The organism is Pedobacter ginsengisoli, assembly GCF_030244015.1.
GTDB classification, from domain to species: domain Bacteria; phylum Bacteroidota; class Bacteroidia; order Sphingobacteriales; family Sphingobacteriaceae; genus Pedobacter; species Pedobacter ginsengisoli.
On record NZ_JASSYX010000003.1, the window covers coordinates 747,775 to 805,445 of the forward strand.

Genomic DNA, 57,671 nt, shown 5'->3' on the forward strand with positions numbered 1-57,671 from the left:
ATAACGTAAATTATCATGAGAAAAATTTTCTTGTTATTTTGCTTGCTGCTGATGGCGGCAAGCGAGAGCTTTGGCCAGGCCAGGGTCATCAGCGGCAAGGTTACAGACAATGAATCTGTGCCTCTGGAAGCCGTGACCGTAGTGGTCCAGGGCACACAGCGGTCTGTACTGACCGATCAGAACGGCAATTTTAAGATCAGTGCAGAAAACGGGCAGGTCTTAAAATTCGGCTATATAGGGGCAGATCCTTACAGCTACACCGTTACTTCAGATTCCCAGGACATTGCCGTCAAGCTCAATGTGGCTACGACCAGCCTAAACCAGGTCGTTGTCACGGGTTATCAAAAGGAACGTAAAAAAGACATTACGGGAGCGGTAAGCGTGGTTGATGTCAAAAGCATCAAAGACATTCCTGTGGGAAACCCCCTCAAAGCACTACAGGGACGTGTTCCTGGTGTATTCATCACAACCGATGGCTCACCTTCTGGTGGTGCAACAGTAAGGATCAGAGGTATTGGTACTTTAGGGGACAATGACGTGCTTTATGTGATTGACGGGGTACCTACCAAAAGAGGGCTGCAGGAGTTGAATCCCAACGACATAGAGTCGATCCAGGTACTAAAAGATGCTTCTTCGGCAACGATCTACGGATCGCGGGCGGCAGCGGGGGTAATTATTGTGACGACCAAAAAGGGAAAAGCAGGCTTGGCGAAAGTAGATGTAAATGCCTCTGCTTCGATACAAAATTATGCAAGCAAACTAAATACGCTGGACGCAGATGGCAGAGGCAGGGCCTACTGGCAGGCGGCTGTAAACGATAAGCAGGACCCGAACCTGCACCAGATCTATCAGTTTGACTGGAATAAAGATTTCAACAATCCTTCCCTGAGCAACATCATTTATCCTGAGTTCATTGATGCGGCAAAGACCATGAGACCTGCAAATACCTACTGGTATGACCTGATCTCGCAAAATTCGCTGATCCAGTCGTATGACGTAGCGGTAAGCAATGGCACCGATAAAGGAAGCTCCCTTTTCTCTCTGGGTTATTATCAGAACAAAGGAATCGTCAAATCGTCTAAAAACGATAAGCTGACCGCCAGATTGAATTCGGATTACAACCTGTTAAATTCAAAACTGAAAATCGGGGAAAACCTGACTGCCAGCTACATTAAAAATGCATTGACTCCTGTTAGTGACATCCTGTTTACTTCACTGGTGCAGCAGCCAGTAGTTCCCGTGTATACGGTAGATGGCGGCTGGGGAGGACCAGCTTCCGGTATGACCGACAGGCAAAACCCCCTGCGGCTGATTGAGGACAACCGGCAAAATTACAGCAATTTCTATCGCCTTTTAGGAAATGTATTTGCGGAGTACAACATCATTCCGGGCCTGAATTTGCGAACAAGCGTGGGACTGGATTACAACGGCACTTATCAGCGGGTATTGCGCAAGTCTTATACTTCCGGATTTTTGTCAGACAAGACCAATCAGGTGAGCAATACTCAGAACTACAGCGGCAACATTGTATGGCAGAATACACTAAACTATAAATTCACCGAAAAGAAACACCAGGTAGAGGTATTGGTTGGTCACGAGCAGATCAGGAACGTGATCCAGGGATTTTCCGCCAGCAGACAGGGGCTTGCGCTGGAAAATATTGACTATGCTTATCTGGATGCCGGCAGTTCCAACACCTTAAACTCGGGCAGCGGAACGGGAAATTCATTGCTCTCGTTTTTTGGCAAGGCAAACTATGTATTTAACGACCGGTACATCGCATCGTTGACACTGCGCAGGGACGGATCTTCAAGATTCGGACAAAACAATAAATACGGAACATTCCCGGCGTTTTCAGCCGGATGGCGGATCAGCCAGGAAGAGTTCATGAAAAAAATTCCTTTTATTTCTGACCTGAAGCTCCGCTACGGCTGGGGAAGATCGGGAAATCAGGAAATTCCGGACAATGCCAACAAATTTCTGTACAGGGCAATCTATGGGATAGATCCGACCTGGGAATTTGATTCCGGAAGTGCGTATGAAATTGGTGGTACGGGTTCCGGGCAGCTGCCATCAGGCTTTACATTGCTGCAAAGGGGTAATGATAATTTGAAATGGGAATCGCTTGAAGAACATAACATTGGTCTGGACTTCGGCCTGCTCGACAATAAGCTGACCGGTTCATTTGACTATTTCATCAAGGAAACCTCAGACATTCTGATCAATCCGGCTTACCTGGCGGTATTGGGCGAAGGCGGGAGTTTCTGGATGAATGGGGCAACTTTGAAAAATAAGGGTTTCGATGCCCTGCTCTCTTATGACACCAAATTGTCGGCTGACTTTTCCATGAACCTGACAGGAAACTTCTCCATGTACCGCAATAAGGTCGTCGACCTTCCGGAAGAGGTGCTGACCTCCTATCCCGGAAACGGAACAGACAAGAACATCCTGGGCAGGCCCGTAAATTCTTTTTTCGGCTTTGTGACTGACGGGCTGTTCCAAAGCCAGCAGGAGGTGGATGCCCATGCTGCACAACCGGGCAAAGGCATTGGGCGCATCAGGTATAAGGATCTGGATGCCAACGGAGTGATCAACGATCGTGACAGGGATTATATCGGTGACGGTGGTCCTAAGTTTACCGCCGGATTAAATGCTTCCTTTACCTACAGGAACTTTGACCTGAGCTTCTTCATTCAGGCAATTCAGGTAAAAGTGGTCAATGACTTTAAAACTTATACCGACTTCTCTTCTTTGTGGACAGGTACAAACTGGGGCAGCAGGACACTGGATGCATGGACTCCTTCTAATGCTTCTTCCACTATTCCTGCGCTGACCCTTGTGGACAACAACAATGAAGGCCGCTTCTCGACCTACTTTATCGAAAACGGATCGTATGTGAAACTTAGAAACCTGCAGATTGGCTACAATTTGAAGAACCTTTTTAAATCTAAGGTCCAGAATGCCCGCATTTTTGTACAGGGCAGCAATTTACTGACCATCAAGAGCAAATCGTTCACAGGTCCGGATCCTGAGATTCCAAATTACGGATTTCCGGTTCCTGTAATTGGCACAATTGGCCTAAACCTCACCTTATAGAACCAAATAAAATAAAAAGATATGAAACGATTATTATATATACTGGCAATAGTCCTTGTGGGCTTTGGCAGCTGCAAAAAGGCATTGGACGAGCCTGCGCAGGGCATAATTTCAGGGGATGACCTGAACACGCCTGAGAATCTGGACAAACTGGTCATCGCTGCGTATTCGTCGCTGGGTAATGACCATTATACCTCACCCTACTCCAGTATGTGGCCATACGGAAGTGTACGTGGAGGCGACACGTATAAAGGTGGTGACGGGCCAGGTGACCTGTCCGAATTTCATTTGTTTGAGACCTTTACCGGAAACCGGGTGGACAATGGCCTGATCGATCAGTTGTGGTTCAGGCTGTATGTCGGCGTCGGCCGTGCCAACGAGGCCCTGAGAAGAATCAATACAATAGCCGGGGCAGATTATCCTAAAAAAGCCGAAAGACAAGCTGAGCTCAAATTCCTGAGGGGACATTTTTATTTCCTGCTCAAGATCCTCTTTAAATACGTGCCTTACCTGGATGAGAACCTGCCAAAAGAGGAATACCCGACGGTCTCTAACCGGGCATTGACCAATGAAGAGCTGTGGAACAGGATCACTTCAGACTTTAAGGCTGCGGCAGATGCACTTCCTCCCACCCAGACGGATGCCGGGAGACCAAACAAATACGTCGCCAAGGCTTATCTTGCCAAAGCATTGCTCTACCAGGCTTATGTACAGGACGAAAACAATGCCGTAACATCGATCGACGCCCCAATGCTGAACGACGTGGTTAAACTATGTGACGAGGTGATCACCTCAGGCAAATATGGCCTGAGCGATGATTTTGCGGACAACTTTTTATCAGCTGCAGAGAATGGTCCGGAGTCTGTTTTTGCGATACAATATTCAAAGGATGACGGTACGCCGATGGGCAGGCTGGACTTTGGTCATGCGCTAAATTACCCAATGAACCAGGACTACGGCTGCTGCGGATTTAATGTACCCAGCCATGACCTGATCAACTCATTTAAAACCGATGCCAGCGGACTACCAATGTTTGACACTTACAACAATGTAGATGTGGCCGCTTCTCTTGACTTCAAAACGGGCACTTTTGACCCGAGGCTTGACCACACTGTGGCAAAGCCGGGTGCGCCTTTTAAGTACAAAACGGATTTTATATTTGAGCGCTTTTGGGCGCGTGCGCCTGCTGTGTATGGTGCATTTGCAAGCCTTAAGGAGGTAGTTACACCAAATGACGCTGCATTCAAAAAAATTCCGCCATTTATGTCAAGTTCAAAAAACTGGCAGATCATCCGTTATGCGGACGTCTTGCTCTGGAAGGCTGAGGCGCTGATAGAACTGGGCAGACATCTGGAAGCGTATCCCCTGATTAACGAAGTAAGAGACCGCTCATCTAAAAGCAAAGCACTGCTCGTTATGGCAAACGGTACTCCGACCTCCAATTATAACGTGCAGCAATACCAGCCAGGTGTAAATTGCAACTGGACTCAGGATTACGCACGCAGGGCCTTGAGATACGAAAGAAGGATAGAATTTGCGACTGAAGGTTATCATTTCTTTGATCTGGTGAGGTGGGGTGTTGCAGCACAGACTATGAATGCGTACTTTAATACTGAAAAAACCAGGGCGACACATTTGTCAACAGCTAAATTCACATCCGCAAGAGATGAATATTTTCCGATTCCACTGAATCAGGTTAACTTTAGCAAAGGTTTATACCAGCAGAACAAGGGCTGGTAATTGATGATAGGAAACAGGACATACACACAACCTAAAATATAAATGATGAAATCAATCTTAAAAGTGACACTTACTTCTGCCATGATCTTATGTTGCAGCATATCCTCATTTGCAGCCGACATTACCATTAAGATCACAAAGCAGTACCTCAACTTCCCGATATCACAAAAGACAGACCGCAAGATCATGAAATTTGAAATGGGCGGCAAGGAAGTGCGCGAGTTCAAAATCAGGCTTGCTTCAGGGGAACCTGAATACTGGGTATTCTCGGACATGACAGCCTACAGGGGCAAGACCATAAAAATCAGCTATGATGGTGATGCCGCAGGACTGAGCAAAATCTACCAGGATGATAAAATAGCGGGACAGGATTCTTTGTACCAGGAAAAAAATCGCCCTCAGTTCCATTTTACAACAAAAAGGGGCTGGATAAATGACCCCAACGGTCTGGTATTTTATGAAGGCGAATACCACCTTTTCTACCAGCACAATCCATATGAAAGGGAATGGGAAAACATGTCCTGGGGACATGCGGTAAGCAAAGACCTGGTGCATTGGGAGGAACTTCCTGTAGCTCTGCACCCGGATAAAGTCGGCACCATGTTTTCCGGTTCGGCCGTGATCGATTACGACAATACTTCAGGCTTCGGAAAACCCGGAAAGCCTGCTATGGTGGCGCTGTATACGGCAGACAATCCGGACAGGGAGGTCCAGTGCGTGGCTTATAGCCTGGACAAAGGACGTACCTTCACCAAGTACAATGATGGCAAGCCGGTGATTGACTCCAAAGAAAAATGGAACAGCAGGGACACCAGGGATCCGAGGGTATTCTGGTACAAGCCCGGTAAGCACTGGGTAATGGCGCTGAATGAACGCGACGGCCATTCTATCTATACCTCCGCAAACTTAAAAGAATGGAAGTACGAAAGCCATACCAGCGGATTCTGGGAATGCCCTGACCTGTTTGAATTGGCCGTAGACGGAGACCAGAACAACAAAAAATGGGTGATGTACGGTGCTTCGAATACGTATATGATCGGCTCTTTTGATGGCAAAACTTTTAAACCGGAAAGCGGGAAGCATTACTTTTCGTCCGGGTCTATCTATGCCGCACAGACCTACAACAATATTCCGGAATCAGACGGGCGCAGGATACAGATCGGCTGGGGGCGGGTACCGCAGCAGGGAATGGCTTTCAACAACATGATGCTATTGCCTACAGAACTGACGCTGAAGAAGACAAAAGATGGCATCAGGTTATACAGTCTGCCGGTAAAAGAGGTCTCTCAATTGTTTACACCCGCGCAAAAATGGACCGATCTTAAATCGGATGATGCCAATGAAAAGCTGAAAGAATTTTACAATGCCGACCGTTTACGCATTAAAACAACCATTAAGCTGTCACATGCCACTGAGGCCGGCTTCAACCTGTTTGGTCAGCGTCTGGTCGGTTATGACCTGAATTTTAATATGCTGAATGGAATGTTTTATTCCCCTCAGGACCCGACCAGCATGGAACTGACTGCCGATATCTATGTAGACAGAACCTCTGTTGAAGTATTTATAGACGGCGGGGCCTATTCCTATTCTATGGAACGGAAACCTGACCTCAATAATAAAGAAGGTTTTCACTTCTGGGGCAACAACATCGAAGTTAAAAATCTGGAGGTATTTACGGCAAAATCTATCTGGAAATAACTCAGAGAGATTTCATGATCACCCGATATTAAAAAGGAGATACGATTTAACGTATCTCCTTTTTAATTTTACTTCTATCCGCACTTGGAAGAACCGCAGTCCTTACAGGTCAGACAGCCCTCCTGATAATGTAAGTTTGTAGAGTTGCAATTTTGGCATTGCTGCTTTTTTGCCTCTGTACCATCTGGCACATATCTTTTCAGGGCACGCGCAACACCATTTTTCCAGGTATTGATCGCTTCGTCCAGTTGCAGACTGTTGATCAGGTCGACAACTTTTTCTATCGGCATGCCATGTCTTAAGGTACTGGATATCAGTTTGGCATAATTCCAGTACTCGGGGTTAAATTTATAGGACAGTCCCTCGATTGTGGTTTTATGACCACGCTTATTTTTATATTGGAAGTCATACCGCGAACCGCCGTCGGCATCTCTGTTTTTAATGATCAACCCCTCATTTACCCATCTTGGAATCAGGATGCCATCTTCGTCATCCGCAAGTCCGGTGAAGATCTCATAAGGCTTGCCGTCTATTAATCCGATAAATGCAATCCATTTATCCTTGCTGTTTTGGAAACGAACTACGTCAGCCTCGAGTACTGCCGGCCTTGTAGTCGGGAAAATGAGCCCGGCTGATTCTTCCCCGGCCTCTGGTTCTTCTTCTTTGTTTGCAATGAGCACACCAGATCTCGAACCGTCCCTGTAAACGGTCACCCCTTTACACCCCGATTTCCAGGCTTCCATATAAAGCTGACCTACCACTTCCTCAGTCACATCAGCAGGCATATTGATCGTTACGCTAATGGAATGGTCTATCCACTTCTGGATATCCCCCTGCATTTTTACTTTTTTGAGATAATCAACATCATTAGAAGTAGCTTTATAGTAAGGCGACAGGGCTACGAGTTCGTCCAGTTCTTTTTGTGTATAATTTTTCGTTAAGTCCTTTCCGTTCACTTCCATCCACTGCCTGAAGCGGTGATGAAAGACCACATATTCTTCCCAGGAATCACCAACCTCGTCTACGAAGTCCACGCGTACATCTTTATCATTCGGATTGACCTTCCTTCTTCTCTTATAAACAGGCATAAATACCGGTTCAATTCCAGAACTTGTCTGAGACATTAAACTGGTTGTTCCCGTAGGAGCTATCGTTAGCAAGGCTATGTTCCGTCTGCCATGTTCCAGCATTTCATAATATAGCTTTGCATCCGCTTCTTTTAAGCGCAGGATGAAAGGGTTGTTCTTTTCGCGTTCGGCATCAAAAATACCAAATGCACCTCTTTCTTTTGCTGTGTTGACAGAAGCCCTGTAAGCTTCAATAGCAATGGTCTTATGGATTTTTATGGCAAATTCCGAGCCTTCGTCACTACCGTAGCGCAGGCCCATGGCGGCCAGCATATCACCTTCAGCAGTGATGCCGATCCCCGTTCTTCTTCCTTCGTTTGCCTTGGTCTGGATGTTTAGCCAGAGGTTTTTTTCTGTACGTTTCAATTCTTCATCTTCCGGGTCATCGGCTATTTTTTGCAGGATGGCATCGATCTTCTCCAGCTCCAGATCGATGATATCATCCATAATCCGCTGTGCGGCATGGATGTGCGTTTTAAAGAGGTCCCAGTTGAAAGACGCCTTTGCAGTAAAAGGCAGATCCACATAAGAGAAAAGATTAATTGCCAGCAGACGGCATGAATCGTAAGAACAAAGCGGTATTTCGCCACATGGGTTTGTAGACACCGTCTTATAACCCAGGTCTGCGTAGCAGTCAGGTACTGACTCGCGGATTATCGTATCCCAAAACAGAATTCCCGGTTCAGCGGACCGCCAGGCGTTGTGTACAATTTTTTGCCATAGCGCTGCAGGGTCGATCTCCTTTTTATAAAGCGGATCTGCACTGTCTACCGGGTATTGCTGCTGGTATGTATTGCCGGACTGTACGGCTTGCATAAATGCATCGTCTATCCGTACAGAAACATTGGCGCCGGTTACCTTACCCTGCTCCATTTTCGCATCAATAAAATCCTCTGAATCGGGATGTTTGATGGCGACAGAAAGCATCAGTGCCCCCCTCCTTCCGTCTTGCGCTACTTCCCGTGTCGAATTGGAAAACCTTTCCATAAAGGGTACGATCCCTGTAGAAGTGAGCGCTGAGTTTTTAACAGGGGAACCCTTAGGACGGATGTGGGACAGGTCGTGGCCTACTCCACCACGCCTTTTCATCAGCTGCACCTGTTCCTGATCTATTTTCATGATCCCGCCATATGAATCAGAATCGCCTTCGTTTCCAATAACAAAGCAATTGGAAAGCGAAGCAATCTGATAGGGATTACCGATGCCTGTCATCGGACTTCCTTGTGGAATGATATATTTAAAATCTTTGATCAGTTCGAAAATTTCATTTTCTGATAATGGATTAGGGTATTTCTGCTCAATCCTGGCGATCTCTCCGGCTATCCTCCGGTGCATGTCATCGGGGTCCTTTTCGAATATACTCCCATAGGAATCCTTGAGTGCATATTTATTGACCCAAACCCTTGCCGCCAGGTCATCCCCTTTAAAATAAATCAGTGACTCCTTAAATGCCTCATCAGCAGTGTAAGTCACTTGTTTTTTAGATTGGTTTGCAATTTCCATGTTTATAAAAAATGAATTAACTAATAATCCAAATCTAACAAACAGCAAACTTTAAACAGTCATAATTGAATAAAGTTTACAAGAAAAATTTGTAATATACTGTATATCAAAATATTGAATTTTTTCCACAATTAAAATGTTTACAAATTTTGGTGGCAATATCCAGACCCGGCCAATAAACTGTCGACCTTGATACCAGAGTTAACTTCATTACCTTTGCAGCATGTCAGGGATTTATATACACATACCGTTTTGCAAAAAAGCCTGCACTTACTGTGATTTCCATTTCAGTACTTCTTTAAAGTACGCTGATGATATGGTTGATGCGATCTGCACAGAGATCGTTCATAAAAAGAACAGGATAACTGACCAGGTAGGGACTATTTATTTTGGCGGTGGCACGCCCTCGGTATTGCCTTTTAAGAGCTTTGAAAAGATCTTTGACACCATCACCCGGAATTTCTCAGTGGCTTCAGATGCCGAGATTACCATCGAAGCCAACCCGGATGACCTGGATGCAAAAAAGATCAGCGAACTGAGGCACCTGCCTGTAAACAGGTTCAGCATTGGGATCCAGTCCTTTTTCGAAGAAGACCTGCGCTGGATGAACCGGGCACACAGTGCTGCAGAAGCTGAATCCTGCATCAAGCGCAGTCAGGATGCAGGCTTTGAAAACCTGAGCATTGACCTGATCTACGGCTATCCGCTGCTGACTGACGGCAAATGGCTCAGCAATATCAACAAGGCAATAGCATTTGAAACCCCGCACATCTCTGCGTATTCTCTTACGGTTGAACCCAGAACGGCTTTGGCCAGTTCGATAAAAAAGGGAAAGCAAATCCCCTTGAACGAGGAACAAAGTGCGGCCCAATTTATCACGTTGACAGAGAAATTAAAAGAAGGCGGTTTCGAGCATTACGAAATTTCTAACTTCAGCAAGCCCGGCAAATATGCGGTTCATAATACCAATTACTGGCGTGGTGTTCCTTACCTGGGTATAGGTCCTTCTGCCCATGGCTTTGACGGACAGACCCGATATCTCAATATCGCCAATAATGCGGAGTACCTTAGTAAGCTTCAGCAGGGATCACTGGCAGAGACCATCGAAGAACTGAGTATCTACGACAGGTTTAACGAATATATCATGACTTCATTGCGGACTATGTGGGGCTGCAGCCTGGATAAGATCGAAGCTGATTTTGGCATACCGTTCCTTGCGGACACGCTTAAAAACATAAAGATCTTTATAGAAAGGAACTGGCTGATCAATGAAGCTAACCGGCTGACCTTAACTCTGGACGGCAAGTTATTTGCTGACTATATTGCGTCTGAGTTATTTCTAACTGAAGCCGATCATCAATAAAACGTATACATTATGAACAATAAGGTAATCTGGATTACAGGAGCATCGTCGGGCATTGGGGAGGCACTGGTCTATGCCTATAACAAGACCGGGGCTAAACTGATCATCTCCTCCCGCAACCGGGATGAGCTCTACAGGGTAAAAGGAGCATGCAAGAATCCTGTGGGCATACACGTGCTCCTCCTCGACCTTGAAAATACCGCAGCGCTGCCGGATAAGGCTGAAGAAGCGATCCGCATATTTGGGCACATTGACATGCTGATCAACAGCGGCGGAATGAGCCAGCGCAGCCTGGCTATGGAAACCGGACTGGAAACGGAACAGAAGCTGATGAACATCAATTTTTGGGGAACGGTAGTGCTGAGTAAGGCGGTGATCGCTAAGATGATCAAAACTGGCGGAGGGCATGTCGTCTGCATCAGCAGTCTGGCGGGCAAGTTTGGCACCCGTTTAAGATCAGCTTACTCGGCTTCAAAACATGCTTTGCATGGCTATTTTGACTCTTTGCGTTCCGAAGTTTACGACAAGAACATCAACATCACCCTGATCTGCCCGGGCTTCATTAAAACCAATGTTTCTATAAATGCGCTGACCGGAGACGGCAGTCCGCAGGGTACAATGGACAGCGCCCAGGACAACGGTATGCCAGCCGGTGAATGCGCCAGGCACATCGTCGACGCCATCAAACAAAAAAGGGAAGAGGTCTATTTTGGAGGTAAAGAAGTGAAAGGCGTTTGGCTTAAACGGTTCTTTCCGCTGTGGTTCTCAAAATACATGCGTACGGCAAAAGTTACAAGGTAAATTTTATGAGTTAATTACATTTTTCCTATATTCATTTGACCAAACGTCAAACACACAAATGAATACGACAAAGACAACCTCGCTTCTGCTTGGGCTTTTGTTCATGCACGGAATTATCTGCCATGCAAAGAACAGCCCTCGTATAGAGCCGACAACCATCACTGTTCCTATAGGGGGAAACGGATGGTTAAGTAAAAATTCAAAAGCGCAGATCAGACCCGAAGGACTGGTCAACTGGCGTGATCAGACCGACATCATTTCTATTTATTTCCGTGCGGAAACTGCCGGAGAAATTGAAGTGGCGCTAAGGATCAGTGTGCCGGAAGGAAAAAGCAGGATCAGCCTGAACGCTGAAGGAACTTCTTTGACCAAAGAAGTAAGTAACCTGGGTGCGGCTATAGTCGCCATTGGAAACGTCAGCATCAAACAACCCGGTTATGTGAAGGTAGAACTCAAAGGCATCTCCAGGACGGGGGATGTATTTGCTGAAGTTTCTGACCTGATTGTGAAAGGGGATGCAGTTGCCAATGCCGCTTATGTCAAAAACAATGAGGGAAATTTTTTCTACTGGGGGCACCGGGGACCATCTGTACACCTCAATTACCAGGTACCAGATGCGGCCGGGCCGAAAATAGAATGGCTTTATACCGAGATCATCGTTCCCGAAGGGGAAGACAAGACCGGTACCTATTACATGGCCAACGGCTTTAGCAGCGGCTATTTTGGGATGCAGGTAAATTCTGCGGCTGAACGAAGAATATTGTTTTCCATTTGGAGCCCTTTTAATACAGATGATCCAAAATCCATTCCCGACAGCATGAAGATCGTTCTGTTGAAAAAGGGAAAAACTACAAAAACCGGTGAATTTGGAAATGAAGGCTCAGGCGGACAAAGCTATATAGTTTATCCCTGGAAAACAGGCAAGACTTATGCTTTTTTAACCCGGGCACAACCAAACGATGCGAAGAAAACTACGACGTACACCTCGTATTTTAAAGATGTTGAAAAAGGAATCTGGCAACTGGTGGCCAGTTTTGAACGGCCGCAGTCGGCGATCTACCTAAAGGGGCTGCATTCTTTCCTGGAAAATTTCGATCCCGGCACCGGTGACCAGCCGCGTATGGCAAATTATAAAAACCAATGGGTGGCCAATGCTGATGGTAACTGGCATGAAATAACCGTTGCTGCTTTTTCAGCCGACAATACCGCCCGGAAAAATTACAGGAAGGATTATGCCGGCGGGACGGCCAAAGATTCTTTTTTTCTAAAGAACTGTGGCTTTTTCAACAATTTCACACCCATTAAAACACCCTTACAAAGACAATCGTCCGGACAGCATCCTGAAATAGATTTCGCTAAACTGCCATAACACCGATTGTTTTACCATTCCAGTCAGGAAACAGCACCTTGTCATTGTGAATGCCAAGGTGCTTGTCTGCAACCTCGCTAAAGACACTCCTGAAATCGGTTGTAACAGCAAGGTCCCTGCCGTCCTCCAGGTTCTCTATGGAAAGCGGGTTTACAAGACCGTGTACCTTTCCTCCGCTAACCCCGTTCCCCAATATAAAATTGCAGGAGCCGCGGCCATGATCGGTTCCGCCTGTACCATTCTGTTTTACCGTACGTCCGAACTCTGTCATGGTCATCACAGTAACGTCGTCCTGCAGTGTGCCCATGTCTGCCCAGAAAGCCATAATGCTTTCGCTAAGGTCATTCACATTGCGTGCGAAAATTCCAGTTTCAGTACCCTGGTTAAAATGCGTATCCCATCCGCCGGACTCTGCAAAAGCAACTTCCATACCTACATCCATTTTAATCAGCTGGGCAATCTGTTTTAAAGAATTGCCCAATGAAGTGTTAGGATATACTGCATTGTTTGCGGGCTTATAATTCCTGACATCCGTTTTTTGAAGCATCTTGATCGCCTCAAAGCTCTCTTTACCGGTTTCTTTAAGAAATCCTGAGGAAGTCTGGTCATACAGGTCCTCAAAACTTTTTGCGGCCATGTTGGCTCCCTTCAGGTTTCCTCTCATCTGTATGTTAAAATCCTGCAGGTTGCTGATCGCCACAGCCGGATTATCACCATAAAAAGATCTCGGCAGGGAAGAAGTCAGGCTGACTCCCTGAAAAGGCGTCGCACCATCATGCCCCAGCAATCCAACCGCCCGGTTTAGCCAGCCACTTTCTGTACCTTTTTTAAATGGAGTGCCTGATTCCATAAAGTCCTGGGCATCGAAATGAGAACGGGTATTATTGGGCGATCCAATACCGTGAACGATGGCCATTCTTTTATCTCTGAACACTTGTTCAAATGTGGCCATAGCTGGGTGCAGACCAAAGCGCCCGTCCAGATCAATGAGGGGCTTATTTTTACCGCTACTGGCGGCAGACATAAATAAGGTTGGTCTTGCTGCTTTCAGATACGGGTCGGTGAAGGGCGTTACGGCCATCAATCCGTCCATAGCTCCGCGCTGGAAGATACAGACCATGATTTTTTTTCTTTTAAACAAGCCCGGCGGTTTCGTTCCCGCCACTGCGTCGATCAAAAATCCGGGCACTCCACCCAGCCCGATTCCAAATAAGGCCAGGCCTCCTGATTTTATAAATCCTCTTCTTGAAGTCATGATGGTCTGCTTTAAATTTATTTACGCTGAAATTCCGGTGAGCCTATGATTACACCCACCACCTGGGCCAGCATATCCTTATCGCTGTTCTTTTTGACCGCATCTTTCTTTTTTACATCTGTCATCAATTCTGTATCCTCATTCATCATTGTGGCTACAGGTTGCTGAACAGGTGCTTTTTCTGCCGCCTTTTCTACTTTACTGCCCAGTTCAGGGTCATTGAGCATGGGCTTCAAACGTTTGACGGTTTCTTCCAGATTACGTTCCGGCATGATCATTTTGCTGTAGGTCAGCAATGCTGCTTCAGCACTTTCTGGTTCATGGCTGGCATTTAAGGCTTTTAAATTGATCTTTACCCCAGGTATACGCTGTGACGCCAGCGCAAGTCCGAAATTCATCCGGTTTAATAATGACCCAGTATTGATCCAGTATTGTCCGCGGTCCGGGAATCCGGTAGGCGCCTGATAATAATACATTTTCTGTCCCATCTTGTTGATCCAGGTAAATAGCTGGTAGGGTTGTGTGATCTCGGCATCCAAACCGCGCACTGCACTAATAGCCAGTTCAAAAGGGGATTTGGTCTTCTCCCTTAAAGCAGCTTTGCTCCAGAATTCCGGAGAAGAGACCATCGTGATCATAACCTGCCTGATATCCCCTTCTGTTTTACTGAATGTTCTGGCCATCGCATCAACAAGTTTTGGAGACGGATTGTCATTTACAAACCTGGTGGCCAGTTTTCTTGAGATAAACTTTGCCGTTGAGGGATGGTGCGCAAGCATGGTCAAAAGCTCCACACCTTCCTGATACCCGCCACCGGCAGGAAATTTTTTGCCCAGCACGGTTTTCTCTCCGTTATCGTGACGTGTGGGCACAAACAGGAAATCTCCTTCTCTTACAAAACCACGTTTCTGCAGATTATCTGCACCTATTTTTTCTACAATTTTTTTCATGCCTGCGCCGTACCCCCCGTCGTCTCCCATTGGAGCAAGGGTCCATCCGGTAAGCACCCTTGCAGCCTGGGTCACATCATTTTGAGTATAGCCACCCTCAACACCTAATGTATGCAGCTCCATTACTTCACGGGCGTAATTCTCATTGAGACCGATCTTCTTCTTATTTGCCTGTAATTTTTTGACCTTGTTGAGCATACCAGAATCCAGCTGACGCAGCTTTCTATTTTTTAGTCTTCTTTGAAATGACTTCTCCTGCATTGTCTGCATGCCCATTTCCTCAGCTTTCATGCCCATACTTGCTGATGTTCCTGAACTGCTAAAATTATCCAGGTAAACCAACATCGCTGGCGATTTGGCTGTAGACAGTAACAAGTTGCTAAACTTTCCGGTCACATTCGGCCTGATCACATCACGCTCGAAGGCCGGGACGAATGATGCACATTGATTCTTAGTCAGGGAAACATTAAAATGATTAAACCAAAAATCAGTCAGCAGTTCATGCAGTTGATTGTTACTATAAGCGGCCCTGAGTATTTTCTGGCTGATGAACTGGCGATAAAGTTCTTGCTGCGGTTTTAATCCCTTGGTCTGCATGTAATTCTGAAGTTGCTTCCGGTACTCTTTCCTGTCACCTTTATTTACTGAATCTTTATGGATTGAGCCATCTCTGATCGCCATTCTAAGAACTTTTGCGGATCTCGGATATTTGTCTTCAACTTCAACATTGCTCAGGTTGATGTCTTCAAATTTGCTGAGCAATTCGTTTAGCTGTTCGTCCTTTATACTGCCATTGAGTTGCTGTTCAAACCATTTCCCTAAACCCATTTTAACAACTTCATCGACATCGCCGTTTTTTGCTCCATAAGTAAACCTGCTTAATAAGTGGGCAGCTGCCTGACGTTCACTAAGGCCTGCCTGTTTATAAGGAAAATCAAACTTAGCTGAACGTTTATTTCGAAAAGATGAAAACAGGATTGCTGCAATAAACAGGAACACGAACGAACATATAACTTTTAGTGAGGTCTTCATGGCATTTCAATGTTTTATATGTCTATGACAACTGAAACGCCAAAAAGATTAATCAAATATTGTTTTCTGTTTATTTATTCCTGAAGCCGGTTCAAGTGCCACACTGTAAAGACCTTCTTACACAAAATTCTTAAACGATGTGCTGATCTGCTGCCGAAAGTTTATAAGTTAGCATCGGATTAGCAAGTACCTAAATTTTTAAATTATGACCACCAATAAGAAAGCTTTGCTTTTTGTTCTGTTTTTTACGGCTTATTCTACTTTTCTTTCTGCGCAAAAGAAAAACAAACCAGGGAATGGCTTTTACAAAAATGAGTTGCAATCACTGCAGGCTGTTATTCAGAAGAATTTCTATGATAAATCGTCAGGTTATTATTTCGTTGTTGTAGACTCAGCGCAAAGGGAAACCAAAAATGGTTACCTGCGTGCCTACACTTATCTGTGGTCGTTGTGCGCGCTATATCAGGCGGCAAATGAGATCGAAAAACTCGATCCAAAAGCTAAACTTATGGAACCGCTCATTAAAAATATGGCCGATTATTATGACCCCGCACTGCCGAGAGGAGGTTATACCGACTATATTATGAAACTGAAACCGGGGCAGCGGTATTATGACGATAACCAGTGGATCGGCATTACGGCATTAGATGCCTACGCCAGGACCAAACAGAAATCTGACCTCGCTAAAGGCAAGGAAATGTACGACTTTATGATGTCTGGATATGATCAGGTCCTGGGTGGCGGTATATACTGGGTAGAAGGCAACAACAGTTCCAAAAATACATGTTCTAACGGGCCAGGAGTATTGGTGGCACTGCAAATGTATCAGGCCACTAAAAACAGGATGTACCTGGATACTGCATTGAAGATCTTCAACTGGACAAATGCCAAACTGCAGACCCCAACAGGATTATTTTATGACAACATCAGAACAAAAGACGGAAGTTTGGGCAAGGCTACGTTTTCTTACAATACAGGAACCATGCTGGAATCAAATGTTTATTTGTATGAGATCACCGGTGATAAAAAATACCTGGACGCAGCCAATGTGATGGCTGAGCGTTCGCTGTCCTACTTTTATGGGGAGGGTAAATTCAGGGATGGGTATTGGTTCAACGCGGTATTGCTCAGAGGTTATCAGCATTTGCTCAAGCACAATAAGGACACCAGGTACATCATGGGCTTTAAAAAAGCTTTGGATTATGCTTTAAAGAATGAAAAGAATGAGCAGGGCCTGTTTAATGCCAAAAAAGGAGTTCAAAATTTAGTAGAACATGGAGGAATGCTGGAAATCCTTGCCCGTTTTGCCTGGCTTGAAAGCCGCTATGACCTAAGTAATTAACCTGCGTAAAGATAGGAAAACATTTGGTGCTTTCTTTTAAACAAATCGCTGATGAACAGCATAAACAGGAGTACTTTTTTATTGACCGCTGCACTTTTACTGGTCAGCTTTGCCAGTCCGGCATTCGTTAAACCGGGCATCACTAAAAGGCTGTTTGGCGAAACCGCCGGGCAGCAGGTTTATGAATATATCCTAACCAATACGAAGGGGATGCAGGTCAAATTGATCACCTATGGCGCCAGCATTACCGACATCATCACCCCGGACAGGGAAGGTCATATGGGCAGCGTCGTCTTTGGGTTTGATTCGCTAAGCGGTTATACCGGCCGGCAAAATGCGCTGATGGGCGCCGCGGTGGGCCGTGTAGCTAACCGGATTGCAGGCGGCAGATTTACCCTCGAAGGGAAAGAATACAAGTTAAGCTCCAACATTCACGGAGGAAGCCATGGATTCGATAAAAAAATCTGGAAGGCGGAAGAGCTCGGCAGTGTAAATGAGATTGCGCTTAGAATGAGTTACTTCAGCAAAGACGGAGAAGGAGGTTATCCAGGCAACCTGAAAGTGGACATCACCTATACCCTTACCAGCAAGAATGAGCTGAAGATTGACTACCGGGCAACAACTGACCGGACAACGCATGTCAATTTAACCAACCACAGTTACTTCAACCTATCTGGCGGTATGGCTGCAACCGTTGCAGATACAGAAATGAATATCCTTGCCGATCAATATCTGGAGGCCGATAGAAACATTATTCCTACCGGAAAGATACTCGGTGTAAAAAGGACACCTCTTGATTTTACAACACCACAACCAATAGGCAGACGGATCGCAGATGACCACCCCGCACTAAAGACGGGCAATGGCTATGATCTGACGTATGTATTGCGCAACCAGGGCGGAAAGTTAAAATTGGCCGCTACAGCCTATGAGCCGTACAGCGGAAGGGTGTTAGAAGCCTACACCACTGAACCGGGACTGGTATTTTATACCGGCAACCACCTGAACCCGGGTGTGACCGGCAGGGGACAAAAACCTTCCGTCAAATATGCGGCATTTTGTCTGGAGACTCAGCATTACCCGGATTCTCCCAATCAACCGGCATTTCCTGGTACAATTTTAAAGCCCGGAGAAATCTATAAATCACAGACGATCTTTAGATTTTCTGTAAAGAATAGAAAACCATAAGATACAAAATCCCATTTAAAAGGAGATCAGTCTTTTGAATTTCCACGCCAGTGGAGCTCTCCGTCGAGTAACCTGGTTTCAAATTCATAGACCGGGTATTTGCTTTCTATTAGTTTAATGAGCATTTGTGCGGCAATCTGACCCATCTCAAAAGCACTTTGCCGTATAAATGAAATGCGCGGGGACAAAAGATCGATGACGTCGGAATTTGAGAATCCGATAATCGTCAGAGTTTTGGCACGATCAGGATTGTTGTTTAAGATGCGCATGGTCACCGTGCTGAGGCGGTCGCTGGCAATGAGCAGTGCATCGGCCTCAATGGCCCCCGATAAAAAATGGTTCAAGGCTTCTTCTATCTCGAGTTGGTTCCTACCGCCTTCATGGCAATATTTTACCAGGCGCTCGTCAAATTCAATGTGATGTGCGGCCAGTGCGGAAAGGTATCCCTGCAGCCGTTCCACAGTTATGGAAAGCTGCGGCGCATTGGCCAGGTGACCGATCTTTTTAAATCCCTTTTCGATCAAAAGTGCTGTGGCTTCAAAAGCCGATTTAAAATTGTCCGTAGTTACCTTAAAAGTTTGTATCTCATCAATAATCCTGTCAAAAAAAACGATTGGAAGCCCCCTTTCGTGCAATTGGACGATATGTTTATAGTCGGTTGTATGAGAAGACATGGAGATCAGTATTCCGTCTACTGAACGGTTTGCCAGATGACCGACATTGATCACCTCGCGCTCATAAGAGTCATGGCTCTGCGTAATGATCACATGATAACCTGCTTCGTAGGCTATAGATTCTATGCCATTGATGGTCTGCGAGAAAAAACTATTGGCAACATCCGCTACCAGTACTCCTATGGAATTGCTCCTCCGGTTTCTTAAGCTTACCGCAATAGGATTGGAATGGTAATTTATTTTTTGTGCGTATTCAAGAACCCTCTTTTTTGTTTTGGCGCTTATCTCATGACTATTTCGCAAAGCCCTGGAGACAGTCGAAGGAGAAACAGCCAGTGCCTCGGCAATTTGCTTTATGGTTGCAGCTTGAAACATAAACAAGTATAATAAAAAATCGTCTGCCAATACGTTTCCGGCAACGATTGCGTAATTTTAATTAGAGATATTCTTTTTTTGTCGCTCAGGAGTAATTAATCTTGTCCAGGGTATAGAAGAATTGCTTTTCATAGCCCTGATGATCAAACCAAATATATTGATGAAAAAAATATTACTACAATTGTTGCTCTCGTTGATCTGTTTCAGTTCATTTTCCCAGCAAACAATGATCAAATATCTTTCCGGAACCGACAAGGACCATACTGTTCAATGGGATTTTTACTGTACCGCAGGAAGAAAAAGCGGGCAGTGGACAAAGATTGCCGTTCCATCCAACTGGGAGCTGCAAGGCTTTGGAGCTTACAACTATGGTCACGACAAGGATAAAGCAAGTGAGCAGGGGCTTTACAAATATGAATTCCTTTCAGGAAACTGGGCAAACAAAAGGGTGTCCATTGTATTTGAAGGCTCGATGACAGATACTAAAGTACTCATCAATGGCAAAGAGGCCGGACCTGTACACCAGGGGAGCTTTTACCGTTTCAAGTATGACATCACCGACCTGATCAAACCAAATGACAAGAACCTGCTGGAAGTGACGGTATCCAAAATGTCCACCAATACTTCGGTCAATACCGCAGAGCGCAAAAGCGATTTTTGGGTATTCGGTGGGATTTTCAGACCTGTCTACCTTGAAATCGTGCCACCGGTATTTATTGAAAGGACGGCCGTAAACGCCAAGGCAGATGGTTCTTTTCAACTCGATGTATATGCAAAAAATTTGACGGGTGACGAGCTGATCGAAGTTCAGGTACAAAAACTGAACGGGGAGAACGTTGGCAAGCCTTTTTCAGTGAAAGCAGATCCCGGCCCGGACCATCTTGAGCTAAAGAATAATTTTGCCAGCCCGCTTTTATGGAGTGCGGAGTTTCCCAATTTATACCAGACAGTAGTGTCCATAAAGAACCAACAGGGCGTCGTACATCAGATGAAACATAAATTTGGCTTCCGTACAGTAGAGCTACGTATAAATGACGGGTTTTACATCAATGGCACAAAAGTAATCATGAAGGGTAGCAACCGGCATAGCTTTTGGCCGGAAAGCGGCAGAACGCTGAGCCATGAAATCCATGTGATGGATGTCCGGCTGATGAAGGAAATGAACATGAATGCAGTACGCATGTCCCATTATCCGCCGGATGCGGATTTTCTCGATGTATGTGATTCGCTGGGCTTGTACGTGCTGGATGAGTTAACGGGCTGGCAGGCAAAATATGACAGTGAGGTAGGCCATAAGCTGGTGAAAGAACTGGTAGTACGTGATGTGAACCACCCATCTGTTGTGTTTTGGGACAATGGCAATGAAGGTGGCTGGAATACAGAGCTGGACAATGACTATGCCTTGTATGATCCTCAAAAACGCATAGTGATCCACCCATGGGAGAAGTTTAACGGCACCGACACCAAACATTACCAGGATTATAAGGCGATTGAAAAGACAGTGGCTGCCGGCAAGGAGGTCTACTTTCCCACAGAATTTATGCATGGGCTGTATGATGGCGGCGCAGGTGCCGCACTAGACGATTTTTGGAGCCTGATGATGAAACATCCTCATGCAGCGGGAGGGTTTATCTGGGCTTTCATAGACGAAGCTGTGATCCGCACAGATAAAAACGGTGCCTACGATTCTGATGGCAATCACGGAGCCGATGGGATTGTCGGTCCGCACCGTGAAAAGGAAGCCAGTTTTTATACCATAAAGGAGATCTGGTCACCGGTTTATATTGACCCCAAACCAATTGATGGAAATTTCAAAGGTGGGATTCTGGTTGAAAACCGGTATTCTTTCACCAATTTAAATCAATGTACGTTTAAATGGAAACTGGTTAAATTTCCATCGGCCCATGCCAAAACTACTGCAGCTACCATCGTGGCAACCGGAACACCCGCAGCACCAGGTCTTAAACCAGGAGAAAAGGGCATGATACAATTGAGCCTGCCTTCATCATGGTCAAAAAACGATGCCCTATACCTAACCGCATACGGACCTGATAAGAGAGAAATATTTACCTGGAGCTGGGCCATCAGCACACCGGCCGTTGTTGCTAAAAAAATTGGTTCCATATCTGGTAAAACAGGTAAATCCGGCATCAAAACTGAACAAACCGACGAGTCCCTTATTGTGAAAAATGATGGCATTCATTATTATTTTGACAAGGCTACCGGCTATATTCAAAAAGTAGTCAAACCATCCGGCACGATCTCCCTCTCTGGCGGACCGGTATTGGCGGGCATCAGTAGCACATTAAAAGAGTTTACCCATAAATCACTGAAGGGACAATATGTCATAGAGGCCGAGTATCAGGGTACAGGTTCATTACATGTAAAATGGACCTTTACATCAGGACAGCCGGTTAAACTCGAATATCAGCATAGCCAGCAGGGTGATGCTGATTTTACAGGAATCACTTTTAACTATCCTGAGGAGAAGATCACAGGGATGAAATGGCTTGGCCGCGGCCCCTATCGTGTATGGCAGAACAGGCTCAAAGGACAGCAATTTGGAGTTTGGCATAAAGCGTACAACAACTCGATTACCGGAGAGACTTTTGAATATCCTGAATTTAAAGGTTATCACGCAGAAGTCAACTGGGCGGTGATCGAAAACAAGGAAGGGCCTTTTATGGTCTACACGCCCGATAAGGCCATGTATCTGCAGATGCTGCGTCCTGCAAGGGAAAAAGACGCGATGAGAAACAACAATGTGGAACCGGCTTTTCCAGAAGGAAGTATTGGGTTTTTAAACACGATCAGCGCAATTGGCAATAAGTTTCAAAGCGCCAGCCAGATGGGGCCACAAAGCCAAAAGGGCCGTCACAATGGTGAAAAGGTCAATGGCACACTATGGTTTGATTTCAGCGGTAATTATAAATAGTTATTTTTAAGCATATGCAAAATATCCATATGAATACAAGAATATTGTTTGGTCTCGGCCTGGTCGTAATCCTTTTTTCGTCCTATCTGAACAAAAAAGACAATCATATTAAAGTCCCGGCGCCTATAACCCTGAAGGTAAAACAGGTAGCCGTAAGCATTCAGGCACCTACGGCACTCGCTTTCCCTGGCAATGGCGAAATCTGGGTAACAGAACAAACAGGAAAGATACGCTCCATTAAAAATGGAAAGCTGAGCAGTATTCCTGTTCTTGATCTGGCTGGTAAACTTCCTAAAATGAACAGCGGCTATGAGGAACGCGGACTGCTCGGCATAGCGCTCCATCCGCGCTTTAGTACCAATAAGAAGTTTTATGTCTTTTATAGCATACCCTCCAAAGGCAAATTTAACCATACAGATGTAGTCTCAGAGTTCAAGCTGGGCAGTGCCGGTAAGGCAGAACCCGATAGTGAAAGGATTATCCTGGCCGCTGAAAAGCCAGACGGAAATCACAATGGTGGCTGTGTCCAGTTTGGAAAAGACGGGTATCTGTACATTTCTTTTGGTGATGGCGGTGGTCAGGGTGACAAGCATGGGGAGTTCGGCAATGGACAAAACCTGAACACCTGGCTGGGCAAAATATTGCGGGTAGACATCAATGCAGATTCCGGATACCTCGTTCCAAAGGACAACCCTTTTGTCGGCAAAACAAACGCAAAACCGGAAGTATGGGCCTATGGTTTTCGCAATCCCTACAGGTTCTCCTTCGACAGGGCTTCAGGACTACTGTTTGCAGGTGACGTAGGTCAGGACACCTGGGAGGAAGTTGATATTGTAAAAAGCGGCGGCAACTATGGCTGGAGATTGACAGAGGGTACACATTGTTATAACCCCGCGACCGGCTGTGACATCAAAGGAATTACTATGCCAATAGCCGAATATAACCATAGAGAAGGCGTAAGCATCACAGGCGGTTATGTGTATAACGGGAAACTGATCTCCGTACTGAAAAGCAAATATCTGTTTGCGGACTGGACAGGTCCCGTATACTATCTCCAAAAGAATGGCAGTACCTGGCAGCGTGGAAAAGTCACTTTACAGAATATTCCGGAAAATCTGAAAATAACCGGATTCGGAGAAGATACGGCTGGCGAGCTGTATTTGCTGACCAATCCTGATACCGGTCCGGGAAATACCGAAGGAGGCATTTTTAAGATTGTGAAAAACTAACCGGGGATAGACCGACCACATTTTCCAATGGCATGTACAACTCAGGTTTTGGGTGCACCGGTCTTTTTGTGCCGGTTAAACTGACTTTTCAGAGCCAATTGTCAGGGTATTTTAAATTTTTAACCCGGCAATTCTCCTCAACCCTGTTTTTCAATAGTTTTGCTCTGTTTTAACACTGTATTAACATGAGCTTCGACCTATCCCCAATCGATATCGTAAATGATATTTCGAAAGAAGATTTCGAAAAAAATTATTTAAATACACGTAAACCACTGATCATCAAAAACATGTCAAAGACATGGCCGGCATACGACAAGTGGACTCTGGATTACATGAAAACTGTCGTTGGCGATAAGACGGTACCGCTTTACGACAGCTCAAAAGCTGATCCGTCAAAGCCGATCAATGCTTCGGCGGCTGAAATGAAGTTTGAGGATTACATCGAACTTATTAAAAGCATGCCAACCGACCTGCGGATATTTTTGTTCGATCCGATCAGGCATGCCCCTAAACTACTCGAAGATTACCGCGCTCCAAAAGAGCTCATGGAAGGATTTTTGGACAGCTACCCAAACATGTTCTTTGGAGGACAGGGCTCCGTTACTTTTCTGCATTACGACATCGATCTGGCCCATATATTCCATACCCATTTCAATGGGCGCAAGCACGTAATCCTATTTGAAAACAAATGGAAAGACAGGCTTTACCAGATTCCGTATGCGACCTATGCATTGGAAGATTATGATGTGGAAAAGCCTGATTTTGATAAATTCCCGGCCTTAAAAGGGGTAAAAGGAATTGAAGCTTTTCTGGAACATGGTGATACGCTTTTCATGCCAACCGGCTACTGGCACTGGATGAAATACCTGGATGGTTCATTCTCCATTAGCCTGCGGGCCTGGGACAAATCCTGGGCAGTTAAGGCCAAAAGCCTCTACAACCTGACTTTGCAGCGTAAATTTGATGATTTTATGAAAAGCCGCTTTAAGGAAAAATACATGAACTGGAAGGAGCAACTGGCTGTTAAAAGAGCTAACAGGGCATTGGAAAGACAAATGCCGCGTTAGTTCAGCAGATGCGTCGGTAACCAGTTAAGAAAACATCATTTTATAGAAAGCAAGGCCTTCTATAGCGAGTTGATCAGAACTATTGGCCAGTGGCCGCCATATACTGGCTGCTCTTGCAATCTCTTCAGACACCTCACCAAAGGTTTCAATAACAATTGCTTTGTCATAGCCAATCTCAGTTAATGCCTGTTTGATTCCCGTCCAGTCAAGATTGCCCGTTCCTGGCGTACCCCGGTCGCTTTCATTTGCCTGAATGTGACATAAAAGATCTTTACCGATTTTTCTTATGGTATCGGGGATGCTCTTTTCTTCAATATTGCAATGAAAAGTATCCAGTTGTATTTTAATATTCGGACTAGCTACGTCCTTTACCAGGGCGAGCGCCTGATCAGCTGTATTTATCATGTCGGTTTCAAACCTGTTTAAGGGCTCCACGCCCACAAGCACTCCACAATCCCCGGCTACCCGTCCAGCTTTTATAAGATTCTCCACACACCAGTCCCATTCCCTTTTTTTTTGTGATTCTCCTATGAAACGGGTTTTACCAACTGCAGAATATACCGGCCCCCCAAAAACCGGACTTCCCATATCCTGCGCGATTCTGATGCAGTCCGTAATGTATTTCAGGCCATTCTCCCTGATCGCTGGATCGTCACTGGATATATCGCGGTCAGCACCAAATGCACCACTGACGGTCACCTGCAATTCGTATGCTTTTGTCAGTTCCTTCAGCCTGGCCCAATCAATTAATTCTTGCTTTTCAACGGCCACTTCGATGATGTCAAATCCCATTCCTTTGATCTTTTGGACAAGATCAAAGGAATGGGAAGTAAAGGGGGATTTCCAAAGAAAAGTACTTACTCCAAATTGCATAAATTAAATATTTAAACTAGTTTTCAAAATCAGGTATACTGATGCGTTTCCCCCCGTTCATTGCGGACTCGTGCGCACAAATGCCCGCGCAGGTATAATTGGCAGCCAGCGCCGCATCTACAGCAGAATCCCTGCCTTCAACAATTGCCGCAATAAACTCCTGCACCAGATGCGGATGCGAACCACCGTGTCCTGCACCCTGTAAAAATGAAACATGGTTCGGATCATCTATTTTTTCTCTCTTTGTAAAATTCGCGATCTCCGGGATCAGTTGTTCGTCTGTATCCGGTACATTTATCCTGCGTGCATTTTCGCCGCCATCAAATAGGATATGCTCTTCATCTTGCAGCTGCTCCCATTCAAATGACATTTTGGTACCGTATACGTCATAGCTTTCCCTATACTGACGAACTACATCAAATAAAGAACGGGTGGCTTCTGCAATCACATCCGAATTCTTTAAGGTAAAAGTGGCGGTTTCAACTGCAAAAGGAGAACCGTATCTGCTGGTCAAATCATCGCTTAAACGTCCTGAACCATGACACACCACTGTCTCAGCTTTAGTGTTGTTTATTCTCAATAATGGCGAGATGGCATGCGTTCCGTTGAGCATTGGCGGATATCCTTTCCAATATTCTCCCCATCCATCCATACTCATGTCCTGAATATGGGAACCTCTTACAAACTGGATCCTGCCCAGCTCACCACTTTCTGCCAGCTTCAATCCGTACAGAAATTCCCTGGTATACAAAGCAGTCTCCATCATCATGTAAACCTTATTTGCCCTTCTCTTAGCTTCCACAATTGCCTTACAATCCTCCACGGTCATCGCCATTGGAATAGTGCAAGCGGTGTGTTTATTCGCATTAAGGGAAGCCAGCGTCATTTTGGCGTGCTCAGGAACAGGGGTTACGATATGGATGGCATCTACATCTTCCCGCTTTGGAACGTCCTCAAAATTTGTAAAACAGAGATTTCTGTCCAGGTTAAACTTAGTGGCGAGTTCGTCAATTGTCTTTTGGTTGCGCGTACAGATACCAACTGCTTCAATATCCGGGTGATTCTGATAAATGGGAATAAACTCTTTGCCAAAGCCCATCCCAACAATTACTACGGTAATTTTTTTCTCGTTCATGTGTTTTCTTAAATTAAAATTAGCGGTTATTAAATTTCTCAAAATTTCATTTACGGCTTACCCATTTAACAGCATTCCGAAGAAGGGCCTGATAAGCAGACAGATCATGAGATGCGGAATCATGGCCTAAAGCAAGGCCGACAATACGGGCTTTTGGATGATTGATTACAAAGACAGATGGATAGACCACTTCATTTCCCTGTACACTGGAGCTCGCTAAAATTTTTATTCCCGGCCCATTTGCATCTGCTTTGTAATAGTAACGCTCATCACTCAGATTGAATTTCTCAGGCACATCCCTGGTCACCGGATGTTTGGTATCTGTTACCGTAACATCAAAGGCGCCGTACTTATCATGACCTCTGGACCCGCCACCTGCCAGATACAGGTTATATTCCGGCCAGTCTTTCCAGTTGTACCACAACGCAGCATGTGCCAGTATCAGTCCTTTACCTTCAGCAGCAAATGCAATGATCGCTTTACGCAGCTCAGGATCTTCCATTGGCTGGTTATTTGTAAGGATCAGCACATCAAGATTTGCCAGTTGCGGAAGTATTTCGCTCACATCACTGGTATACCTGACAGCAGCAAGACCATCCTTTTCCAGAGTAGCTACATCAACTTCTTTATACCATTTATCAAAATTGTGAGAGGAGCCGCCACCAACAATCAACGTGCGTATGGCAGATTTTTTTTGTGCATTTGCAGGAGTTTGTACTGTACAGCCACCCAAAAAAAGTGCAAGTATGACCAAGGTAGTCAGCATTATTTTACCCAACAGCTGCCTGATAAAAGCTACATTAGATTTCATATCAAAAGATTTAGTTATAATAATTTATTTAGTTACTCTCATAATTCCGTTCATGCCTCTCCAGTGTCCCGGAAAAGTGCATAAAAAAGGATAATCGCCTGTAGTATCCGGCACTATAAATTCAAAAGTCACCACGTCTCCTGTGTTCAGCAGTTTAGTTGCGTGCAGTACTTCGGGCACATTGGGCACATATTGCTTTTCCGCAGCTTTCGGATCCCGCAGCATGTCATCAGCCGCCTTACCAACTCTTTGTAGAGATCCGGGTTTTATAATGAGCATGTTGTGCTGCATTCCATCGGGGTTCTCTATCTCAAAAACCAACTTTTGGCCTGCCTTAACTGTAAAAAGTTTTTTGTCAAACTGCATCAGATCTTTCACCACTTTTATCTTAATCATGGTTGAACTTTCTCCCGTTTTTTTAACAGCAATGTTTTTTGATCCCCTATTCCCTGTCGTCCCGGATTTGATCAGCTGAAGTGAGGCATTTCTGAGATCGCCCTTAAAAGCTGACATTCCATTGTAAATGACCACTCCTGATTCAACCTCTGCGTCATTGCTTGTTACTAAATTGCCTGTTAATTTTTTTGTAAACAATCCCGGGGCTTTTGCATGGGCAACCTCTTCTCCATTAACATCAAGACTAAGCTGTCCATCTGACTTCAGGATTGCAGTAACATCAAATGCCCTTCCCGACAAGGTATCTTTTGCCGCGGCTTTAAAATTGCGGCCGTTCTGGTTAACAACGAGATTTAGCTTTGAACCATTAATATACAAACAATACCCGTTCTTTTCATCTCCCTGGGCAATGATCACCCCATCAGAACCTGCAGTCCTTGATTTCAGTACCATGGCCTTGAGATGAATCTCCTTTCCGGTCACATCCGGCGAGAGCCTTACATCTGAACGCCCGATCTTATAGATGTCCTGTTCAACAATACCCAACATCCGTTTGCTGAAACCCGAATCAGGCAACTGATCTCCTTTTTCTTTAGCCAGCGACAAGAACCCCTCCCGATTATTCATTGCAGCTGCGAGCCATGCCTGGGCCAGCCAGGGGTCTTTTCCATTTTCCTCTTTGACCGAGGCATCATATACAATGCTGGCAATACCTTTAGCTGCTGGCAATCCGGCAAGTACTAAAACCGCGGCCATTCTCGTATTCAGGTTACTGTCGTTAAGGATTCCGCTCTGCTGGATCAGGTGTACAGTATGTCCATTTTTAGGCAATACCTCTACAGCCGCCTTTCTTACCCCCGCTGCCGGATGAGTTAAAGCTATGTTAACAGCATTCATTGCTTCTTCGTTACTCCCGTCCAGAATACCCATGCCCTTCAATGTCCATAAGGCATTAATAGCAGGCCCATTCAATCCGATTTTATCCACAGCCTTATCGTTGATCAGCTTTAATAACCCGGGAATGCTGGAAGGGTCTTTTTTCTCCACCAGCAACCGCTGCGCCGTTAAGCGCCAAAACATATTGTCGTTGCGGAGCGCATCGACAAGCCCCGAAACATTATTTTTGGAAAGAACCGGTGGTGTATAGGATTTCGCTTTTTTATAAACGACCCGGTATATTCTTCCGCGGTCAATATCTCTTAAATTAGTTTCCAGTGCATTACCCTGGCCGAGCTTCTGATCTGCAAGTGTCAGTGGCAAGATATATTCTGTTGGTGCCTGCCTTGGAACAAATGTATTGTGCTGGATAATGAAATTATACCAGTCGGCAACCCAAACTGCTCCATCAGGACCAACTTCTGCCTGTACGGGACCAACCCATTCATCTGAACTGGCTAAAAAATTCCATCCGTCCTTTTCTTTAAATCCGGCGCCGTCCTTTTCAATAATTGCCTGGTGAATTAATTTTACAGTCGGCTCGGTAACAAAGGCCACTCTGTTCCAGTATTCCTCCGGGAAGCTTCTGGCGGCATAAAAATGATGACCGGCAGCAGCAGTAAAGCCGCCGACAACATCTACCTGTCTCAGGTTTGGTGTCATAGCATGTACATCATAATGCCCGTCTATCTTCTGCACCGGCGCCAGATTTGATCCTGCAAATATCCGGTCCATATAGGAAGCCGGCATAGCATAAAAAGCACTGTGCGTATTATTGGCCGTAGATATAAAGACATTATTTTCTTCAGAGAATCCAAGCCCCCAGGTATTGTTACTGGTCGGGGCCAGGTATTCGAAATCCTTTCCATCCGGACGGAAACGATACACACCCTGATTAAAGCGCATGTTTACTCCGTTTATTTTACCCCTGAACCCAGAGAAACCAACCACACCCCATATTTTATTGTCAAAGCCATACTGCAGGTTTGAAGGACCAGCATGCGTATCCTGTTTCCCCCAGCCTGTCGATAATATTTCCTGGATATCGGCCTTATCGTCACCATTGGTGTCTTTTAAGAAGACCATATTCGGTGCCTGTGAGACGACTATCCCGCCATTTGCAAAGACCATACTGGTCGGGATGTTCAGGCTATCAGCAAAAATCGTAAACTTATCTGCTTTGCCATCACCATTGGTATCCTCACAAATTTTGATCCTGTCATTGGCGGCTCCGTCAGTTTCCGTAAAGGTATTTGGATAATCAACTGATTCAACTATCCAAAGACGGCCTTTTTCATCCCATGCCATCGCAATCGGATTGGTGATATCCGGTTCTGCAGCAAACAGTTTCACTTCAAAATCTATAGGCACCTGTATCAGTTTCATCGATTCCTGAGGAGTCAGACCTGCCTGTATTTTAGGTACCAGGTGTCTTGCTGTGAAATCAGCTATGGTATCAGGATAAATGGCCACATCAGGGATTTTTAAGTTCGATATCCATGTTCTGACATCATCACCGATAGCCCATAAAACTCCGTTCCTTACCATCTTCAGGAACTCGCTATTCTTCCAGGTCACATCATCATGGCCATAAGCAGTGTAGAACACCCGGCCCTTACCTTCATTGCGCACCCAGGTATAAGGCTCTTTTTTTAAACCTTCCCCGCGCTCCATTAAGACCACTATGTCAGAATTGAGGTTTTTATGCACATAAGTTTCATCTGTTGTCGTAAACGCGTTGATCCCTTTTATTACCGGATGGTCCGGCTTTAAAATCGTGGGCTTAAATGATCCGTTTCCATGTGAGGCAAACTGACCTCCAATGGCCTTAATGTACCATGCCGAATTCCTGAAACAGCCTGAGGCTGAATGCAACGGGATTAGCCCTTTCCCGCTTTCCACAAAATGCTTCAGTGCCGTTTCCTGCGGTACGGTTATGGAGTCATGGTTGGCGTATATAATCAGCCCGTCATACTTAGCCAGGTTCACCTCATTTAAGTCGTTCGGATCAATGGTATAAGTAAGATTAATCCCGCTCTTGAAAAGTTCTATAGCAAGCCAGGGCGCATATTTTCCCGAGTCATGATGCTTCCCTGCGTTACCAAGAAACAGGACTTCCGCTCTTCGGGCACGTTCTGTTACGGGATCCGCTGTCTCAGAAGCGGCCACTATTCGTTTCTTATTGGCACAGCCCTGGATTAAAATCCCGCTAATCAACAATAAAAACAATATCTTTCTCATCTCTGTCAGGTTAAATAATTAAAATGGCATTCAGCTAAAAGGTCAACTTCACTACCGGGCTGAAAATCATGTCATCAGCTCCCGAGAATTTGACACCAATGCTGGCGAACACGTAATTCTGAGCCGGCACCAACGCTGGTACAGTAACGTTTAAGCTTACGTTATTTAAATCAGGTATGGCCAACCCGGCAACATTCGCAGTCGCCACATTGGTTTGCGAGTCTGCAAACCGTGTTTTGCTGATATAAAGGGTCACACGTTCAACAGTCCTGGCGTTTGCACCGGTTACAATCTGTTCAAGCTTACATGTGCCGCTAACCTTTCCACCCGAATATGCAAATGCAGGCGTCCTGATCATAAAATAAGGCATGACTTCGATGTCCAGACTGGTATTACCTTTTAAAGAGATGGCAACAGAATCAGGTTTGCCGTCAGCTGTTTGTTTCCAGACAAAAGGTCCTTGTCCCAAAGGAACCACCATTTTATAATTGCCGTCAAAAAGAAGGTGTGAAAATGCCCCTTCAGGTGTAAATATACTGCTGATAGGCCCGGTTTTGCCAAAGCCGGGCTGGTACAGCTCATAACTCACTTTGTTGTATTCAAAATTGAGCGGTTCACCCTGATATACGATCCGTCCGGTCAGAGCTGCTTTAGGTTCTTCAAAATTATCTTTTTTGCAGGATACGGCCGATGCAATTAATGCGAAAGATAAGATATATTGAAATTTGATTTTCATGTTTGTAATTTTAAGAGTAAACACTTACTGATTGGGTTGTTTAACCAGTTTTGGATTTTTCGTCAGGATATCGGCTTCGATCTGGCTGTAATAATTGCCCAGCTGCCAGTTATCGCTTGCAGTCACTTTGTTTGACAAGTCTACTTTAAAAATCCATTTGCCATTGTTTGGCGATCCCGGTGCATAAAACTTATAAGGCAGCAGGCCATAAGGCTGCGTACTTCTCTTTGTAGCTTTTGAAAGATTACTCAAAAGATCTGCTTTACTTAAAGCAACACCATCAAATATCTTATGCGCTATCCTGAAACGTTTCAGATCAAAAAAGTACTCGCCTTCAAAAGCGAACTCTACCCTGCGTTCGTGAACAACCCGGTCGAAGTTGATATCCCCTGCAGTTAAAGGAACGGTTAACCCGGCCCGGCTGCGGACCTCATTCATATAATTTGCTGCAAGGGCGGTCTGGCCCAGCTCAAATGCAGCTTCAGCTGCATTTAACAGGACTTCAGCAAAACGGTACCTTACTCTCCATACCGCACTTCCTACGCCGCGCTGGCCTGAGCCAATAGCCGGATCCTGGTATTTACGGATATAAAATCCGGTTTGTGCTGAATGCTCTATCCCGCTGATCGGACCGTCAAATCCGACAACCTGCTCCGGCACCGTTTTACCTGGCAATACTTTTTGCGCGCCACGTTCGCTGCCGCTGATCACAGTTCCGTCTGCCAGCTGAACACCCGCCCATATATCGACCGGTCTCGATTTAAAGCTTGAGCCCGGAATAATAACCGTACCGCCAAGTCTTGCATCTCTGCCGGCAAAGATATCCTGCTGATTGGTATAATAAATGAAATTCCCGTTTATATCATTCGTAGCGAGTGGCTCAAATGTATTGTCCAGTTTTTCGAATGACTGAACCAGGTTCAAAGAAGGATTGATACGTCCGCCTTCTTCCTCCTCAGCACCAAACCTGGGCTGGTTTACTTGTGTAAATCCATGTCTTTTAAATTTCAATGCATAGTCGTCTGCCCAGATCACCTCATTATTTTGCGTTTTGTCATAAAAAATAGCAGCAAAGTTTTCCGAAAGATTAGCGGGCTGTTTTTTATACAGGGAATAAGCACCGGCTCCACCAGTGATAATTTCCTCGGCTGCCCTCAATGCCGTAGTATAATATCCATTTGCCATTCCGGCTGGAATACCTACTTCGCCGCCGGAAAGTGAGACAGATGGAGTAGTTGCCCCATATTTTGCAATTGATGCAGCATATAGCGCAGCCCTGGCCTCCATAGCAAGAGCCGCGCCTTTTGTTGCTCGTGCCTTGGTGTTGGCATTGGCAGGCAATAAAACTTTCAGTTCCTCCGACTCTTTGATCACAAAATCATACATTTCTGATTCTTTTTTTCTGGGAAATTGCAGTGCGGTAACATCACCACCATTAAACTCCAGAGAACTAAGAATAAGCGGTACCCCGCCATAATATTGGGTGAGGGTAAAATAGTAGCTCGCTCTTAAAAACCTGGCCTCCGCAATATATAAAGCTTTGGTAGGCTCATCCAGTGCTGTACCCGCAGCGCAGCGTTCCATAAAGAGGTTAAGTTCACGGATGTATTTATAGTCCCATGGCGTCCAAAAGTAGGCCGGCCTGCCTTCAAAATCCGGGCCTTTGTACCCTCTGAAATCCCAGGTGCTGTTTCCATGATAGTTGTTGTACTGGTCATTCTGAGAATAAAACGCTTCGTTAAAATCACCCAATGTTACCCATTCGGTTAACCGCGGATAATCGTACTGCCGGTTATAGAGATCGGCCAGAATAGATAATACCTGAGCAGGATCGCTAAATGCGAGTTCAGTACTTAAAACCTGTGTAGGTTTGATGTCCAGATAATCCGAATCACTCTTGCAGCCTGCGCCGAAAATAAACAATGCGGATATTGCTATGATAAATTTTTTCATGTCATTTTAAATTAAAAGCTTTTATAAAGTGAGGTTAACGCCCATATTAACAAAAGAGTTCTGCGGATACTGCAACCCGTTTGTACCCTGCACCTCTGGATCAACACCAAACTTTTTCAGATTGTCTATAGAAAATAAGTTATAGCCATTTATAAAAACACGGGCCTTCTTGATATTTACTTTTTCTATCAGTGATGCAGGTAAAGAATAACCCAGTTCAATTGTCCTTGCCCGTATCGCTGTCACATTATGCAGCCAGAAAGTTGAATTTTTATTTACCGAACTCGCTGAGTTGACATTAAACCGCATGGCAGGATATTTACCGGGAATCCATGCACTATTCAGATCAAAAGGGTCTTCCCTGTGCCACCTGTCAGTTAATATGGTATTCAACGCACCCGAATTATAAGAATAAGCCCTTCTTATCTCGTTTTCCTGGTTGAAACTATACATCGATCCGATTGAAAAATCTGCGGCAAAGTCAAACCCTTTCCAGGCAACTGTAAAGTTAAATCCACCATTTATAAGAGGTTGAGCTGTTCTGTCAGGATCATCGCTTCTATCAAAACCTAAGGGTCGTTCGTCATATCCATCTATTTTCCCATCGCCATTGAGATCTTTATAGATCAGATCACCCGGCAATAGTGTCTTATTGCCCTGGCCGTCAATATTGACCGGATAATTGTTTATTTCTTCCTGTGACTGAAACTGACCGACTACATCGTATGCCCAGAACAGATTCTTGTATCTGCCCTCTGCAGAATTGCGATACTGGTCCCAGGAGTTAAAAAATATCGGTTTATAAGAAGAAATAAACTTACTGCGGGCGTACCCGATATTGCCGCCCACAGTGAAATTTAGTGCCCCGGCAGATCCGCTATAAGAAAGAAAAACCTCTCCGCCTTTTTGCTGATCCTTGTTTATATTCTCATCACTTAAGTTGAACCCGATTTCGGCCGGCAGAATGATGTCATATTTAGTACCCCTTAATCCGGTACGTGACCTTCTAAAATAATCGACACTTCCGGTAAGTTTATTGTTAAATAGCGTGAAATCGGCACCTATATCAAGGATCTTACTTTTGAACCATGAAATATTCAGGATCGGTTTTCCCTTGTCCCTGGAACCGATGACCGGATTTCCGTCCAGGATGCCGTAGCCATTCCGGTTGTAATTATAGCCCTCCAGATAATCTGTAGCAATGATCCCATTGTCATCATCGCCCAAAATACCATAAGAAGCACGGATTTTCAAATCATTCAGCTTGCTGTTTTCACCCAAAAGTGATTTCATGAATTTCTCATCCGAAATTCTCCATCCACCGGAAACGGACGGGAAATAGCCCACTCTTCTGTTGGGCGCGAATTTCCAGGAAGCATCCCTTCTGCCCGAGACTTCCAGGTAATATTTATTGGCAAAATTATAGTTTAGTTTCCCGATATACCCGATGCGCGCTTCCTGGTCATCCCGATCGTTGTAAGTGTCTGAAGTATTAAAATAGATCAGGGGGAGGACATTTGTTGCCGGCACAGCGTGGACAAAGACTTCCTTGTCTCTGACATCATAACGCTCAGAAATAAGAAGTCCGCCGATGGTATGCTTGCCAAAGGTATTGTTATAATTCAGGCCCATCTGATAGTTGTTTTTCTCTATCTTTTGTGTTCTCCTTTCGCGCCAGGGATTGATACTTCCTCCCGTAGCTTTATAAGTGTCATCGGTAGGGTTGTAGGTATAGGTTTTATAAGTGTATTCATGACCATCATGTAAGCGATCCTCCAGCCCATAAGAATAAGATCCGCGTGCGGTAAGTCCTTCAATATATGGGATCTTGTACTCTGCATTAAAGCGGATCGTTCCATAACGCCTGCGATCATTTGAATAACCACCGTATTTTTTATTGTTATAAGCCCAGTTGGACTCGTTGTGACCGATGTCATTGATATAATCGGGATTGTCATTGGCATACGGACGTTCCCAGGGCCTGTTCCAAAGAATGGCGGCCTTTGGCAAATTATAATCATCACCTCCCGGAATACCCGGGTTGTCCCTGACTTCATTATAAGCATTTACACCAAGTCCAACTTTCAACCGGTCTGTAATATTCGCATCAATATTGGCGTTGATGTTTTTACGCCCATAAGTAAACTCTCTGCCCAATACAGAATACTGGAACATATTTGTTCCTGAAAAGTAATAGTTGATCTTGTCTGAACCACCAGAGGCATTAATGGCTTGCTGGTAGAGCGGTGCATTCTTTTCAATAATGAAATCCTTCCAGTTAAAGCTCTGGTAGCCCCTTGCTGTTCCCTCTTTATATTTGGCAAGTTCCTCTTTGGTTACAGTGGTTGAGCCTGTGTGGTTCATTTCGGCATCAGCTTTTCCCAAATACCACAAGTAGGAATCATTTACTACGTCCGGAAACCTGCTCCAGTTTTGAAATCCCGTAAACGCATCAATATTGATAACGTTATTTTCGCCCCGGCGCCCTCTTTTGGTAGTAACCACCACCACACCGTTGGCAGCGCGAACCCCGTAAACCGCCGCCGAAGCATCCTTCAGAATAGTAATACTTTCTATATCGCTCGAGGCCAGGTTGTCAAACTGGCGTTTATCCTGCTGTATCCCGTCTATCACGAACAAAGGATTTCCCATGTTCCTGACCTGAACAGTTGCACCGGCACCTGGCCTTCCATCGGGCATTCTAAAGGTAACCCCCGGCAATTTACCCGCCAGGCCAGTACTAACCTGCGAACCACCATGCACTTTTTCCAGATCCTTGGCACTGATCGTTGCTACAGCCCCGGTTATTGATTCACGCTTCTGTGTACCGTATCCCGTAACCACGACTTCCGTAAGCTGTTGCTTATCTTCCTCCAGTTCCACATTAACGGTATTGCTGCCCGCTGCAATAACTTCTTTAGTAAGAAACCCGATATAAGTAAATACCAATACACCCCTGCCAGCTGGCAGTGTTACCGCATATTTGCCATCTTTGTCGGTACTCATGCCCCCCGCAGCTCCCTTTACCTTTACGCTGACCCCGGTAAGTGGCTGCTGCTGAAAAGTAACCGTTCCGGTAATGGTCCGTTGCTGTGCATAAAGAGCCGAATGGGATAAAAAAATAACAGTAATCAGTAACAAAAAGGCGTAGCGCCGCCTTTCCAAAAGAGCATGCCCGCCCAGAGCAAATCTCCATAAGAGTAATTTTTTCATTTTATATTTGATTAGTTTTAGTTTAGATTAAATAGTAGAAACTAGGGGTATATTAGCGCATTGATTATGGCTGGTCTCCTTTCTTTAATTAATGGATGATAAAATTGTTCCTGGCCAACGATTTATGGCTTCACTTTTTGATTTTTTAAATCAATGTCGAATTCCGGATTTCAGATTTTTCTTCATAGCAATAGGGATTATAGTTGGTTTTAGTATTACAAGTTTAATTTTTATAAATGCAGAAATCCCCTTACATCTTATCTGATTATGACTATATTGTATCCTAAATCCTTGCAATAAGAGTGTTTTGATGTAACCATTATGACATGACCCATGTAATTCCCAAATCCCCCATTTCACAGTCCAAGGTCTACGTAATCAAGGAAATCCACGCTCCGCATTTTGATCCTACATTCCATTCACACCCTGAATTTCAATTAAATTGGGTAATGGAAGGCGAGGGAAGCCGTTTTGTAGGAAATAACCTGACTTCTTTTAAAGCGGGTGATATGGTACTCATTGGTCCTCACCTGCCCCATGTCTGGAGAAATGACAACAAATATTTTGAAAGGGACAGTCAGCTGTCAACAACGGTTATTGTCATCTATTTTCACAACGATTTTTTTGGTGATGCCTTACATTTGAAAGATGAAATGAGCCAGCTGAGCCGCCTGTTCCAAAAATCAGAACGGGGACTGGAAATCTATGGCCATACCAGGAAAACGGTAAGTAAAATGATGTGTGAGCTGCTGGAGCTGGACGGCATGGACGGCGTCATCCAGCTGATCAAAATACTGAATGTACTGGCTAAATCAAGCGAATATCATTTTGTTACCCACAACTATCAGGTTTCTTCCAATACAGAAGCCGAAACGACGCGAATGAACAAAGTATATGGATACGTCATGAGAAATTATAGGGATACCATCAGCGCCGTTGAGGCGGCCTCTTTAGTAAATATGACACGAACATCTTTCAGCAGGTATTTTAAATCGAGGGTAAACAAGTCATTCTCTGATTTTGTAAAAGAGATCAGGATTGAATCTGCCTGCAAATTACTGAAAGAAGGAAATATGAATATTGACCAGATCGGTTACGAATGCGGCTTCCAGACACTGTCTAATTTTAACAAACAGTTTAAGACCGTAATGGAAAAACAGCCGAATCAGTACCGGAATGAATTTCTGAAAGTAGCAACTGACTCCTACAGGTACTAATTCTCCACTATTATTAACATTGAGGTTATGGTAATACGGAAATTTTATATGTTTGTCTTAACATAAGGTCGGTCAGCTGGCATTTAGCCGTTTACAGGTATCTTATCTTTATTAATTATGAGCTTTATTTTAAAGCCGGTAGATACCGTAGAGAGCATCAGCCCTGCTGATTTTAAAAAAAACTATCTTGATGTCAGACGTCCGTTAATCATCAAAGGACTGACCAAATCCTGGCCGGCGAGGGAAAAATGGAACACCGACTATTTAAAACAGATCGGCGGCGACATCACCGTTAGCCTGATGGACAATTCCAAAGCCGACCCTTCCAAACCGATCAATGCTTCGGTTGCAGAAATGAAATTCGGAGATTATCTTGACCTGATAAAAAGAGAGCCTACCGAACTGCGTATTTTCTTTTTTAACCTCTTTAAACATCATCCTGAACTGATCAACGATATCGTGATCCCTAAAGACCTGATGGGTGGCTTTATTGAGAGTATGCCGGCTATGTTCTTTGGCGGTTCCAACTCAGTAACGTTTTTACATTACGACATCGACCTTCCCCATCTTTTTCATACGCACTTTGGAGGAAGAAAACACATTGTCCTTTTTGACAACAAATGGAAAAAAAGACTGTACTGCATCCCCAATGCGACTTATGCACTGGAAGATTATGATGTGGCAAATCCTGACTTTGAAAAATTCCCTGCCTTAAAAGGCGTTGAAGGATATGAGGTGTTCCTGGAGCACGGAGATACCCTGTTCATGCCTACCGGAATGTGGCACTGGATGAAATACCTGGACGGATCATTTTCACTCAGCCTCAGGGCATGGGATGCTTCGATAACCAGAAAAGCGCAAAGCGTATTTAACCTGGCGATCAAGGGTGGCCTGGATAGTATACTCAAGATGGCTTTCAAAGCTCCATATGCCAAATGGAGAGAAAAACTTGCCATAAAAAGAGCAGAAAGTGCACTGGCACAAGGCAGCCCTAAATAAACCGCTATTTTTACAAGTGGATAACATTAGTCAACCGACAAACTTTTACCTTCGGTAAATCGTTTATTAAGGTAGATATGAGAGGGTTCCATTTTTCTGATTTTACGCCTGATGACCTGCCCAAAGGCGGGTTTGACGAACTGCTGAAATTATTTACACAACTGCTCAATTACACCGCCGGTGACGCTGCTGAGGCCCTGTCATGGATGAATGAGCTGGATAAGAAGTACAAATTCACCAACAATGAGTACGGCATGGGTGACTTTATTGATGAACTCAAAGAAAAGGGCTATCTCAATGAGGATGGCAGTGGAAACCTGAAAATCACTGCAAAAACAGAGCAAACGATCCGTAAATCTGCATTGGAAGAGATCTTTGGTAAACTCAAAAAAGCAGGAAAAGGAAATCACAACAGCAATATCTCGGGTATCGGAGAGGAAAAGAACGCGGACAGAAGAGAGTTTGCCTTTGGCGACAGTCTGGACCAGATAGACATGACCGCTTCTATACAAAATGCGCAGATCAATCACGGCATAGGTAATTTTACCCTTACAGAACGCGACCTGGAAGTGGAGGAGAAAGATTATAAGACGCTGACCTCTACCGTGCTGATGATCGACATATCACACTCCATGATCCTGTATGGTGAAGACCGCATCACCCCGGCAAAAAAAACGGCAATGGCTTTGGCGGAACTGATCAAAACACAATACCCCAAAGATACATTGGATATAGTGGTGTTTGGCAACGACGCGTGGCCCATCACCATAAAGGATCTCCCTTATTTACAGGTTGGCCCTTACCACACCAATACTTTTGCCGGACTGGAGCTGGCGGCCGATCTGCTACGCCGCCGAAAAACGCACAACAAACAGATCTTCATGATCACTGATGGTAAACCGACCTGCCTTAAGGAAAACGGCCGCTATTATAAAAACAGCATGGGACTCGACAGAAAGGTGATTAGCAAAACGCTGAATATGGCTGCCCAGTGCAAACGGCTCGGTATTCCGATAACTACCTTTATGATCGCGAAAGATCCTTACCTGCAGGCTTTTGTACGGGAGTTTACCCAGGTTAATGGCGGAAGGGCGTTTTACAGTTCTCTAACCGGACTTGGAGAGTATATATTTGAAGATTACATTAAAAACCGAAGAAAAACAGTGCGTTAGTACGATTAACGTCATTGCGAGGCACGAAGCAATCTCAGCGAAAACAATCAGATGATGAGACGCTTCATACCCCGCAATGACGGATAATAAGATCACATAAACATGAATAAAAATTGAATGGATTACGACAACATAACAACACTAGGCCAGTTAAAAGCCACTAACTATAAATCACTATCTGTCAAAGACGAACTCCGTAAAAACCTGATCCTGCAGCTTCAAAATAAAGAGGCCGGGTTTGAAGGCATATTGGGCTACGATGAAACCGTCATCCCGGAACTGCAAACAGCTATATTGTCACGCCATAACATTCTGCTGCTTGGCTTAAGGGGTCAGGCCAAAACCCGCATCGCCCGGCTGATGGTAAACCTGCTGGATGAATACATACCCTATATAAAAGGAAGTGAGATTTTCGACGACCCGTTGAACCCTATATCGTGGTATGGAAAACACGAAATTCACATCCATGGTGACAATACCCCAATCAGCTGGCAGCACAGATCTGAAAGGTATACAGAGAAACTGGCAACACCCGACGTTACTGTAGCGGACCTGATTGGCGATGTGGATCCGATAAAAGCAGCTACCCTGAAATTAACTTACAACGATGAGCGTGTGATTCACTTTGGACTGATCCCGAGGGCGCACCGCAGTATTTTCGTGATCAATGAGCTTCCTGACCTGCAGGCCCGCATCCAGGTCGCGTTGTTCAATATGCTTCAGGAAAAAGACATACAGATCCGGGGCTTCAAACTGAGGTTGCCGCTCGATGTGCAGTTTGTATTCACCGCCAATCCGGAAGACTACACCAACAGAGGTTCTATCGTCACACCACTAAAAGACCGTATAGAAAGCCAGATCCTGACCCATTACCCTAAAACAATTGGCATTTCCAGGAAGATCACTTTCCAGGAAGCAAAGCTGACCGAAGAACAAAAGTTGATAGAGGTAGACGGTCTGGTAAAAGATCTGGTAGAACAAGTGGCTTTTGAGGCCCGTAAAAGCGAGTTTATAGACCAAAAATCCGGCGTGTCAGCACGTTTGACCATCTCTGCTTATGAAAACCTGATCAGTACCGCTGAGCGCAGAATGCTCATCAACGGGGAGAAAGATACTTTTGTACGCATGGCTGATCTTGCAGGGGTCATTCCGGCAATCACGGGTAAAATTGAGCTGGTTTATGAAGGCGAGCTGGAAGGCCCGGCCAAGGTAGCAAATACACTGATCGGTAAAGCGGTTAAAACTTTGTTTTCCCGGTTTTTCCCTGACCCTGAAAAAGCAAAGAAAAGTAAAACGGCCAATCCTTATACAGGGGTTACCGAATGGTTCACAGAAGGGAATACACTGGACATTTCAGATGCACTTATGCTACCACAATACAAAAAGGCCCTGATGCAGATTACCGGACTCCATGATCTTGTCAAAAAATTCCATCCTAAGCTTAGCGAAAACCAAACACTGCTCCTTATGGAATTTGTGCTCCATGGCCTTGCGGAATATTCCCAGCTGAACAAGAATTTCCTCAATGGAGGATTCGGCTTTTCTGATATGTTTGACAGTCTGTTTAATGCGGGTGAATTTGAGGATGAGGATGAGGATGACGACATTGACTTTAAATAATCTATAAATGGGCAGACTACCCTTACTTTTATTGCTTTGCGCTTTTCTTTTCGCATTTGACTACTATTGCTTCAAGGCAATCCTCAACGTATTTAAAAACTGGAAACCCACAACAAAAAAATGGTTTGCCGCCGTGTGGTGGGGATACAACTATTTCTTAACATTTGGGGTCTTTATATCCATTTTTGTAACGATCCCGATCTTTTATCTTTCTTTAAGGTCAATCGTACTTGTGGCTTTTTTCTTAACTGTTGCCTGCAAATTAGTCCTGTTGCCCTTTCTGCTCGCAGACGACCTGCGTCGGCTTGTTATCAGGTTAAAGAAAATATATAAACGTAAAAAATCTCCAATAAGCGGGCCGGAAGCAATAATTGCCGCCGGCGAGCCTATAAGCCGCTCGTCTTTTATCATCAGGGCCGGCCTCATTACTGCGGCCATACCGCTGACCTCACTCAGCTGGGGCATTGCATCAGGAGCGTACGATTATAAGGTAATCCGAAAGCGGCTGGTGCTGCCAAATCTTCCAAAGGCATTTGAAGGCCTGAAACTCGCGCAGCTTTCAGACATACATTCAGGCAGCTTCTATAATCCGAGAGCCGTCCGCGGCGGAGTTGAACTGTTATTGGCAGAGAAACCCGATGTCGTCATTTTTACCGGTGACCTTGTAAACAACATGGCCTCCGAAATGCGTGACTATCAGGATATATTCAGCAAAGTTAAGGCCCCTCTTGGCGTCTACTCCACACTTGGCAACCATGACTATGGTGACTATCATTTTGGCAGGGAATCCTCGCCCGCCAAAGCCAAAAACCTGCAGGATGTAATAACGACCCACAAAATGATGGGCTGGGACCTGCTGATGAATGAACACAGGCGACTAAAGGTCAGCGGTGAGGAGATCGGCATTCTGGGCATAGAAAACTGGGGGATGGGCCGCTTTCCAAAGTATGGAAAAATGGAACTGGCTGTAAAAGATACAGATGATCTTCCTGTTAAACTTTTGCTCTCTCATGACCCTTCACACTGGCGTGCTGAGGTACTGGAAAAATATCCCCGGATAGACGCCATGTTTAGCGGGCACACGCACGGAATGCAGTTTGGAGTGAAAACCGAGTCCTTTCAATGGAGTCCGGTACAATACATTTACAAGGAATGGTCAGGGCTTTACCGGGAGCAACAGCAGCAATTGTACGTGAATGTTGGCTACGGCTTCTTAGGTTATCCGGGAAGAGTTGGAATTTTACCGGAAATAACGATATTTGAACTGACGCGGGCATAATCAATCCCCCGCTTCATGCAGATGTTAAAAAGGATTTTTCTTTCTGTTCTTGATTTCCTGCTTTTCAGCAATCTTTTTATTGCCATTTGTGCAGTAGCCCAGGGTCTGATTACTTATCACCTTCTGCAAGTTCCTCCGGACAAATATGTCCTGGCTTTTCTTTTCTTTTCCACTATAGGGCTTTACAACTTCAGCATGCTTCTGGCCAAGCCTAAAGATCCGGGAAGTTCTCCTTATGTCAGGGTAAGATGGATCTTTTCACATCACCGGCTGATCATTTCTATCACGCTCATCTCCATATTGTGTATCATTCCGCTTGGCTTATGGTACCTCAGTATTGAATCCAAGCTGCTGATGATCTTTACAGGCCTGATGGCTGTAGGTTACAACGTTCCTTTTTTAACGCTTAACCAGCAAAAAATAGGCCTCAGAAACATTCCCGGCATTAAGCTTTTCCTCATCGCACTGGTTTGGTCTGTCAGCTGTGTATTGTTGCCAATCGTCGAGCTGGAACGAAGTTACCACATCAATATATCTTCAGCCGAGACCCTGCTGCTTGTGGCCAAGCGATTTTTATTTATCGCAGCCATTACTGTACCTTTTGACATCAGGGACTTGTTCCAGGATAAACTTTATGCCCTTAAAACAATACCCGTTATGCTGGGGGAGCGCAAGGCCTATATTTTCTGCCAATTTTTGCTCGCAGGGTACCTGGTATTGCTGCTGCTGTTTAATCAGGCAACTTTATCTGATATCCTGGCGCTGACGCTAACATTAATGCTCACCGGCTGGCTCATATTTAAGTCCGGCTTCAAAAAAAATGAATACTATTATTTCTTCTATCTCGACGGCACCATGCTGCTTCAATACCTCGTACTGATCCTGTTCAGCTATATTGCGGCATTAATATAGTACCGTCACCTAAGAAGGGTTGAACCGGTATCCGACACCCCTTACAGTTTGCAGCAACTGAGGATTATCCGGATTTGACTCTATTTTTTTACGCAGCCTAACTATATGCATATCCAGTGTCCTGGTGTTCACATCTGAATTGTATCCCCATACCACCAGCATCAGCTCATCGCGGTTGATCACCTTGTTTGGATTCCTGAGAAAATAAAGCAAAATCCTATTCTCCAGTATCGTAAGCTCTATCTTCTTTCCACTCCTGAATAAAGTATGAATATTTGGATGATGCTCCATATTGCCAAAACGGTGTACTTCAGACCGCTCATTGTTCAGCAGGAATTTGACCTTGCTATCCAGCATGGCTACCAGGACATCCATATTAAATGGTTTGGTTACATAGTCAGAAACCCCAAATTTATAGGCATCGATCTTGTCTATATCCTGCGCCTTGGCGGTCATCATGATAATCAGGTTTTCAAAGCCCTGTTTACGGACTTCCTCACAAACCTCAGAACCCTGTTTACCGGGAAGCATCCAGTCCAGCAGCACAATGTCAGGCTTCTCACTCAATATGATCTTCTCGGCGGCTTCCCCGTCACCAACCTCAAGGACGTCATATTCCTCTGCCTTTAAACGGTGCACTACTAAAAATCGCAGGTTTTCATCATCTTCAACGATCAGTATTTTAATTCCCTTAGCCATATCTATTAATCATTATGTGGTAGTACAATTTTAAATTCCGTTCCTTTGTCAACTTTACTCTTTACGGTGATCTCACCATTCATAAAGTTAACCAGTTCCTTACAGAAAGCCAAGCCCAGCCCTACACTTCCATTTTGGTTATATTGGTTCTGTATGCGAAAAAACTTCTTAAATATATTATTAATTTCTGATGCAGGAATGCCTATTCCCTGGTCGGTAAACCTAAATACCACTTTGCCTTTAATCAGCCTGGCACTGATGTGCAGTTTTTTCCGGTCCGGAGGAGAATACTTGTAAGCATTTTCAGCCAGATTGTCAAACAAGCTCCCTAGCAATACCGGGTCGGTTACAAAGCTGGTAAACCCCGAAACCTCATAGGTAAAATCAAAATCAGGATGTTTTAGCTTGTGAGATTCTATTGTACTCACCATGAAATCATCAATGTTTACTTCATCGCGGTTCAGCTCTATCGCTTTGTTTTCAATCTGGGTAAAGGCAAGCAATTTATTCATCAGCCCGTTCAGTTTATCAGCCTCCTCATCCAGAATCTTGCCATAAAGGTTCAGTTCTTTTTGTGACAGCGTAGTTGCGCTTTTAATGTTATTTCCTGCAATCTTGATCACACTTACCGGTGTTTTAAATTCATGGGTAAGGTTGTTCATAAAGTCATATTGCAGCTTAAACATCTTGTGATTGATGTTCAGGTTACGATAGATCAGAAAAGCCACCAGTACTACAATGCTGTAAAACCCAAATATCCCTAAAGCTATCGGCAAAAAATAGCTTAAGATCTCCTTGTCTATAAAAGATTTAGAGGAGATAAAATAAAGCTTATAATCAGAAAAAGGGCCAGGCAGGGTAATTTCCGTGGTAAGATAAGCAGATGATGTATCTAAAGGATCGTAGGTCAGCGGTTCAATTTTGATATACTGATACATTAAGGGCCTGGAATTGATGATCCTGATCTTATAAGGGTCCAGGTGGAACGACATCATGTCCTGCTGGTAAACCGGCTGGGACTTCAGCGTTTTCCGCATCATGGCCTTATACATTTTCAGGTCTTCAATCCTTGGGATGTTCAGGTAAGTGATCTTATTGGAACGGACAACACTGAAATTACTGAACAACTCATCCTGCGCGGGTACCCTGCTTGTATCCAGACTTTCAATAAATGTCACCAGTTTCAGTGCCAGTGTATTAAAATCGTCCCCTGCTATGAAATTCCTGGTATCATTTCTCGAAAACAGTGATACCGAATCGGAGGGCACCAAGGTACCAAACTGGTATATACTCTTGGGGCCGAAAGAAAATTTTCCAATATTCAGACCGTCACTGACCGGGGTATTCCGCACTTCTGAATCATAGAAAATTACCTTCGACACAAAAGGGTATTCCAGTAAGACGGTATCCACAAAGTTTGACGCCGTTGCGGAGTCCAGGTATCCATTATAAAAAGAGACCTCCGGTAGCTTCTTTTGAAAGAAGTCATTATAGGGTTTAATGCTCTGTTCGAGTACGTTTACCTTTTCAGATACAAATTCATTCTCAATAAATTTGGTACTAAACCGGTAGGCCAGCACAAGCGACAAAATAAACAATGCCGACATCAGGATGATGAAGGTAATGATCAGTGAAAAATTCTTACGGTAACCGCTCTTTTTGTCTGAAGACATTACTCCGAATTTACTTCTTTTTGAGATTAACTTCTAAAAATTGCTCCAGTGCAGTATAAAATTTTTGCCTGTTTTCATCATTTTTGCCATAAAAAGGATTCCCCTCATTCTCCAGGTAAGTTACTTTTACCTCACGCTTCTGCAGGTTCTTAACAAATTGTATGGTCTCCCCGATATTAATACTTGGATCCTTAATATCCTGGGCCACAAATACAGGGGTATTTATTTTATCTGTTTGAAAAAGCGGGGAGGATTGTTTCATCCGGTCCACATCTGTCAGCGGATTTCCAATGATCTCATAAAACATTTGAAGATTCGGCTTCAAATATGGAGGAATGGACTTAAGATAAGTAAACAAATTGATCACTCCGGAGTTTGAGGCGGCACAAGCATAATTTCCTTTGCCTGCAACTACGCCATTCAGCGCAACATGTCCTCCAAAACCTGTTCCGTATATCGCTATGCGTTTAGGATCGGCGATCTTCTTCCTGATCAGCCATTTTACCCCATCGGTAATGTCATGCTGGATCTTACAGCCCCATTGCTTAAATCCTGACGCTGCGAAAGCCTTGCCGTATCCTGATGATCCGCGGTAGTTTACCTGGAAAACTGCGTAGCCCCGGTTTGCCAAAAACTGGACTTCGGGATTGTATCCCCAGAGATCCCGGCCGCCAGGACCATTGTGTGGCAATACGACTACAGGAAGGTGATGCGCCTTTTTATTCAGCGGAAGCGTAAGGTACCCCTGTATATTCACGCCGTCACCAGTCGTATAGCTGACGGGCTTCATCTCACACATTTCCTCTTCCCTGATTGCAGAGTTAAAATCACTTAACTTTCTCAGTTTCCCTGTATTCTGAAAATACAGATAATAAGAGCCCGGATTACGGTCGGTAAACGTCCTTACAATATAAACGGTCTCCGCCCTGTCCCTGTCGATGATACGTGTTTCCGTCTTCGGCAATAATTTATCAAGATCGTTGTAGAGCGATTTTATTGAATCGTCCAGAAAATGTTTCTCTTTTTTCCAGGTTTCGTAAACGACAAATGACATCCGGTTCTTTTTCCGGGAATACTGGGCGTCGATAATGTTCAAAGTATCGTTACCAAACAGGATCTTTATTTCCTTTCCGGTATTGCAGTCTACCTGTACCAATGCACATTTGTCGCGGTTGATATTTGAAATGGCATAAACGACGTTGGGCTGCTCATGAGAAAAAGCGATGGGCCTGAAGGTCGTTTTAAAATTATTGGTCATCACAGGCTTGAACTGCTGCATCTCATTCTCGCGGTACATCAAAGTCTGGTTTACCCCGTCACTGCTGGTTGCCAGCCTTAATTTTCCTTCCGGATCAGTGATCCAGTCTGTAATATTTCCCGGGTTTCTGGCAGCCATTTCGGTGAGCCCGTTGCGCACGTTAAGCCTGTAAACATCAAATACAGTCGAATCTCTTTTATTTGAAGAGATCAGCAGATACTTATCATCGATCAACTGGTCCTCCAGCACCTTTACCTTGTTCTTTTCATTGTTGGTGAGCTGCCGCTCATTGGTGCCGTCCTTATCAATAATAAAGAGATCAGAACGCTGCTGACCCGCATCAAATTCTTTATAATAGATCAGCTCGTTTTTGCTTACCCAGAAATAAAAAGTGATGTTCTTATCCCTCAGCATAGTAATGCGCTTATCCTTACCGGTTGCAATATTTTCAATATAAAGATTCTGATTTTTGCCTTCGAGTTTGAGGTACGACAAGTTCTTTCCGTCAGGAGATATCCTGTAAGCGATCTTATCCTGAGATTTAAAAAAGGCATCTACAGGCAAAGTCCTCACCTTGTCCTGCTGTCGGCAGGCGAAAGTAAAAAACAATAAAAAGAATAATAAAAATCCTCTGCTTCCTGTCATATCATCTTCTGGTTTACAAAGCTACGCAACACCGTTTATGTATATACATTATTCAATAACATTGTTACTCGAAAGCAATTTGCCTGTCAGTTGAGCTTAAATTAGAAAAATTCATTAGAAGGGAAAACATAATCTGAGTAACATTTAAAATACGGATTCAAATTTAATGTTGGGCCGATACGTTCAACATTACAATTCAAATCGTTATTTTAGTAGTTCTTTAGAAACTTTCCATGAAGAAATTTGTGCTGACCTTTTTACTGTTTACCGTCCACCTGCTTTGCCTGGCTCAGGATGAGGTAGATGACGCACTTGCGTTTCAATATTACCAGCAAGGCCAGTATCAGGAAGCTTCCGTCTTATTTGAAAAGCTTTTCAGCCGTACAAAAAGTGACACTTATTTTGATTTCTATTACAATTCGCTGGTAAAGCTCAAAAAACTGGATGAAGCTGAAAAGACCATAAAAAAACTGGTCAGGCAAAATCCGAAAAACTTCCATTATACCCTGGCGCTTGCCCGGGTCTACCAGGAAAAAGGCCAGGCCGACGCAGCTACAAAAATGTATATGGAAACCATAAACAACGTGCCTGCGGACGAATTTAAAGTGCGGGAACTGGCCAACTTGTTTTACGGATTTCAGGCCTACGACCTTGCCATTACCACTTTCCTGCAAGGCAGAAAACTATTAAACAGCGAAAAAATATTCACTTATGAACTGCTGACCATATACCGGTTTAAAAAGGACAAGAATATGCTGGTCCAGGAATACGTTAATGCTTTGGCCGCAATGCCGGAATTATTGCCGCAGGCCGAGAGTGTATTGTCAAGTATATTTGAAGACAATTCCGACTACCAGATCTTACAGGCCGCCCTGTTAAAGAAGATCCAAAAGGACCCGCAGGCTGAAATCTACACCAGGCTCCTCATCTGGCAGTACCTGCAGCAGCAGGAATACGAAATGGCCCTGAGACAGCTCATTGCCCAGGATAAGAGAATTAAGGATGATGGCGGCATCCTTTTTAACGCCGCCAATAGCTTTATTGCCAATAAAGCGTATGCAACAGCCATTAAAGCTTATGAATACCTGGTTGGAAAGGGGAAGGACAATATCTACTTCCTGCCCGCCAAGATAGAGATGATAGATGCCAGGTATCAGCTCGCATTATCCGGGCAGTTCGATAAGAAAGCCATAGCAGATCTCGCGGCACAATACGAATCCCTGCTGCAGGAATATGGAAAGACTCCCCAGACCGTATTCGCGTTAAAAAAACTGGCAAACCTCCAGGCCTACTACATCGGCGATCTGGATAAAGCCGAAAAGGAACTGGAAAGTGCCCTGGCAATCCCGGGCATCCCGGCAAGTGATATCGGACAGATCAAACTGGATCTTGGCGACATCTACATTTTAACCCGGCAGCCCTGGGAGGCATTTCTGATCTACGAGCAGGTCGCCAAACAGTTCGAAGCACAGCCCATCGGCAACGAGGCACACTACAGGTCCGCAAAACTATCGTTCTACCAGGGCAACTTCTCCTATGCCAAGTCCCAGGCAGATGTACTGAAGGCTTCCACTTCCCAGCTTATCGCCAATGATGCGCTTAACCTGAGCCTGCTGATTTCTGATAACCTGCAGTCTGCGGCAGACAGCAGTGCATTAAAAATGTATGCAGATGCAGAGATGCTCGAATTCAGAAACCTCCCGCTAAAAGCATTGGCCAAACTGGATAGTATCAATATAGCATTCCCGGTCAACAGCCTGACCGACGATGTCCTGATGACGAAATCAAGGATATACATCAAAGAAAAAGACATCACCAACGCGGTCAAAGTCTTAACGGCGCTTACAACGCAGGAAAACAGCAGCATATGGACCGATGATGCTTTGTTTACACTAGCTGAACTTTATGAAAAGAACATCAGGGATAACGAACAGGCCAGGGCACTTTATCAGAAGCTGATCAATGATCATCCGGGCAGTATGTTTACAACAGAGGCACGCAAGCGTTTCAGGAAACTTCGCGGGGATATTATTGGTACATAGTTCATATCTTTGCCCGATGTTGTTATATAATGTTACCTCGATAATAGAAGATGGCACCGCCGCACAGTGGCTGCAATGGATGCAGGATGAACATATCCCGAAAGTGATGGAAACCGGCAAATTCGTGTCTTACCGCCTGTTAAAAGTATTGGATTCTCCGAATGAAGGAGTTACCTATTGTGCCCAGTATGTGGCTGAAAGCATGACTGAATACCAGCAGTATCAGGAAAAATTTGCACCCGGACTGCAGGCGGAAGTCTTTCAACGTTTTGAAACCAGAGTTGTATCCTTTAGAACCCTGATGGAGTACATTGCTTAATCCGATATATGAATATTGTTAAAACCCCCATAGAAGATCTGATGGTTATATCGCCTAAGGTCTGGAAAGATAACCGCGGCTATTTTTACGAAAGTTTCAATGCAAAATTGTTTGCGGATGCGGGTATCAGTCATGACTTTGTACAAGACAATCAATCTTTTTCGCAAAAAGGAGCTCTGCGTGGTCTGCACGCTCAAAAACCTCCGTTCGCACAAGGCAAACTGGTACGTGTTATTTCGGGAAGTGTATTGGATGTCGCTGTAGACATCAGGAAAAATTCCGCCACCTGCGGACAGCATTTCAGCATTGTACTAAGCGGGGAAAACCATAAACAACTATGGGTTCCTCCTGGCTTTCTGCACGGTTTTCTAACCCTCGAAGACCATACCATCTTTACTTACAAGGTAACCAGTTACTATGACAGGGAGTCGGAGATCGGGGTGATGTGGAACGATGCTGACCTGAATATCAAATGGAATGACAATCTGACGCCTGAAGAACTGATCATCTCTGAAAAAGATCAGGTACTTCCTGTGTTTAAAGATTTCGCCAGCCCTTTCTGATGCTATAAATGCCTGACATTAAACATGTCAGGCATTTATAGCTAAGTTTAAATTATTGTTTAATCAGATCATAAAGCTCATCAAGCTTCGGTGACAATACAATTTCAATCCTGCGGTTCTTACTTCTGCTTTCAGCAGTTGTGTTTGGCCCCAGGGGTTGAAATTCCCCCTTACCCGTTGCCGTCATCCGCACGGCCTCTACCTTACTGACCTCTGTCAGGTACCTGACTACCGAAGTTGAGCGCAGAACACTCAGGTCCCAATTGTCTTTAATCTGTCCAAGATTGGTGATCTTTTGTGAATCCGTATGACCTTCAACAGCGATATTGATCTCCGGTTGTTGTTTCAGCACATCAGCCAGCTGACTCAGCGCCTGCTTACCTTTTTCATCAATGATGATGCTTCCGGAGGGGAACAGCAGCTTATCCATCAGGGAAACGTATACTTTGCCGTTCCTGATTTCCACGGTCAGTCCATTCTTGGCAAAGCCCAGCAAAGCCTGCTGCAGTTTTTCCTTAAGCTGATTGGTGGCTTCATCACGTTTGCGCAGGATCTCTTCCACTTCCTTCAATCGCTGCTCACGCTTTTTAAGGTCACTGCTCAATTTATTGATCTCAGAGGAACTATTGCTGCGCAGCTTCGTATAATTGCTGTCCATCTCAGAATACCTGCTTTTAAGATCATTCAATGCACTGCTTAAACCAACAGTGTCTTTTCTAAGCCTGGCGATCAGGCCTTCCAGACTTTCATTCTTTTGCTGCGATTCAGTCCAGCCTTTACTCAATGAATCCTGTTTAGACAATAAAGACTTGTATTTTTTCGGGGATAAAATAACGCAGGAACTCCATGCGCTGACGGCCATCACGGCGAACAAAAACAAAATGATTCTTTTCATTAATATAGGATTGCTTTTCTAACAGTAATAAAATCTACCCTGGTCACTGGGCCATGGCATTTCTCAAAAATAGAATAAATGGGTAAACACTTTTAAAAGCATTTTTCAACTTATCAACGATTCCCGGATTCAGGAACTCTTCATCTTTAAGCTGATAGATCGCGATAAAGCTCTTCAACTTCAAAAGGTCAATCAGCGGATGATCATTTTCATAACCCTTCGGGGCCTTTTTTAATTTATCTTCTTCACTCAGCTTATAAAGCTTTTTAAAATCCCCGGCATTAATAATGTCCAGAAATTCTGAAGTATTATAATCAATCTCTTCTCTTATCTTTTTCAGCACCCCAGCCTCCGGCATCCAAAATCCTGCGGCAAAAAAGGAATTACCAGGCTGAATGTGCAGGTAGTACTCAGGTTCGGGAACTCCTTTGCCTTTTACCCTGAATGAAGTACCGTAATTATTTTTATAAGGATCCTTGTTCTTGCTGAACCGCACATCCCGGTAAATTCGCATTAAGCATTTCTTAGCAGGCATATCCGACGGAAATTCTCTGTCGACAGCAGCCAGTTCGGGAATGAGCAGAGTAATGAACGACAGTACATCTTCCCGTGCCGCTTCGTAGCGGTCCTTATTTTCCGCAAACCATTCCCGGTTATTATTTTTTGCTACATCAGTTATAAATCCAAGGGTCTCAGGCTTAATCATGGTTTATCATAATAGGCATTATACTTTATTTTCGGAGATAGCCAATGTAATAAAATCACCCGTGAATACCGGTAATTAAATGGGGCCAAAAGTAAACAGCCTGTAAAAATTACCGTAAGATATAGCCAAAGTGATTCGAACTCGAGGTTTCCTCCGGAGAACACATACGTAGCAATGCCCAGGGCTATCATTTCCGCACAATTCATTGCATAACTCACATACATAGCTGCATAAAAATATCCCGGTTCTATTTCAAACCGCTGACCGCAGTGCGCACAAACCGTATTGGTACGCTGAACATCAAGACCATAAAGACTGCCTGTAAAAATATTCCCTCTCCGGCATTGCGGACATTTGCCGTGAATGACCGCATGGAACTTAGATGTTTTGGGCATATCCTGCAGATTTTTTACGGTATTTTAAATACCACAATACACCTATACCGGATATCATCAGATAAGGAATTACCAAAAGGTATATAATCCCTGCATTCAGTCCCTTACCTTGTGTATTGCCATTCTTTGTACCCTGCTCTGCACTAATTGTACACATTGCACATTGTGCCTTGGCAGGGGGAACAGACGAACCCGCAAGCAGCAAAATAAGAATAAAAACAAATGCTGTCCTTTTCATGCTACAAATATAAGGAAAGAAAATCTGGACTAAAAATTATAATACGGAGAGATCATCAGATAAACCACAACACCGGTAACCGCCACATACAACCAAACAGGATAGGCCCAGCGAACGATCTTCCTGTGCCGCTCCACCTGCATGCTGAAACCCCTTAAGAAACTGATCAGGATCAGCGGCAATACAACCACTGCCAAAATAATGTGTGTAATCAGAATAAAGAAATAAACATACCGGTATGCCCCTGTTGCAGCCAGCTCTGCGGCAGACAAAAGCCCGTTATGGTCTGCATCACCAAAGCGCGTATCCTTTTCATACAGATGGAAAAGAATGTAAAACACAAGAAATAATGCAGACAGGACGAAAGTGATCACATTTGTCACTTTATGGGCCTGTATATTTTTTCGCTTAATGAAGATCAGCGAGATGATCAGAAGAATCGAACAGGTCGCATTAATGCCACCAATGATATGCGGCAGCATATAAATAAAGGAAGGCCTGCCCTGAGGCGGAGGAATCATTTTTAAAGCAATGACAACCAGCAGAACTACTGCCGTCACGATCCAGATTAATCGTAAAAAAAACTTATCGTTAATATTCATAATAAATTAGTTACCGGAAGAATTACCTTCCGTCTTCAATATTCCTCAATACCTCTGCGATCAATACCTTGATCTCGTCATCCAGCTTAGATAAATCTTCCTGCCTGTTTGAGTGGTAATAACCCCGGATCCGGTGCTGAGGGTCAACCAGCACAAAATAATCGCTCAATAGAAAATGCTTGCGTCCCCTGCCATAAGCCTGATGCGCATCTATAAATAACTGATCATTTATAAATGAAAAAAGCTTAGTGCTGTCTCCGGTAAGGAGATCCCATTTTCCAGGCTTCGCGGAGAGGCTGTCTGCATATTTTGACAACACCTCAGGACGGTCATAAACAGGGTCAATGCTCATGCTCACAAAATGCACCATCTTATTGTTTGAATACCAGGCGTTAAATGCCTGCATTGCTTTGTTGGACAGCTTCACTGCCTCCGAAGACGGATGCGTATAGAACGCATTAAAGACAACAATCTTGCCTTTATAACTATCCCAGTTGACAGATTTACCTGCCTGACTGATAAAATCAAGGCCCTTTGCTTCATGATATATGGTATCAGCAATCGTTTTACCCCTTACCTCATGAAAGGAATGTCCATATTGTTTAGGCCCAAAAAAGGGTAACGGTTTATATCTGTTCTTGCCCTGATCCTGCAGTAAATAATATAAAAATCCTGGTACCGCTAATATGGTGACCAGGATCAGGATTTTTTTTATAGAAGCAGGCTTCATTAAATAACAGGCATATGCACGTGCAGGTAACCCCCTTCGATCAGCATCAGTACAATAAAATACATGATGAATACGAATGAAACTGTTAATGCAAGCTGCAATCCGCGTTTCTCAAATTTCAGGTGCATGAAATACGCAACAATGTAAAAGGCTTTTAACAAAGTCAATACAATGTAGATATAGTTACCGGTATGTTGGGTAAGATGACCACTGGGAATTGCCCATAGTGCAATGATAAATTCGACCACCGTAATCAGCAGTAAAATTACAAATACCTTCCAGATTTTACCCTTGGATAAACCTGCGTGATCACCGTGCTCGTGACCGTCTTCTGTATGTGAGTGATGTTCAGACATGATAATATTTTTATAAAATTACAATTAAACCAAATAGAAGAATGTAAAAACAAATACCCATACTAAATCTACAAAGTGCCAGTATAGTCCTACTTTCTCTACCATTAAATAATGGCCTTTCTTTTCGAAAGTTCCGTTAATGGTCATACATAAGATGATGATATTGATGATCACCCCGCTAAACACGTGAAATCCGTGGAAACCGGTAATGGTAAAGAACAGGTTGGCAAACTGTTGTGCCGCCACCAGGGATACCGGTCCGTTAAAGAAATGCTTCAGTTCCTCTGCTGTAGGGATAGTTCCCCACCAGAAACCATCATGGTGCAGGTGAGTCCATTCAATAGCCTGACAGCCCAGGAACATTAACCCGCCAATAATCGTAGCAACCATCCACCAGATCACTTCTTTTTTAGAACGTCTGTGTCCGGCCTCAACAGCCAGTACCATAGTTACCGAGCTCATGATCAGGATAAAAGTCATGATACCAACGAAAACCAATGGAGCGCCATGTTCCGCTATTCCCGGAATGGACTGAAACACCTTATCAGGTGCAGGCCATGTAAACTTACTGAAGCGCTGTGCTCCGTAGTAGATCAAAAGTGAGGAAAATGTGAATGCATCAGAAACCAGGAAAAACCACATCATAATTTTGCCGTACTCTACTGACCACGGCGAGCGGCCTCCACTCCATGGAGTAGTTTTTACCTGATCTAATTGTGATAATGAACTCATTTTGTAAATAGTAATAGTTTGTTAAAAAATCTAACTGTTCAAAAGTAAAAAAACATACAGATATATCCATAATATATCTATAAAATGCCAAAATATAGCCGCGACTTCCATCCGGAATTTACGCCTCTCAGAAGAGATATTCAAATATGTGCCTACAATGGCGTTCAATAAAAAGCAAACCCCTGCAAAAATGTGTAATAAGTGAAATCCGGACACCACATAGATCATCGAAATCGCCGCATTATTATTAGAGAAAAAGGCCCCGGTTGCGACCAGCGTCGACCATGCGGATACCTGTAAGTACCCAAATAAGATCCCCAATACCAGAGTTGCCCACAAAAGCCCCCGCTGTGCGCCTGTATTCCCTGCCTTTAACGCCCTTGAAGCCAGAAACAAACACAGACTGCTGACCAGCAGAACTGCTGTACTGTAAATGAACAGATCCGGCAATACCAGTCCGTGTCCCTTCCCTTTAGAGGCGGAGAACACAATATAGTAACTTGTCCAGCCGCCGAACATGATCATTGACGACACCATGAACAGCCATACAATGAACTTTTTAGGTTTCAAATTTTCCTGAGCGTGGTTATTCAGATCCTGTTTATTTAATGTATGTACCATTTTAAACTTATTTTCCTATAAAATCAAACAATAAAATCAATTGCACCAATGGCAGGTAAAAGAAAGAGCAAAACATTACCTTTCTCGCACTCGCCATATCCATATTTACCCACATCTTAAATGCAAGCCAGGCAAAAATCAAGCCTGCTGCCAAAGAAACTCCAGCAATGTAATAACCTCCGAAGCCGTAGAACGTTGGCAATAAACTTACAGGTATCAAAATTAATGCGCTCAAAAATGTAATGAAAGCACTGACTTTGTCCCGTTTAGTCGTAGGCAGCAGCCTGAACCCTGCCTTTTTATAATCATCATCCAATACCCAGGCAATGGACCAAAAGTGTGGAAACTGCCATACAAACTGGATCAGAAAAAGTATCACCGCAATCCTGTCAATTTTACCATGTGCCGCTACATACCCGATCAGCGGTGGCAAAGCCCCGGGTATCGCACCTACAAACACAGCTACCGGTGATTTCCTTTTTAAAGGAGTATAGGCAAATGCATATAAAAATATGGAAAATACCGAAAGCAGACCTGTTTCAATATTCAGCTTACCCAGCAGCCAGGTGCCCAGCATACCCATTACCAAACCGGATACCAGCCCCTGCCCGGTAGTCATGTGACCTGCCGGCATCGGCCGGTCCTTCGTTCTGGTCATCAGCTTATCAAGATCTACCTCGATTACTTCATTAAAGCAATTCGCCGCAGAAGTCACCAGGAAACCACCTGCGATCAGGATCAGCCATTTCATCCAGTCAATACCCGGCACGGCCCCATCTATTGAAACCTTCGAACCGATCAAAAAAGTAACCGATGCCGAAAACACAACCAGAAAAGTTAATCTGAATTTAATGAGTTTGGAGAAATCTGTTAAAAATTGTTTCAAGTTGTATTTAGTTAATTCCCTGTTTGTAAGCTGCTGTTCTGTAAACCAGTAAATAAAGGTAATATTGAAGGCTG

Annotated in this window: 46 protein-coding genes (2 of these 46 only partly in view); 21 read left to right on the forward strand and 25 right to left on the reverse strand. The window is 44.4% G+C overall.

Annotated elements, in window-relative coordinates; translation table 11 throughout:
- The 4 genes in view from QEP08_RS15490 to QEP08_RS15505 are tightly spaced (at most 42 nt apart) and all read left to right on the forward strand, a layout consistent with a single transcriptional unit that may run on beyond the window.
- Window positions 1–4 carry the end of a carbohydrate kinase family protein gene (locus QEP08_RS15490; RefSeq protein ID WP_285059383.1) on the forward strand. Its footprint begins 926 nt before the window's first position, so 4 of the gene's 930 nt are visible here — the last part of the coding sequence; its start codon lies off the left edge, out of view; its stop codon occupies window positions 2–4.
- 11 nt (window positions 5–15) lie between these two features.
- Entirely contained in the window at window positions 16–3,096 is a 3,081-nt protein-coding gene (locus QEP08_RS15495; RefSeq protein WP_285059384.1) for a SusC/RagA family TonB-linked outer membrane protein, read from the forward strand.
- 21 nt (window positions 3,097–3,117) lie between these two features.
- Window positions 3,118–4,836, forward strand: coding sequence for a RagB/SusD family nutrient uptake outer membrane protein (locus tag QEP08_RS15500; RefSeq protein ID WP_285059385.1), 1,719 nt, complete (start codon window positions 3,118–3,120; stop codon window positions 4,834–4,836).
- Window positions 4,837–4,878: 42 nt separating this feature from the next.
- The gene (locus tag QEP08_RS15505; RefSeq protein WP_285059387.1) at window positions 4,879–6,534 is read left to right on the forward strand and encodes a glycoside hydrolase family 32 protein; all 1,656 of its coding nucleotides are present in this window, start codon (window positions 4,879–4,881) and stop codon (window positions 6,532–6,534) included.
- Window positions 6,535–6,608: 74 nt separating this feature from the next.
- Here the strand turns inward: QEP08_RS15505 and QEP08_RS15510 are convergent, their stop codons facing one another.
- Window positions 6,609–9,164, reverse strand: coding sequence for an adenosylcobalamin-dependent ribonucleoside-diphosphate reductase (locus QEP08_RS15510; protein WP_285059389.1), 2,556 nt, complete (start codon window positions 9,162–9,164; stop codon window positions 6,609–6,611).
- Window positions 9,165–9,387: 223 nt separating this feature from the next.
- On the opposite strand from QEP08_RS15510, the gene hemW reads away from it, so the two are divergent.
- The 3 genes from hemW to QEP08_RS15525 are packed head-to-tail and all read left to right on the forward strand — an operon-like array spanning window position 9,388 to window position 12,697.
- On the forward strand, window positions 9,388–10,527 hold the full coding sequence (gene hemW, locus QEP08_RS15515) for a radical SAM family heme chaperone HemW (protein WP_285059390.1): 1,140 nt from the start codon (window positions 9,388–9,390) through the stop codon (window positions 10,525–10,527).
- Between the two features lie 12 nt (window positions 10,528–10,539).
- Complete coding sequence (locus QEP08_RS15520) at window positions 10,540–11,328, forward strand: SDR family oxidoreductase (RefSeq protein ID WP_285059392.1); 789 nt, start codon at window positions 10,540–10,542, stop codon at window positions 11,326–11,328.
- 58 nt (window positions 11,329–11,386) lie between these two features.
- Window positions 11,387–12,697: a DUF3472 domain-containing protein gene (locus QEP08_RS15525; RefSeq protein ID WP_285059394.1), complete on the forward strand. Its 1,311-nt coding sequence runs from the start codon at window positions 11,387–11,389 to the stop codon at window positions 12,695–12,697.
- Here QEP08_RS15525 and QEP08_RS15530 read toward each other — a convergent pair.
- Together QEP08_RS15530 and QEP08_RS15535 are read right to left on the reverse strand one after the other, a co-directional pair.
- Complete coding sequence (locus QEP08_RS15530; protein WP_285059395.1) at window positions 12,684–13,952, reverse strand: DUF1501 domain-containing protein; 1,269 nt, start codon at window positions 13,950–13,952, stop codon at window positions 12,684–12,686. The genes QEP08_RS15525 and QEP08_RS15530 overlap by 14 nt on opposite strands.
- Before the next feature lie 17 nt (window positions 13,953–13,969).
- Window positions 13,970–15,934, reverse strand: coding sequence for a DUF1800 domain-containing protein (locus tag QEP08_RS15535; protein WP_285059397.1), 1,965 nt, complete (start codon window positions 15,932–15,934; stop codon window positions 13,970–13,972).
- Window positions 15,935–16,139: 205 nt separating this feature from the next.
- Here QEP08_RS15535 and QEP08_RS15540 point away from each other — a divergent pair, with 205 nt between their 5' ends.
- Both QEP08_RS15540 and QEP08_RS15545 read left to right on the forward strand, forming a co-directional pair.
- Complete coding sequence (locus QEP08_RS15540; RefSeq protein WP_285059399.1) at window positions 16,140–17,276, forward strand: glycoside hydrolase family 76 protein; 1,137 nt, start codon at window positions 16,140–16,142, stop codon at window positions 17,274–17,276.
- A gap of 51 nt (window positions 17,277–17,327) precedes the next feature.
- Window positions 17,328–18,464, forward strand: coding sequence for an aldose epimerase family protein (locus tag QEP08_RS15545; RefSeq protein WP_285059400.1), 1,137 nt, complete (start codon window positions 17,328–17,330; stop codon window positions 18,462–18,464).
- A gap of 26 nt (window positions 18,465–18,490) precedes the next feature.
- Here QEP08_RS15545 and QEP08_RS15550 read toward each other — a convergent pair whose 3' ends face one another.
- Window positions 18,491–19,513: a LacI family DNA-binding transcriptional regulator gene (locus tag QEP08_RS15550; RefSeq protein WP_285059402.1), complete on the reverse strand. Its 1,023-nt coding sequence runs from the start codon at window positions 19,511–19,513 to the stop codon at window positions 18,491–18,493.
- Window positions 19,514–19,673: 160 nt separating this feature from the next.
- Here QEP08_RS15550 and QEP08_RS15555 point away from each other — a divergent pair, with 160 nt between their 5' ends.
- The 3 genes from QEP08_RS15555 to QEP08_RS15565 all read left to right on the forward strand — a co-directional run bounded on the left by QEP08_RS15555 (window position 19,674) and on the right by QEP08_RS15565 (window position 24,744).
- A complete protein-coding gene (locus QEP08_RS15555) occupies window positions 19,674–22,448 on the forward strand; it encodes a glycoside hydrolase family 2 protein (RefSeq protein ID WP_285059404.1) in 2,775 nt (924 codons plus the stop codon).
- A 29-nt stretch (window positions 22,449–22,477) separates the two neighbouring features.
- The gene (locus QEP08_RS15560) at window positions 22,478–23,677 is read left to right on the forward strand and encodes a PQQ-dependent sugar dehydrogenase (RefSeq protein ID WP_285059405.1); all 1,200 of its coding nucleotides are present in this window, start codon (window positions 22,478–22,480) and stop codon (window positions 23,675–23,677) included.
- Window positions 23,678–23,862: 185 nt separating this feature from the next.
- Window positions 23,863–24,744 (forward strand): cupin-like domain-containing protein, encoded by an 882-nt coding sequence (locus tag QEP08_RS15565; protein WP_285059407.1) that lies wholly within the window; start codon window positions 23,863–23,865, stop codon window positions 24,742–24,744.
- A 24-nt stretch (window positions 24,745–24,768) separates the two neighbouring features.
- Here the strand turns inward: QEP08_RS15565 and QEP08_RS15570 are convergent, their stop codons facing one another.
- The 7 genes from QEP08_RS15570 to QEP08_RS15600 are packed head-to-tail and all read right to left on the reverse strand — an operon-like array spanning window position 24,769 to window position 37,038.
- Window positions 24,769–25,617, reverse strand: a complete 849-nt coding sequence (locus tag QEP08_RS15570) for a sugar phosphate isomerase/epimerase family protein (protein ID WP_285059409.1) — start codon at window positions 25,615–25,617, stop codon at window positions 24,769–24,771.
- A 16-nt stretch (window positions 25,618–25,633) separates the two neighbouring features.
- Window positions 25,634–26,752: a Gfo/Idh/MocA family protein gene (locus tag QEP08_RS15575; RefSeq protein WP_285059410.1), complete on the reverse strand. Its 1,119-nt coding sequence runs from the start codon at window positions 26,750–26,752 to the stop codon at window positions 25,634–25,636.
- Window positions 26,753–26,798: 46 nt separating this feature from the next.
- Window positions 26,799–27,563, reverse strand: a complete 765-nt coding sequence (locus QEP08_RS15580) for a ThuA domain-containing protein (RefSeq protein WP_285059412.1) — start codon at window positions 27,561–27,563, stop codon at window positions 26,799–26,801.
- Between the two features lie 24 nt (window positions 27,564–27,587).
- Window positions 27,588–31,136, reverse strand: a complete 3,549-nt coding sequence (locus QEP08_RS15585) for a PVC-type heme-binding CxxCH protein (RefSeq protein WP_285059414.1) — start codon at window positions 31,134–31,136, stop codon at window positions 27,588–27,590.
- A gap of 34 nt (window positions 31,137–31,170) precedes the next feature.
- On the reverse strand, window positions 31,171–31,872 hold the full coding sequence (locus QEP08_RS15590) for a DUF3823 domain-containing protein (protein WP_285059415.1): 702 nt from the start codon (window positions 31,870–31,872) through the stop codon (window positions 31,171–31,173).
- Between the two features lie 24 nt (window positions 31,873–31,896).
- A complete protein-coding gene (locus QEP08_RS15595; protein ID WP_285059417.1) occupies window positions 31,897–33,825 on the reverse strand; it encodes a RagB/SusD family nutrient uptake outer membrane protein in 1,929 nt (642 codons plus the stop codon).
- 21 nt (window positions 33,826–33,846) lie between these two features.
- Complete coding sequence (locus QEP08_RS15600) at window positions 33,847–37,038, reverse strand: SusC/RagA family TonB-linked outer membrane protein (RefSeq protein ID WP_285059418.1); 3,192 nt, start codon at window positions 37,036–37,038, stop codon at window positions 33,847–33,849.
- A gap of 326 nt (window positions 37,039–37,364) precedes the next feature.
- On the opposite strand from QEP08_RS15600, the gene QEP08_RS15605 reads away from it, so the two are divergent.
- The 6 genes from QEP08_RS15605 (at window position 37,365) to QEP08_RS15630 (ending at window position 44,237) form a co-directional block, all read left to right on the forward strand.
- Window positions 37,365–38,255, forward strand: coding sequence for an AraC family transcriptional regulator (locus QEP08_RS15605; RefSeq protein ID WP_285059420.1), 891 nt, complete (start codon window positions 37,365–37,367; stop codon window positions 38,253–38,255).
- Window positions 38,256–38,372: 117 nt separating this feature from the next.
- Complete coding sequence (locus tag QEP08_RS15610; RefSeq protein WP_285059422.1) at window positions 38,373–39,254, forward strand: cupin-like domain-containing protein; 882 nt, start codon at window positions 38,373–38,375, stop codon at window positions 39,252–39,254.
- A 77-nt stretch (window positions 39,255–39,331) separates the two neighbouring features.
- Window positions 39,332–40,426, forward strand: coding sequence for a vWA domain-containing protein (locus QEP08_RS15615; RefSeq protein ID WP_285059424.1), 1,095 nt, complete (start codon window positions 39,332–39,334; stop codon window positions 40,424–40,426).
- Between the two features lie 117 nt (window positions 40,427–40,543).
- A complete protein-coding gene (locus QEP08_RS15620) occupies window positions 40,544–42,046 on the forward strand; it encodes a sigma 54-interacting transcriptional regulator (RefSeq protein ID WP_285059425.1) in 1,503 nt (500 codons plus the stop codon).
- A gap of 7 nt (window positions 42,047–42,053) precedes the next feature.
- A complete protein-coding gene (locus QEP08_RS15625; RefSeq protein WP_285059427.1) occupies window positions 42,054–43,325 on the forward strand; it encodes a metallophosphoesterase in 1,272 nt (423 codons plus the stop codon).
- Between the two features lie 15 nt (window positions 43,326–43,340).
- Complete coding sequence (locus tag QEP08_RS15630; protein ID WP_349019043.1) at window positions 43,341–44,237, forward strand: UbiA prenyltransferase family protein; 897 nt, start codon at window positions 43,341–43,343, stop codon at window positions 44,235–44,237.
- A gap of 9 nt (window positions 44,238–44,246) precedes the next feature.
- On the opposite strand, the gene QEP08_RS15635 is transcribed toward QEP08_RS15630, so the two are convergent.
- The 3 genes from QEP08_RS15635 to QEP08_RS15645 are packed head-to-tail and all read right to left on the reverse strand — an operon-like array spanning window position 44,247 to window position 48,512.
- The gene (locus QEP08_RS15635; protein WP_285059428.1) at window positions 44,247–44,936 is read right to left on the reverse strand and encodes a response regulator transcription factor; all 690 of its coding nucleotides are present in this window, start codon (window positions 44,934–44,936) and stop codon (window positions 44,247–44,249) included.
- A 5-nt stretch (window positions 44,937–44,941) separates the two neighbouring features.
- Window positions 44,942–46,609, reverse strand: a complete 1,668-nt coding sequence (locus tag QEP08_RS15640; RefSeq protein WP_285059429.1) for a sensor histidine kinase — start codon at window positions 46,607–46,609, stop codon at window positions 44,942–44,944.
- Window positions 46,610–46,619: 10 nt separating this feature from the next.
- Window positions 46,620–48,512 (reverse strand): S9 family peptidase, encoded by a 1,893-nt coding sequence (locus QEP08_RS15645; RefSeq protein ID WP_285059431.1) that lies wholly within the window; start codon window positions 48,510–48,512, stop codon window positions 46,620–46,622.
- Between the two features lie 233 nt (window positions 48,513–48,745).
- Here QEP08_RS15645 and QEP08_RS15650 point away from each other — a divergent pair, with 233 nt between their 5' ends.
- From QEP08_RS15650 to rfbC, 3 genes are read left to right on the forward strand one after another with little or no spacing between them, the layout of a single operon-like run.
- The gene (locus tag QEP08_RS15650; protein ID WP_285059433.1) at window positions 48,746–50,554 is read left to right on the forward strand and encodes a tetratricopeptide repeat protein; all 1,809 of its coding nucleotides are present in this window, start codon (window positions 48,746–48,748) and stop codon (window positions 50,552–50,554) included.
- 16 nt (window positions 50,555–50,570) lie between these two features.
- A complete protein-coding gene (locus QEP08_RS15655) occupies window positions 50,571–50,873 on the forward strand; it encodes a DUF4286 family protein (protein ID WP_285059435.1) in 303 nt (100 codons plus the stop codon).
- Between the two features lie 8 nt (window positions 50,874–50,881).
- Window positions 50,882–51,436 carry a dTDP-4-dehydrorhamnose 3,5-epimerase gene (gene rfbC / locus QEP08_RS15660; protein ID WP_285059437.1) on the forward strand — a complete coding sequence of 185 codons (555 nt, stop codon included), beginning with the start codon at window positions 50,882–50,884 and terminating at the stop codon, window positions 51,434–51,436.
- Between the two features lie 52 nt (window positions 51,437–51,488).
- Here rfbC and QEP08_RS15665 read toward each other — a convergent pair whose 3' ends face one another.
- The 11 genes in view from QEP08_RS15665 to QEP08_RS15715 are tightly spaced (at most 43 nt apart) and all read right to left on the reverse strand, a layout consistent with a single transcriptional unit that may run on beyond the window.
- Window positions 51,489–52,331, reverse strand: a complete 843-nt coding sequence (locus tag QEP08_RS15665) for an OmpA/MotB family protein (RefSeq protein WP_285059439.1) — start codon at window positions 52,329–52,331, stop codon at window positions 51,489–51,491.
- A gap of 43 nt (window positions 52,332–52,374) precedes the next feature.
- Window positions 52,375–53,037, reverse strand: coding sequence for a DUF2461 domain-containing protein (locus tag QEP08_RS15670; protein ID WP_285059440.1), 663 nt, complete (start codon window positions 53,035–53,037; stop codon window positions 52,375–52,377).
- Entirely contained in the window at window positions 53,034–53,432 is a 399-nt protein-coding gene (locus QEP08_RS15675) for a DUF983 domain-containing protein (protein ID WP_285059442.1), read from the reverse strand. Before QEP08_RS15675 ends, QEP08_RS15670 begins: the two co-directional genes overlap by 4 nt.
- Window positions 53,416–53,670, reverse strand: a complete 255-nt coding sequence (locus tag QEP08_RS15680; RefSeq protein WP_285059444.1) for a hypothetical protein — start codon at window positions 53,668–53,670, stop codon at window positions 53,416–53,418. The genes QEP08_RS15675 and QEP08_RS15680 overlap by 17 nt, the downstream gene beginning before the upstream one ends.
- Window positions 53,671–53,699: 29 nt before the next feature.
- Window positions 53,700–54,272, reverse strand: coding sequence for a DUF420 domain-containing protein (locus tag QEP08_RS15685; protein WP_349019044.1), 573 nt, complete (start codon window positions 54,270–54,272; stop codon window positions 53,700–53,702).
- 22 nt (window positions 54,273–54,294) lie between these two features.
- Window positions 54,295–55,002 (reverse strand): SCO family protein, encoded by a 708-nt coding sequence (locus QEP08_RS15690; RefSeq protein WP_285059445.1) that lies wholly within the window; start codon window positions 55,000–55,002, stop codon window positions 54,295–54,297.
- Complete coding sequence (locus tag QEP08_RS15695) at window positions 55,002–55,358, reverse strand: cytochrome C oxidase subunit IV family protein (protein WP_285059447.1); 357 nt, start codon at window positions 55,356–55,358, stop codon at window positions 55,002–55,004. Before QEP08_RS15695 ends, QEP08_RS15690 begins: the two co-directional genes overlap by 1 nt.
- A 24-nt stretch (window positions 55,359–55,382) precedes the next feature.
- Window positions 55,383–56,090, reverse strand: a complete 708-nt coding sequence (locus QEP08_RS15700) for a cytochrome c oxidase subunit 3 (RefSeq protein ID WP_285059449.1) — start codon at window positions 56,088–56,090, stop codon at window positions 55,383–55,385.
- A gap of 30 nt (window positions 56,091–56,120) precedes the next feature.
- Entirely contained in the window at window positions 56,121–56,711 is a 591-nt protein-coding gene (locus QEP08_RS15705; RefSeq protein ID WP_285059451.1) for a cytochrome c oxidase subunit 3, read from the reverse strand.
- 7 nt (window positions 56,712–56,718) lie between these two features.
- The gene (gene cyoE, locus QEP08_RS15710; RefSeq protein ID WP_285059452.1) at window positions 56,719–57,597 is read right to left on the reverse strand and encodes a heme o synthase; all 879 of its coding nucleotides are present in this window, start codon (window positions 57,595–57,597) and stop codon (window positions 56,719–56,721) included.
- A gap of 7 nt (window positions 57,598–57,604) precedes the next feature.
- On the reverse strand, window positions 57,605–57,671 hold the end of the coding sequence (locus tag QEP08_RS15715; RefSeq protein ID WP_285059454.1) for a COX15/CtaA family protein. The gene runs 1,001 nt beyond the window's last position; only the last 67 of its 1,068 coding nucleotides appear in the window; its start codon lies off the right edge, out of view; its stop codon occupies window positions 57,605–57,607.

Bases quoted from the DNA above. Each gene is read 5' to 3' on its own strand.
- QEP08_RS15495 (WP_285059384.1), top strand. From the start codon at position 16: ATGAGAAAAATTTTCTTGTTATTTTGCTTGCTGCTGATGGCGGCAAGC.
- QEP08_RS15500 (WP_285059385.1), top strand. From the start codon at position 3,118: ATGAAACGATTATTATATATACTGGCAATAGTCCTTGTGGGCTTTGGC.
- QEP08_RS15505 (WP_285059387.1), top strand. From the start codon at position 4,879: ATGATGAAATCAATCTTAAAAGTGACACTTACTTCTGCCATGATCTTA.
- QEP08_RS15510 (WP_285059389.1), bottom strand. From the start codon at position 9,164: ATGGAAATTGCAAACCAATCTAAAAAACAAGTGACTTACACTGCTGAT.
- hemW (WP_285059390.1), top strand. From the start codon at position 9,388: ATGTCAGGGATTTATATACACATACCGTTTTGCAAAAAAGCCTGCACT.
- QEP08_RS15520 (WP_285059392.1), top strand. From the start codon at position 10,540: ATGAACAATAAGGTAATCTGGATTACAGGAGCATCGTCGGGCATTGGG.
- QEP08_RS15525 (WP_285059394.1), top strand. From the start codon at position 11,387: ATGAATACGACAAAGACAACCTCGCTTCTGCTTGGGCTTTTGTTCATG.
- QEP08_RS15530 (WP_285059395.1), bottom strand. From the start codon at position 13,952: ATGACTTCAAGAAGAGGATTTATAAAATCAGGAGGCCTGGCCTTATTT.
- QEP08_RS15535 (WP_285059397.1), bottom strand. From the start codon at position 15,934: ATGAAGACCTCACTAAAAGTTATATGTTCGTTCGTGTTCCTGTTTATT.
- QEP08_RS15540 (WP_285059399.1), top strand. From the start codon at position 16,140: ATGACCACCAATAAGAAAGCTTTGCTTTTTGTTCTGTTTTTTACGGCT.
- QEP08_RS15545 (WP_285059400.1), top strand. From the start codon at position 17,328: ATGAACAGCATAAACAGGAGTACTTTTTTATTGACCGCTGCACTTTTA.
- QEP08_RS15550 (WP_285059402.1), bottom strand. From the start codon at position 19,513: ATGTTTCAAGCTGCAACCATAAAGCAAATTGCCGAGGCACTGGCTGTT.
- QEP08_RS15555 (WP_285059404.1), top strand. From the start codon at position 19,674: ATGAAAAAAATATTACTACAATTGTTGCTCTCGTTGATCTGTTTCAGT.
- QEP08_RS15560 (WP_285059405.1), top strand. From the start codon at position 22,478: ATGAATACAAGAATATTGTTTGGTCTCGGCCTGGTCGTAATCCTTTTT.
- QEP08_RS15565 (WP_285059407.1), top strand. From the start codon at position 23,863: ATGAGCTTCGACCTATCCCCAATCGATATCGTAAATGATATTTCGAAA.
- QEP08_RS15570 (WP_285059409.1), bottom strand. From the start codon at position 25,617: ATGCAATTTGGAGTAAGTACTTTTCTTTGGAAATCCCCCTTTACTTCC.
- QEP08_RS15575 (WP_285059410.1), bottom strand. From the start codon at position 26,752: ATGAACGAGAAAAAAATTACCGTAGTAATTGTTGGGATGGGCTTTGGC.
- QEP08_RS15580 (WP_285059412.1), bottom strand. From the start codon at position 27,563: ATGAAATCTAATGTAGCTTTTATCAGGCAGCTGTTGGGTAAAATAATG.
- QEP08_RS15585 (WP_285059414.1), bottom strand. From the start codon at position 31,136: ATGAGAAAGATATTGTTTTTATTGTTGATTAGCGGGATTTTAATCCAG.
- QEP08_RS15590 (WP_285059415.1), bottom strand. From the start codon at position 31,872: ATGAAAATCAAATTTCAATATATCTTATCTTTCGCATTAATTGCATCG.
- QEP08_RS15595 (WP_285059417.1), bottom strand. From the start codon at position 33,825: ATGAAAAAATTTATCATAGCAATATCCGCATTGTTTATTTTCGGCGCA.
- QEP08_RS15600 (WP_285059418.1), bottom strand. From the start codon at position 37,038: ATGAAAAAATTACTCTTATGGAGATTTGCTCTGGGCGGGCATGCTCTT.
- QEP08_RS15605 (WP_285059420.1), top strand. From the start codon at position 37,365: ATGACCCATGTAATTCCCAAATCCCCCATTTCACAGTCCAAGGTCTAC.
- QEP08_RS15610 (WP_285059422.1), top strand. From the start codon at position 38,373: ATGAGCTTTATTTTAAAGCCGGTAGATACCGTAGAGAGCATCAGCCCT.
- QEP08_RS15615 (WP_285059424.1), top strand. From the start codon at position 39,332: ATGAGAGGGTTCCATTTTTCTGATTTTACGCCTGATGACCTGCCCAAA.
- QEP08_RS15620 (WP_285059425.1), top strand. From the start codon at position 40,544: ATGGATTACGACAACATAACAACACTAGGCCAGTTAAAAGCCACTAAC.
- QEP08_RS15625 (WP_285059427.1), top strand. From the start codon at position 42,054: ATGGGCAGACTACCCTTACTTTTATTGCTTTGCGCTTTTCTTTTCGCA.
- QEP08_RS15630 (WP_349019043.1), top strand. From the start codon at position 43,341: ATGCAGATGTTAAAAAGGATTTTTCTTTCTGTTCTTGATTTCCTGCTT.
- QEP08_RS15635 (WP_285059428.1), bottom strand. From the start codon at position 44,936: ATGGCTAAGGGAATTAAAATACTGATCGTTGAAGATGATGAAAACCTG.
- QEP08_RS15640 (WP_285059429.1), bottom strand. From the start codon at position 46,609: ATGTCTTCAGACAAAAAGAGCGGTTACCGTAAGAATTTTTCACTGATC.
- QEP08_RS15645 (WP_285059431.1), bottom strand. From the start codon at position 48,512: ATGACAGGAAGCAGAGGATTTTTATTATTCTTTTTATTGTTTTTTACT.
- QEP08_RS15650 (WP_285059433.1), top strand. From the start codon at position 48,746: ATGAAGAAATTTGTGCTGACCTTTTTACTGTTTACCGTCCACCTGCTT.
- QEP08_RS15655 (WP_285059435.1), top strand. From the start codon at position 50,571: ATGTTGTTATATAATGTTACCTCGATAATAGAAGATGGCACCGCCGCA.
- rfbC (WP_285059437.1), top strand. From the start codon at position 50,882: ATGAATATTGTTAAAACCCCCATAGAAGATCTGATGGTTATATCGCCT.
- QEP08_RS15665 (WP_285059439.1), bottom strand. From the start codon at position 52,331: ATGAAAAGAATCATTTTGTTTTTGTTCGCCGTGATGGCCGTCAGCGCA.
- QEP08_RS15670 (WP_285059440.1), bottom strand. From the start codon at position 53,037: ATGATTAAGCCTGAGACCCTTGGATTTATAACTGATGTAGCAAAAAAT.
- QEP08_RS15675 (WP_285059442.1), bottom strand. From the start codon at position 53,432: ATGCCCAAAACATCTAAGTTCCATGCGGTCATTCACGGCAAATGTCCG.
- QEP08_RS15680 (WP_285059444.1), bottom strand. From the start codon at position 53,670: ATGAAAAGGACAGCATTTGTTTTTATTCTTATTTTGCTGCTTGCGGGT.
- QEP08_RS15685 (WP_349019044.1), bottom strand. From the start codon at position 54,272: ATGAATATTAACGATAAGTTTTTTTTACGATTAATCTGGATCGTGACG.
- QEP08_RS15690 (WP_285059445.1), bottom strand. From the start codon at position 55,002: ATGAAGCCTGCTTCTATAAAAAAAATCCTGATCCTGGTCACCATATTA.
- QEP08_RS15695 (WP_285059447.1), bottom strand. From the start codon at position 55,358: ATGTCTGAACATCACTCACATACAGAAGACGGTCACGAGCACGGTGAT.
- QEP08_RS15700 (WP_285059449.1), bottom strand. From the start codon at position 56,090: ATGAGTTCATTATCACAATTAGATCAGGTAAAAACTACTCCATGGAGT.
- QEP08_RS15705 (WP_285059451.1), bottom strand. From the start codon at position 56,711: ATGGTACATACATTAAATAAACAGGATCTGAATAACCACGCTCAGGAA.